Source organism: Planococcus ruber, from assembly GCF_022819085.1.
GTDB lineage: Bacteria > Bacillota > Bacilli > Bacillales_A > Planococcaceae > Planococcus > Planococcus ruber.
Genome location: NZ_JALHAG010000011.1, coordinates 55,301 through 112,971, shown reverse-complemented (window position 1 = coordinate 112,971; position 57,671 = coordinate 55,301). Strand labels below are relative to the sequence as shown.

At 46.9% G+C, this 57,671-nt stretch carries 56 protein-coding genes and 1 other annotated feature (2 of these 57 running past the window's edge); of the genes, 48 read left to right on the top strand and 8 right to left on the bottom strand.

Going from position 1 to position 57,671, the window contains the following annotated elements; all coding sequences use genetic code 11:
• The 6 genes from MTR82_RS13280 to cydC all read left to right on the top strand — a co-directional run.
• On the top strand, positions 1 to 755 hold the 3' portion of the coding sequence (locus MTR82_RS13280) for an AMP-binding protein (protein ID WP_246809443.1). Its footprint begins 889 nt before the window's first position; only the last 755 of its 1,644 coding nucleotides appear in the window; the start codon falls outside the window, past its left edge; the stop codon is at positions 753 to 755.
• 107 nt (positions 756 to 862) lie between these two features.
• Positions 863 to 1,609, top strand: a complete 747-nt coding sequence (locus MTR82_RS13275; protein WP_246809442.1) for a DUF2087 domain-containing protein — start codon at positions 863 to 865, stop codon at positions 1,607 to 1,609.
• 22 nt (positions 1,610 to 1,631) lie between these two features.
• Positions 1,632 to 1,982, top strand: a complete 351-nt coding sequence (locus MTR82_RS13270; protein ID WP_246809441.1) for a GIY-YIG nuclease family protein — start codon at positions 1,632 to 1,634, stop codon at positions 1,980 to 1,982.
• 181 nt (positions 1,983 to 2,163) lie between these two features.
• Entirely contained in the window at positions 2,164 to 2,778 is a 615-nt protein-coding gene (gene wrbA / locus MTR82_RS13265; protein WP_246809440.1) for an NAD(P)H:quinone oxidoreductase, read from the top strand.
• 600 nt (positions 2,779 to 3,378) lie between these two features.
• A complete protein-coding gene (gene cydD, locus MTR82_RS13260; RefSeq protein ID WP_246809439.1) occupies positions 3,379 to 5,103 on the top strand; it encodes a thiol reductant ABC exporter subunit CydD in 1,725 nt (574 codons plus the stop codon).
• A complete protein-coding gene (gene cydC, locus MTR82_RS13255) occupies positions 5,100 to 6,806 on the top strand; it encodes a thiol reductant ABC exporter subunit CydC (protein WP_246809438.1) in 1,707 nt (568 codons plus the stop codon). The genes cydD and cydC overlap by 4 nt, the downstream gene beginning before the upstream one ends.
• A gap of 113 nt (positions 6,807 to 6,919) precedes the next feature.
• Here cydC and MTR82_RS13250 read toward each other — a convergent pair whose 3' ends face one another.
• The gene (locus MTR82_RS13250; protein WP_052653306.1) at positions 6,920 to 7,168 is read right to left on the bottom strand and encodes a hypothetical protein; all 249 of its coding nucleotides are present in this window, start codon (positions 7,166 to 7,168) and stop codon (positions 6,920 to 6,922) included.
• 301 nt (positions 7,169 to 7,469) lie between these two features.
• Here MTR82_RS13250 and desA point away from each other — a divergent pair, with 301 nt between their 5' ends.
• From desA to MTR82_RS13235, 3 genes are all read left to right on the top strand, one after another.
• A complete protein-coding gene (gene desA, locus MTR82_RS13245) occupies positions 7,470 to 8,489 on the top strand; it encodes a Delta(5) desaturase DesA (protein ID WP_246809437.1) in 1,020 nt (339 codons plus the stop codon).
• A gap of 90 nt (positions 8,490 to 8,579) precedes the next feature.
• On the top strand, positions 8,580 to 9,713 hold the full coding sequence (locus MTR82_RS13240; protein ID WP_246809436.1) for a sensor histidine kinase: 1,134 nt from the start codon (positions 8,580 to 8,582) through the stop codon (positions 9,711 to 9,713).
• Positions 9,710 to 10,309, top strand: coding sequence for a response regulator transcription factor (locus MTR82_RS13235; RefSeq protein ID WP_052653300.1), 600 nt, complete (start codon positions 9,710 to 9,712; stop codon positions 10,307 to 10,309). The genes MTR82_RS13240 and MTR82_RS13235 overlap by 4 nt, the downstream gene beginning before the upstream one ends.
• Before the next feature lie 466 nt (positions 10,310 to 10,775).
• Here MTR82_RS13235 and MTR82_RS13230 read toward each other — a convergent pair whose 3' ends face one another.
• Positions 10,776 to 11,141: a DUF2188 domain-containing protein gene (locus MTR82_RS13230; RefSeq protein WP_052653298.1), complete on the bottom strand. Its 366-nt coding sequence runs from the start codon at positions 11,139 to 11,141 to the stop codon at positions 10,776 to 10,778.
• Between the two features lie 108 nt (positions 11,142 to 11,249).
• On the opposite strand from MTR82_RS13230, the gene putP reads away from it, so the two are divergent.
• The gene (gene putP / locus MTR82_RS13225) at positions 11,250 to 12,782 is read left to right on the top strand and encodes a sodium/proline symporter PutP (RefSeq protein ID WP_246809435.1); all 1,533 of its coding nucleotides are present in this window, start codon (positions 11,250 to 11,252) and stop codon (positions 12,780 to 12,782) included.
• A 60-nt stretch (positions 12,783 to 12,842) separates the two neighbouring features.
• Here putP and MTR82_RS13220 read toward each other — a convergent pair whose 3' ends face one another.
• Complete coding sequence (locus MTR82_RS13220) at positions 12,843 to 14,399, bottom strand: BCCT family transporter (protein WP_246809434.1); 1,557 nt, start codon at positions 14,397 to 14,399, stop codon at positions 12,843 to 12,845.
• Positions 14,400 to 14,584: 185 nt separating this feature from the next.
• On the opposite strand from MTR82_RS13220, the gene MTR82_RS13215 reads away from it, so the two are divergent.
• On the top strand, positions 14,585 to 15,313 hold the full coding sequence (locus MTR82_RS13215; RefSeq protein WP_246809433.1) for a VOC family protein: 729 nt from the start codon (positions 14,585 to 14,587) through the stop codon (positions 15,311 to 15,313).
• Between the two features lie 93 nt (positions 15,314 to 15,406).
• On the top strand, positions 15,407 to 16,678 hold the full coding sequence (gene hflX / locus MTR82_RS13210; protein ID WP_052653289.1) for a GTPase HflX: 1,272 nt from the start codon (positions 15,407 to 15,409) through the stop codon (positions 16,676 to 16,678).
• 104 nt (positions 16,679 to 16,782) lie between these two features.
• Here hflX and MTR82_RS13205 read toward each other — a convergent pair whose 3' ends face one another.
• Entirely contained in the window at positions 16,783 to 18,504 is a 1,722-nt protein-coding gene (locus MTR82_RS13205) for an ABC transporter ATP-binding protein (protein WP_052653287.1), read from the bottom strand.
• A 150-nt stretch (positions 18,505 to 18,654) separates the two neighbouring features.
• Here MTR82_RS13205 and MTR82_RS13200 point away from each other — a divergent pair, with 150 nt between their 5' ends.
• The 9 genes from MTR82_RS13200 (at position 18,655) to MTR82_RS13160 (ending at position 26,574) form a co-directional block, all read left to right on the top strand.
• The gene (locus MTR82_RS13200; RefSeq protein ID WP_246809432.1) at positions 18,655 to 19,521 is read left to right on the top strand and encodes a DUF6612 family protein; all 867 of its coding nucleotides are present in this window, start codon (positions 18,655 to 18,657) and stop codon (positions 19,519 to 19,521) included.
• Between the two features lie 250 nt (positions 19,522 to 19,771).
• On the top strand, positions 19,772 to 20,722 hold the full coding sequence (locus tag MTR82_RS13195) for an ABC transporter permease (protein WP_246809431.1): 951 nt from the start codon (positions 19,772 to 19,774) through the stop codon (positions 20,720 to 20,722).
• Entirely contained in the window at positions 20,715 to 21,665 is a 951-nt protein-coding gene (locus tag MTR82_RS13190) for an iron chelate uptake ABC transporter family permease subunit (RefSeq protein WP_052653283.1), read from the top strand. Before MTR82_RS13195 ends, MTR82_RS13190 begins: the two co-directional genes overlap by 8 nt.
• Positions 21,662 to 22,423 carry an iron ABC transporter ATP-binding protein gene (locus MTR82_RS13185; protein ID WP_052653281.1) on the top strand — a complete coding sequence of 254 codons (762 nt, stop codon included), beginning with the start codon at positions 21,662 to 21,664 and terminating at the stop codon, positions 22,421 to 22,423. Before MTR82_RS13190 ends, MTR82_RS13185 begins: the two co-directional genes overlap by 4 nt.
• Before the next feature lie 21 nt (positions 22,424 to 22,444).
• A complete protein-coding gene (locus tag MTR82_RS13180; RefSeq protein ID WP_246809430.1) occupies positions 22,445 to 23,404 on the top strand; it encodes a siderophore ABC transporter substrate-binding protein in 960 nt (319 codons plus the stop codon).
• Positions 23,405 to 23,647: 243 nt separating this feature from the next.
• Complete coding sequence (locus MTR82_RS13175) at positions 23,648 to 23,950, top strand: antibiotic biosynthesis monooxygenase family protein (protein ID WP_246809429.1); 303 nt, start codon at positions 23,648 to 23,650, stop codon at positions 23,948 to 23,950.
• Positions 23,951 to 24,108: 158 nt separating this feature from the next.
• Complete coding sequence (locus MTR82_RS13170) at positions 24,109 to 25,176, top strand: ABC transporter permease (protein WP_246809428.1); 1,068 nt, start codon at positions 24,109 to 24,111, stop codon at positions 25,174 to 25,176.
• Positions 25,177 to 25,180: 4 nt separating this feature from the next.
• On the top strand, positions 25,181 to 25,858 hold the full coding sequence (locus MTR82_RS13165) for an ABC transporter ATP-binding protein (protein ID WP_052653273.1): 678 nt from the start codon (positions 25,181 to 25,183) through the stop codon (positions 25,856 to 25,858).
• Positions 25,859 to 25,959: 101 nt separating this feature from the next.
• Positions 25,960 to 26,574, top strand: coding sequence for a phosphatase PAP2 family protein (locus MTR82_RS13160; RefSeq protein WP_246809427.1), 615 nt, complete (start codon positions 25,960 to 25,962; stop codon positions 26,572 to 26,574).
• A 45-nt stretch (positions 26,575 to 26,619) separates the two neighbouring features.
• Here MTR82_RS13160 and MTR82_RS13155 read toward each other — a convergent pair whose 3' ends face one another.
• Both MTR82_RS13155 and MTR82_RS13150 read right to left on the bottom strand, forming a co-directional pair.
• Positions 26,620 to 27,903 carry an ammonium transporter gene (locus MTR82_RS13155; protein ID WP_246809426.1) on the bottom strand — a complete coding sequence of 428 codons (1,284 nt, stop codon included), beginning with the start codon at positions 27,901 to 27,903 and terminating at the stop codon, positions 26,620 to 26,622.
• Positions 27,904 to 27,915: 12 nt separating this feature from the next.
• Positions 27,916 to 28,257, bottom strand: coding sequence for a P-II family nitrogen regulator (locus tag MTR82_RS13150; RefSeq protein ID WP_052653267.1), 342 nt, complete (start codon positions 28,255 to 28,257; stop codon positions 27,916 to 27,918).
• 148 nt (positions 28,258 to 28,405) lie between these two features.
• Here MTR82_RS13150 and MTR82_RS13145 point away from each other — a divergent pair, with 148 nt between their 5' ends.
• From MTR82_RS13145 to MTR82_RS13050, 20 genes are all read left to right on the top strand, one after another.
• Entirely contained in the window at positions 28,406 to 29,047 is a 642-nt protein-coding gene (locus MTR82_RS13145) for a uracil-DNA glycosylase (RefSeq protein ID WP_052653265.1), read from the top strand.
• Between the two features lie 161 nt (positions 29,048 to 29,208).
• Positions 29,209 to 30,018 (top strand): zinc transporter ZupT, encoded by an 810-nt coding sequence (zupT, locus tag MTR82_RS13140; RefSeq protein WP_052653263.1) that lies wholly within the window; start codon positions 29,209 to 29,211, stop codon positions 30,016 to 30,018.
• Between the two features lie 52 nt (positions 30,019 to 30,070).
• Positions 30,071 to 31,018, top strand: coding sequence for a DUF4003 family protein (locus MTR82_RS13135; RefSeq protein WP_246809425.1), 948 nt, complete (start codon positions 30,071 to 30,073; stop codon positions 31,016 to 31,018).
• 109 nt (positions 31,019 to 31,127) lie between these two features.
• Positions 31,128 to 32,345 (top strand): MFS transporter, encoded by a 1,218-nt coding sequence (locus MTR82_RS13130; RefSeq protein WP_246809424.1) that lies wholly within the window; start codon positions 31,128 to 31,130, stop codon positions 32,343 to 32,345.
• Positions 32,346 to 32,498: 153 nt separating this feature from the next.
• Positions 32,499 to 33,353, top strand: a complete 855-nt coding sequence (locus MTR82_RS13125; RefSeq protein ID WP_246809423.1) for a GNAT family N-acetyltransferase — start codon at positions 32,499 to 32,501, stop codon at positions 33,351 to 33,353.
• A gap of 221 nt (positions 33,354 to 33,574) precedes the next feature.
• The gene (locus MTR82_RS13120) at positions 33,575 to 34,543 is read left to right on the top strand and encodes an ABC transporter ATP-binding protein (RefSeq protein WP_246809422.1); all 969 of its coding nucleotides are present in this window, start codon (positions 33,575 to 33,577) and stop codon (positions 34,541 to 34,543) included.
• Positions 34,543 to 35,178, top strand: a complete 636-nt coding sequence (locus tag MTR82_RS13115; RefSeq protein WP_246809421.1) for an ABC transporter permease — start codon at positions 34,543 to 34,545, stop codon at positions 35,176 to 35,178. The genes MTR82_RS13120 and MTR82_RS13115 overlap by 1 nt, the downstream gene beginning before the upstream one ends.
• 12 nt (positions 35,179 to 35,190) lie before the next feature.
• Positions 35,191 to 36,093: a glycine betaine ABC transporter substrate-binding protein gene (locus tag MTR82_RS13110; protein ID WP_052653251.1), complete on the top strand. Its 903-nt coding sequence runs from the start codon at positions 35,191 to 35,193 to the stop codon at positions 36,091 to 36,093.
• Between the two features lie 156 nt (positions 36,094 to 36,249).
• Positions 36,250 to 37,398 carry a thiolase family protein gene (locus tag MTR82_RS13105; RefSeq protein WP_246809420.1) on the top strand — a complete coding sequence of 383 codons (1,149 nt, stop codon included), beginning with the start codon at positions 36,250 to 36,252 and terminating at the stop codon, positions 37,396 to 37,398.
• A gap of 18 nt (positions 37,399 to 37,416) precedes the next feature.
• Positions 37,417 to 38,187 (top strand): 3-hydroxyacyl-CoA dehydrogenase, encoded by a 771-nt coding sequence (locus tag MTR82_RS13100; protein WP_246809419.1) that lies wholly within the window; start codon positions 37,417 to 37,419, stop codon positions 38,185 to 38,187.
• 31 nt (positions 38,188 to 38,218) lie between these two features.
• Positions 38,219 to 39,367 carry an acyl-CoA dehydrogenase family protein gene (locus MTR82_RS13095; RefSeq protein WP_052653245.1) on the top strand — a complete coding sequence of 383 codons (1,149 nt, stop codon included), beginning with the start codon at positions 38,219 to 38,221 and terminating at the stop codon, positions 39,365 to 39,367.
• Position 39,368: 1 nt separating this feature from the next.
• On the top strand, positions 39,369 to 40,346 hold the full coding sequence (locus MTR82_RS13090; protein ID WP_246809418.1) for a CaiB/BaiF CoA transferase family protein: 978 nt from the start codon (positions 39,369 to 39,371) through the stop codon (positions 40,344 to 40,346).
• A 112-nt stretch (positions 40,347 to 40,458) separates the two neighbouring features.
• Positions 40,459 to 40,691: a binding site (T-box leader), on the top strand.
• Positions 40,692 to 40,753: 62 nt separating this feature from the next.
• Positions 40,754 to 41,746, top strand: coding sequence for an anthranilate phosphoribosyltransferase (gene trpD, locus MTR82_RS13085; protein WP_052653241.1), 993 nt, complete (start codon positions 40,754 to 40,756; stop codon positions 41,744 to 41,746).
• Positions 41,743 to 42,516 (top strand): indole-3-glycerol phosphate synthase TrpC, encoded by a 774-nt coding sequence (gene trpC, locus MTR82_RS13080; protein WP_052653239.1) that lies wholly within the window; start codon positions 41,743 to 41,745, stop codon positions 42,514 to 42,516. The genes trpD and trpC overlap by 4 nt, the downstream gene beginning before the upstream one ends.
• Positions 42,513 to 44,309 carry a tryptophan synthase subunit beta gene (trpB, locus tag MTR82_RS13075; protein WP_246809417.1) on the top strand — a complete coding sequence of 599 codons (1,797 nt, stop codon included), beginning with the start codon at positions 42,513 to 42,515 and terminating at the stop codon, positions 44,307 to 44,309. The genes trpC and trpB overlap by 4 nt, the downstream gene beginning before the upstream one ends.
• The gene (gene trpA, locus MTR82_RS13070) at positions 44,306 to 45,076 is read left to right on the top strand and encodes a tryptophan synthase subunit alpha (protein ID WP_246809416.1); all 771 of its coding nucleotides are present in this window, start codon (positions 44,306 to 44,308) and stop codon (positions 45,074 to 45,076) included. The genes trpB and trpA overlap by 4 nt, the downstream gene beginning before the upstream one ends.
• A gap of 23 nt (positions 45,077 to 45,099) precedes the next feature.
• Positions 45,100 to 45,690 carry a DNA-3-methyladenine glycosylase gene (locus MTR82_RS13065; protein ID WP_246809415.1) on the top strand — a complete coding sequence of 197 codons (591 nt, stop codon included), beginning with the start codon at positions 45,100 to 45,102 and terminating at the stop codon, positions 45,688 to 45,690.
• A gap of 68 nt (positions 45,691 to 45,758) precedes the next feature.
• Positions 45,759 to 46,283 (top strand): type 1 glutamine amidotransferase domain-containing protein, encoded by a 525-nt coding sequence (locus tag MTR82_RS13060; RefSeq protein WP_199876668.1) that lies wholly within the window; start codon positions 45,759 to 45,761, stop codon positions 46,281 to 46,283.
• A 151-nt stretch (positions 46,284 to 46,434) separates the two neighbouring features.
• The gene (locus MTR82_RS13055) at positions 46,435 to 46,764 is read left to right on the top strand and encodes an ArsR/SmtB family transcription factor (protein ID WP_246809414.1); all 330 of its coding nucleotides are present in this window, start codon (positions 46,435 to 46,437) and stop codon (positions 46,762 to 46,764) included.
• Positions 46,765 to 46,779: 15 nt separating this feature from the next.
• Positions 46,780 to 48,075: an arsenic transporter gene (locus MTR82_RS13050; protein ID WP_246809413.1), complete on the top strand. Its 1,296-nt coding sequence runs from the start codon at positions 46,780 to 46,782 to the stop codon at positions 48,073 to 48,075.
• Between the two features lie 31 nt (positions 48,076 to 48,106).
• Here MTR82_RS13050 and MTR82_RS13045 read toward each other — a convergent pair whose 3' ends face one another.
• Positions 48,107 to 48,910, bottom strand: coding sequence for a GNAT family N-acetyltransferase (locus MTR82_RS13045; RefSeq protein WP_246809412.1), 804 nt, complete (start codon positions 48,908 to 48,910; stop codon positions 48,107 to 48,109).
• A gap of 329 nt (positions 48,911 to 49,239) precedes the next feature.
• On the opposite strand from MTR82_RS13045, the gene MTR82_RS13040 reads away from it, so the two are divergent.
• From MTR82_RS13040 to MTR82_RS13030, 3 genes are all read left to right on the top strand, one after another.
• Positions 49,240 to 50,166 carry a manganese-dependent inorganic pyrophosphatase gene (locus MTR82_RS13040; protein WP_246809411.1) on the top strand — a complete coding sequence of 309 codons (927 nt, stop codon included), beginning with the start codon at positions 49,240 to 49,242 and terminating at the stop codon, positions 50,164 to 50,166.
• Between the two features lie 276 nt (positions 50,167 to 50,442).
• Positions 50,443 to 51,153, top strand: a complete 711-nt coding sequence (locus MTR82_RS13035; RefSeq protein WP_052653221.1) for a DsbA family oxidoreductase — start codon at positions 50,443 to 50,445, stop codon at positions 51,151 to 51,153.
• A 116-nt stretch (positions 51,154 to 51,269) separates the two neighbouring features.
• On the top strand, positions 51,270 to 52,817 hold the full coding sequence (locus MTR82_RS13030; protein ID WP_052653219.1) for an FAD-dependent oxidoreductase: 1,548 nt from the start codon (positions 51,270 to 51,272) through the stop codon (positions 52,815 to 52,817).
• A gap of 41 nt (positions 52,818 to 52,858) precedes the next feature.
• Here MTR82_RS13030 and MTR82_RS13025 read toward each other — a convergent pair whose 3' ends face one another.
• Entirely contained in the window at positions 52,859 to 53,380 is a 522-nt protein-coding gene (locus MTR82_RS13025; protein WP_052653217.1) for a YceI family protein, read from the bottom strand.
• A 251-nt stretch (positions 53,381 to 53,631) separates the two neighbouring features.
• Here MTR82_RS13025 and murB point away from each other — a divergent pair, with 251 nt between their 5' ends.
• The 4 genes from murB to MTR82_RS13005 form a co-directional block, all read left to right on the top strand.
• Entirely contained in the window at positions 53,632 to 54,549 is a 918-nt protein-coding gene (murB, locus tag MTR82_RS13020; RefSeq protein ID WP_052653215.1) for a UDP-N-acetylmuramate dehydrogenase, read from the top strand.
• A 163-nt stretch (positions 54,550 to 54,712) separates the two neighbouring features.
• Complete coding sequence (locus MTR82_RS13015) at positions 54,713 to 57,070, top strand: penicillin acylase family protein (protein WP_246809410.1); 2,358 nt, start codon at positions 54,713 to 54,715, stop codon at positions 57,068 to 57,070.
• 35 nt (positions 57,071 to 57,105) lie between these two features.
• On the top strand, positions 57,106 to 57,459 hold the full coding sequence (locus MTR82_RS13010) for a fluoride efflux transporter FluC (protein ID WP_246809409.1): 354 nt from the start codon (positions 57,106 to 57,108) through the stop codon (positions 57,457 to 57,459).
• Positions 57,456 to 57,671, top strand: the 5' portion of a protein-coding gene (locus MTR82_RS13005; protein ID WP_246809408.1) for a fluoride efflux transporter FluC. Its footprint extends 114 nt past the window's final position; the window shows 216 of its 330 coding nt (coding positions 1–216); it begins with the start codon at positions 57,456 to 57,458; its stop codon lies beyond the right edge, outside the window. Before MTR82_RS13010 ends, MTR82_RS13005 begins: the two co-directional genes overlap by 4 nt.

The following is a 57,671-nucleotide window of genomic DNA, read 5'->3' as shown; positions in this document are numbered from 1 at the left end:
ACTTTAAGAGCTTTGATACGTCGACTTTGCGGACAGGCATCATGGCAGGTTCGCCTTGCCCGATCGAAGTGATGAAAAAAGTGATCAGCGAAATGGGGGCTTCGGAAATCACCATCGCTTACGGCCAAACCGAATCTTCGCCGGTGATCACGCAGACACGGGCTGATGATGCGATTGAAAAACGAGTCGCTACGGTCGGCAAGCCGCACGCCGAAGTGGAAGTGAAGATTGTGGATCCCGTGACGAATAAAGAAGTCGCGATTGGAATGCCGGGCGAGCTCTGTACGAGAGGCTACCACATCATGAAAGGCTATTATCAAAACGAGGAAGCGACGAAGCAGGCCATTGACGAAGACGGCTGGCTGCATACGGGCGATATTGCCGTGGAAGATGAGGATGGCTATATCGCAGTTACAGGACGCATCAAGGACATGGTGATCCGGGGAGGCGAGAATATCTACCCTCGGGAAATTGAAGAATTCCTCTATCAGCACCCATCGGTCCAAGATGTACAAGTAGTCGGCGTACCGGATCCAAAGTACGGCGAAGAGCTGATGGCCTGGGTCATTTTGAAAGACGGCGAGAAACTGCAGCCGGAGGAGCTGCGGGATTACTGCAAAGGGAAAATTTCACATCATAAAATTCCGCGCTATATCGAATTTACAAAAGAATATCCGATGACTGCCTCCGGGAAAATCCAAAAATTTAGATTGCGGGAAATGGCAACGGAACGAAGCAAGCAGGCAAAAATATAAACTTTCAAGAAAACCTCTGTAATTTTTCGCAGAGGTTTTCTTGTTTTAATTCAAACAATAGTTTATTATGTTTATTATATTATAAACAAATGGAGTGAAAGTTTGATATGAATAAACCCGAAAGATTGTGGGAAGCCACAGTGGATGAAGTGAAAAACGGCTTCATCGAAGAAAAAGGGCACTACCAATGCTTATTGTGCAATGAACAGATTGAAAAAGGGATTATTTACCCTCATGAAGAGGTATTCTATGAAGCGGAACGTTATATGCGCCTGCATATTGAAGTGGCGCATGGCTCTGTTTTCCATTACTTGATGGGCATGGATAAAAAACTGACGGGTTTGACTGAGCACCAGAACCGTTTGCTCGGCTTTTTTTATGAAGGCAAAAAAGATGCTGAAATTCAGCAGGAAATGGAAATAGGCAGTGCCTCAACTATCCGCAACCACCGTTTCGTATTAAAGGAAAAAGAGCGGCAGGCGAAACTGTTTTTAGCGATGATGGAGCTGTTAAAGGAAAAAGATGAATATGCCCCGGCTTTTATTGAAATTCATCAGACTGCGACAATGGTTGATGACCGGTATAATGTTACAGCTGAAGAAGAACAGGCAATCTTAGCGAAATTTTTTGAAAAGGAAAAACTGAAAAGTTTTCCTCCGAAAGAAAAGCAGCGGCTCGTTGCCATAAAAGAAATCAGCAAACAGTTTACTGCGGGGGAACGCTACAGTGAACCTCAAGTCAATGGAATAATTGAGCCTATCTTTAGCGATTATGGATTGGTCAGAAGATATTTGGTCGAATACGGCTTCCTTGGACGGACAAGAGACGGCAGCGAATATTGGCTGGAAAAATAAAAAAGAGAAAGGCTTGAACATAATGGAACGAAAAAAAGAGTTGAAAATGCAGTATAAAGAAATGCCGATTAAAGCGGGGGTATACAAAATCCAAAACAAGCAAAACGGCAAATGCTTCGTCGGCAGCACCCCTAATTTAAAGACATTGAACGGCGTCAAATTTATGCTGCGAAACGCTAATCACACGAACAAGCAATTGCAAGAAGAGTGGTTGGCACAAGGCGAAGAGCAATTTGAAATAACGGTTCTCGAAGAGTTGAAAAAATCGGAAGATCCGTTGGCAAATCCGAAAAAGGAACTGGAATTGCTGGAAGAAAAGTGGCTGGAACAGCTTAAGCCTTATGGGGAAAACGGCTATAACATTCAAAAATAATGATGCAGAAGAGCGCCTCGCAAAAGCGTTCTTTTTTTATTTTATTGAAGGATATTGCGTATTTGATTGTTTAGTTTTTCTGGAGAACGGGGAAAGGGTAAACGTAAGAAAAATCTCAAATTCAGGATAATTTTGTCTTTACGTATCAGTCACGGACTTTATACAAAAAGGAGAGAAAATTATGGAGAACATCAAATTGGCAATCTTGTATTACAGTTCAACAGGAACAAATTATCAAATGGCGCAATGGGCGGAAGCTGCTGCAAAAGAAGCGGGCGCAGAAGTCAAATTAGCGAAAGTGAAAGAAACCGCTCCACAGGCAGCCATTGATTCAAATCCTTTATGGAAAGCCCATTCAGAAGCAACAGCAGATGTGCCCGAAGCAGATGTTGACATGCTGGAGTGGGCAGATGCCATCATTTTTAGCGTTCCTACACGGTTTGGACACGTTCCTTCGCAGTTCCAGCAATTTTTGGATACGACAGGAGGATTATGGGCACAAGGAAAACTGGCGAATAAAGTGGTAAGTGCTATGTCTTCAGCTCAAAATCCGCATGGTGGACAGGAAGCGACCGTACTGGCTGTCTATACGTCCATGTTCCATTGGGGAGCGATTGTTGCGGCACCTGGCTATAACGATCCGGCCTTGTTCAAGGCGGGAGGAAATCCATATGGCACGAGTGTTAGTGTGGATCAAAACGGAAATATGGTAGAAGACGTGAAAGATGCCGTGGTTTATCAGGCAAAGCATACAGTAGAAGTAGCACAATGGATCAAAAATGGCAGAAGCCAATAAAAGTCAAAGAAAGCAGGCAAGCTATAAATTAGCTTTTGCCTGCTTTAACTTTTTTATATAGGGTATAGATATAATAGGGATGAAAAGTTAACAAACGGTCAAATTATAAATAATTCCATTGCAAATATTATAATAAAAGACCTATATAATTTGACTTTTCTGAAAATAATTGGTACGATAACAAAAAAGTTTAGGTACATATGCTTGGGTCTTTGAAACTACCGTGAAGTGGGGTGAGGATCTTGATGACAAAAGAGGAACAAGCAATCTTTGAATACGAGCTATATAAACTGAGCATGGAATATCAGAAATGCATGGACGAGTATTTAAAATCGCAAATACAGCAAGATATTTCTTTTTTGTCATCAGTCCTTCAAGGATCGCAGAAAAGGAATTCGCAATCGCGTTCGACGCGTTATTAAAATCACAGCGAAAAGCCGCTGTGATTTTTTTGTGTGACCTTCTTTTTTCCTTCCAGTGTGTTTGTGAACAGATTTGTAACAAACGCCTCAGAAAATTGCTTGGCAGCGGGCGGCTGGAGCGGAATTTAGCCCTGCGTGCTTTATAATAGAGGCAACAGCAGCTAAAGGAGAGAATTGCATGCTTGATCTTAAACAGCTAGCGTATGAACGGAAAAATAGAATGGCTTGGTTGATTGTCGCTTCTTTGCTAAAAGGAGTTGCGATGATTGGGCAAGCATTGTTTTTTGTCTGGATTGCCGATGCGGTGTTTTTAAAAGATGCCTCATTCCGAGAAGTTCTGCCTTATTTTGGGGGGCTGCTTGCGGCTATATTAATTCGTGCAGCCAGCGGCTACGCGATCGGCAGAACGGGCGTAAATCTAGCGTCTGAAGCTAAAAGCACTTTGCGCACAAAGTTGACTGCCTCTTTTGCAGGAAATCCGCTTCAAGCATCTGTCCAAGGGCAATCTGGCGAAAAGGTCAGCCTGCTTTTGGATGCAGTCGATGAAGTAGACGCCTATTTCAGCAAATACATTCCTCAAATGGTTCAAAGTGCCATCATTCCCGTTCTTCTATTGATTGTGATTTTTTCACAGCATTGGGTGACGGGCCTGATCATCTTGATCACAGCTCCATTTATTCCAGTATTTATGGCGCTTGTCGGGATTAAGACCAAAGAAAAAGCGGATGCCCAAATGGAAAAGCTGGGCCGTTTTTCAGGAACTTTTTTGGATGTCCTTCAAGGGTTGACGACGTTAAAACTGTTTGGGCGTGCCGAGCAGCAAAAGCAAGTCATCAAAAAAAGCAGCCTCGATTTCCGGGATGCGACCATGGAAGTTTTGAAGTCGGCGTTTTTATCTTCGCTGATGCTGGAATACATTTCGATGCTCAGCATGGGGATCATCGCGCTGGAAATCGGTTTGCGTCTAGTTGTTTATGATAATTTAACTTTCTTCACGGCCTTTTTTGTGATGATCCTGGTGCCGGATTTCTTTAATTTATTAAAAGACTTCGGCAGCGCGTTCCATACAGGGCGCGGCAGTGCAGCGGCAGCAAAACGATTGGCTGCCGAACTTGAAAAAGAACGGCAACCCGTTGCTTTTGGCCAGGCTGAAATGCCCGAGCAGCCCTTTGCCATTAACGTAAATGCTTTGTCTTTCCAATATGAAGATGGATTTGGATTAGGCCCAATTGAGATTGCGGCATCTCCGGGAAGCCGGCTCGCGATTATCGGGAAAAGCGGTTCAGGAAAAACGACTTTGCTTCATGCCATTGCTGGCCTGTTGCCGCTACAGGATGGACAAATTTTAGTGAATGGCATCCCGAGAAGTGAAATTGCTGAGACATCCTGGTTTGACCACCTAAGCTATATCTCACAAAATCCGTACTTGTTTGCGGGGACGATCAAAGAAAATATTTTAATCGGCACCAGCCAGCAAACGTCAGAAGAAGAATTAACGGAGGCTGCCCGAAAAGCGGGAATTCTGGAAATGGTTTATTCATTGAAGCAAGGATTCGAAACGCCTGTCGGAGAAGCGGGGAGAGGATTGTCGGGAGGGGAAAAACAGCGCATTGCCTTGGCCCGTGCTTTTCTCAAGAAACCGTCTCTTATTCTTTTTGATGAACCTACCTCAGGATTGGATTTGTACACTGAAAAAGTTCTTCAAGAGGCTATTGAAGAACTTGGCCGTGATGCGACGATCGTTACCGTAGCGCACCGCTTGCATACAGTGCGGAATTCGGATGTGATTTTGGTGCTTGCTGACGGGAAAGCAGCGGCAAAAGGCAGCCACGAAGAGCTGTTGGAAACGTATAGCCCTTATCGGGAGATGCTGGCTATTCAGCAAGGAGGGGTTTTGCAATGAAGGAATTAAAGCAAGTGATGCTGCTGACAGTCCGTGAAAAAAGAGACGTCAGCATCGCCATCTTCTTTGGTTTTCTAGCGGGAATCGCAGGAGTCGCCCTTATGGCTTCAAGCGGTTACTTGATCTCGAAAGCAGCACTGACTTCACAGATGACCATCTTGATCGTGATGGGAGCCTGCCTGAAATTATTCGGCCTCGTATCAGCGTTAAGCCGTTATGCAGAGCGTTTATTTTCGCATCGGGCAACTTTTACGATGCTGAGCAATTTGCGCGTATCCTTTTTTGAACGGCTTGAACCGCATGCGCCGCAGCTCTTTCAGAAGTATCGAAGCGGAGATTTATTGGCACGTATTGTAGGAGACGTTGAAAGCTTGCAGAACTTTTTGCTGCGTGTGTTTTATCCGCCGGTCGTTCTTGGCATCGTCTTTTTAAGCACTATTTTCTTTGCCTCTTTCTTTTCATTCACCATTGCGCTCGTGATAGCAGCAGGCATGATGTTGACAATTGTTGCAGTGCCGGCCGTTTTTGCGTGGCGCCAAAGAAAAATCGATTCCGCCACTCGGGCAAGCCGGGCAGCTTTATCATCGGAAGCGGCTGAATTTCTTTTTGGTTTCCGTGATTTGAAAATCTACCAGCAATTGGACACGAAAGAGCAGCAGCTGGCTGCTTTTTCGAAGGACTACGCAGAACAGCAGCGAAAAGTGGGGCTTGAGGAGAATTTAAGCCAGTCTGTGAATGGTTTTGCAGCCCTCCTTGTTTCTTTTTTCGTATTAGGATTAGGAACTTATTTTGTAGCCACGGACCAGTTGGACGGCCTGTATTTGGCTATGCTTGTGATGATTTCATTGGCTGTATTTGAAAACGTTCCGCCAATGGCTGTATTTCCAGCGTATTTCGAAGACAACCGCAAAGCGGCTGTCCGTTTAGAAGAGATAGTAGCAGAAGAGCGAAACAAGGGGAAATCGCTTGAATTGTCTAACGGACCGCTGGATTTTAAACTGGAAGGAGTGTCTTTTGCCTATCCGGACGAGGAGCGTCCAGCGCTCCAGGATGTCTCGCTTACGTTTAAAGCGGGAACGAAAACAGCGATTGTCGGACCAAGCGGTTCAGGGAAGTCGACTTTGCTGCAGGTTCTGTTAAATATTGCAGACGTGGATTCCGGGGATGTGGCTGTCGGGGGCATCCCGCTTCAAAAGGTGCGCCAAGAAAGTTTATGGGCGGCCATGAATGTCGTGCTGCAGGAAAACCATTTCTTCTATGGGACCATCCGCAGCAATTTGATGATTGCCAATGAAGAGGCGACAGAGGAAGCGATGCGGAACGCATTAAACAACGTTCAGCTTGGCCACTTCGCGCTGGACATGAAGGTCAGTGAAAAAGGGGCGAACTTGTCCGGCGGCGAAAAGCAGCGGCTGGCGATTGCCAGAGCTTTATTGAGATCGAAGCCGATCTGGCTGCTTGATGAACCGGTCTCATCTGTCGACAGCAGCACGGCCCACGCCATCTATCAAGAACTTTTTGCCCAAGGCAAAGGGGATACTTTCGTCATCATCAGCCATGACTTATCCGGTCTGGAGCAGATGGATCAAATCGTCGTCATGGAACAAGGCCGCATCATTGAAACCGGCACTTACAAGGAAATCATGAAGCGGCAAGGGTATTTCTATGGGTTGAAGCAAATTGAAAAAAGTATATTTGCCTAAATCAAAACGGAAGGCATCGCGATCAAGCGATGGCCTTCCGTTTTTTATGCGGGCCCGTTTAGCAAATTTCAAAGAAAAAAGCCGATTGGCTGAACCGGCTCTTTTGAAAGAGGCTATAAAAGCGTTTTTTCCTTTTCGATAAAGAAATGCTGCTCTCTTTTTGCATCTTCAAGTTTCATCTGTTCTAATTCTAATCGCATCTTCTGCGTCTCAATCACAAAGTTTTCATGTTTCAGCCGTTCAAGCTCCAGTTGGCTTTCGATCATTTTGTTTTTAAGCTTCGTTTGGGTTTGGAAATGGGAGGTAATGATGCCAGCGAGTGGAATTGAAAAAATCATAATCACAGCTACGAGCCCAGTCACACTGTTCACCTCTCTTTGAATTTTCTGATTTATTCCAGTATACCTGATGGAGGGGAAATGAAAAAGAATATCGACGGTATTGAATGGAAGAATTCTTCGTTTCTTTACTGGTATTCCACAAACCGGCGCTGCTAAAACCAGCATGCCTCTTAAAACGGATTCTTTAGGGCGCCGTATTCGCTAATATATGACAAGTGTCATACAACATCCATGCGTTTGTGCCTTTTTTGCCATAGCTGGATTCTTTATGATTAGGATAATAAGTTATCCGGGCAGACAAACCCGTATAAGGAGGAAGAACATGAGCAAAGAAAAAACAGCGCAATTACGCAAATTTGTAAAGCCATTTGAAACGGCAGATGTAAAAGCAAGTGTACGGCAATTGGTGAATACGATTCCGCCATTCATCATCGCATGGACTTTGGCTTACCTCGCTCTTGACGTTTCCATCTGGTTAACGATCGCTTTATGTATCGTTGCTGCAGGTTTTGTCGTTCGTACGTTCATCATTTTCCACGATTGCACACATGGTTCGTTCTTTAAGAACAAAAAAGCCAATGCCGTTGTCGGGACCATTACAGGAATTATGACATTATTCGCTTATGAAAAATGGAAACGCGAGCACTCGATCCACCATGCTTCAAGCGGAAATTTAGATAAGCGCGGCGTCGGCGATATTTGGGTCATGACGATCGAAGAATATGTAGAAGCTTCTAAATGGGAACGCTTCAAATACCGTATGTACCGCAATCCGTTAGTGATGTTCGGTCTCGGGCCATTATTCTTAGTATTGATTTCAAGCCGCTTCAACCGCAAAGATGCACGTAAAAAAGAACGCAACAATACGTATTTGATCAATATTTCTCTTGTCGTGATCTATTCCCTTCTTATTTGGGCAATCGGCTGGCAGGCATTCCTGATTGTTCAAGGGACTACAATGTTTACAGCAGGCGCTTTAGGCATTTGGCTGTTCTACATCCAGCATACATTTGAAGATTCGTATTTCGAAGATGAAAGCGAATGGGATTATGTGAAAGCGGCTGTAGAAGGAAGTTCATACTACCAGCTTCCAAAAGTCTTGCAGTGGGTGACCGGAAACATCGGTTTCCACCACGTGCACCATTTGAGCCCGCGGGTGCCAAACTACAACTTGGAAAAAGCGCATGAATCGACTCCGCCGCTTCAACAAGCGACAACAATCAACCTTAAAACAAGCCTTAAATCATTGCGCTATAAAGTGTACGATGCGAAAAACAAAACGTTTGTCACTTTCGGCGAAATTAAGCATTTGCTGAATGAAAACAAAATTACAGCACAATAACGAAAGGAAAAAATCATTCGCTCTGAATGGTTTTTTCTTTTTTTAGTTGTTTGGTATGATGGATAGTACTAGAAGAGAAGGAGCCGTGTTATGCATAGCTGGTATCAAATATTTCCGAAAAACCCGTGGCTCAGCCTTTATGCATGGGTCATATTCTGCATCTTGCCGTTCTTTTTCATTTTCCGTTCTTCGTCTTTTATTGACGTCCTGCTCGGCGTCATGTCGCTGCTGATTTTCTTTATCGCCTACCGGCTGTCGTTTAACTCAAGAACAGGGTTTATTTACTTATGGATTGCTATTGAAATGATGGTCAATATTGCGATGACGTTTTTATTCGGATATGTCTATTTAGCTATTTTCCTCGCGTTTTTTATCGGCAATATCCGCAATAAAATCGGGTTTTTCATCATTTACGGATTCCTTATCGGTACGACAATCCTGGCTGTCGTGCTGGGGATGATTGAACACAGCACGCTTTATTTATCGCAATTGCCGTTTATCGTGCTCACGATCCTCGGTGTCATTCTGCTGCCGTTTAATACTTACAATCGCAATAAACGCGAGAAGCTGGAGGGGCAATTGGAAGATGCCAACAAACGGATTTCCCAGCTTGTGGTCATCGAAGAACGGGAGCGGATTGCCCGGGATCTCCATGACACTTTGGGCCAGAAACTTTCGCTAATCGGCTTAAAAAGTGACTTGGCCGGGAAATTGCTCTATAGAGATGCCGATGCGGCGCTGAATGAAATCAACGACATCCGGCAGACCGCGCGCACCGCGCTGAAAGAAGTGCGGGAATTGGTGTCCGATATGCGCGGCACCAAATTGGAAGATGAACTGCTGCGGATCCAGCAAATTTTAAAAGCAGCGGAAATCGATTTTGTTTTATATGGCAATGCAAAGTTGAACAATACGCCGCTTTTGGTAGAAAATGTGCTGAGCATGTGTTTGAAAGAAGCGGTAACGAATGTCGTCAAGCACAGCCAAGCGACGCGCTGCAGCGTGTTGATCAAGCAAAAACCGGAAGAAGTGCTCGTCCAGGTGCAAGATGACGGCATCGGCTTTGAAGGAAATAAAAAACAGCAAGGGAACGGACTGGCCGGAATGCGCGAGCGCTTAGAATTTGTAAATGGCAGCGTGGATATCCAGACGATGGATGGAACAACTTTGAACATCCGTGTGCCGAATGTGATTTTATATGAAACGAAAGGGGAAGTCAGATGATTCGAATCGTGTTGGCTGAAGATCAGCGGATGATGCTCGGGGCACTTGGTTCCTTATTGGACTTGGAAGAAGATATGGAAGTGATCGGAAAAGCGAGCAATGGCGAAGAAGCCATTGCGCTCGTAGAACAGCATCAGCCGGATATCGTCATTATGGATATCGAAATGCCTTTGAAGAGCGGCTTGGATGCAGCGGAAGCTTTAAAAGACCATCCGTGCAAAATCATTATTTTAACCACTTTTGCGCGTTCCGGTTATTTTGAACGTGCAAGAAAAGCGGGGGTGAGCGGCTATTTGCTGAAAGACAGCCCAAGCGAAGATTTGGCGACCTCGATCCGCACGATCATGGATGGACGCCGGATCTATGCACCGGAACTGGTGGACTTGGCATACTCGGATGAAAATCCGTTGACGGAACGCGAAAAACAAGTGATGGAATTGATTGCAGAAGGCAAAAGCACAAAAGACATCGCAAAAGAATTATTCATCACGAGCGGAACCGTGCGCAACTACATTTCCACCATCCTCGACAAACTAGAAGTCGGCAACCGAATCGAAGCCATTTCGCGTTTTAAAGAAAAGGGTTGGTTTAAGTAAGAAAAGCGGAAACGGCCGTTAAGCCCCGACCAGCTTAAGGCGCACAGCGCCGGAAATCCTGATTTCCAGAGCTGGGTGACTTAAGACCTCGAGGGGCTGGCCGTTGGAGTCTGGACAATAAAGAAAAGCGGAAACGCCTGTCCAGCTTCGAAAGGCATAAGACGGATTGCCGAAGCGGCGTTTTTGGCCGCACAGGCAAGACGGCTTATGACCCGAGAAGCTAGGCGTTGGAGTCTGGACAATGAAGAAAAGCGGAAACGGCCGTTAATCCCCGACCAGCTTAAGGCGCACAGCGCCGGAAATCCTGATTTCCAGAGCTGGGTGACTTAAGACCTCGAGGGGATGGCCATTGAAGCTAGACAAAAAGAAAAGCGGAAACGCCTGTTCAGCTTCGAAAACTTAACCAATAGAAAATGCCGCTGTCAATGAGACAGCGGCATTTTCTATTGGCCGAAAGAACTTCCATCTAATCTTCGTACAAAGTGTCTTCCAAGGAACCGTCTTCGGTGTAAATATGCAGCTCCCCGTGGTTTTTGTTCACGTAGCGCTTGGCTTCGCCCATCAACTCTTTTTTGGTTTCTTCGATGAGAATGGCTTTTTTGCTGTCTTTTTTCTTTAGCTGCCATCCGTCATCATGCGAACGGATTTCATAGATGATTTTTTCTTCATCGCCTTCGACCGTTTTCTGTGCTTGGCTCATCGCAATCGGAATCGCACGGCCTTCCTCATAGCCATCCCGCAGCAGGGCATTAGCGATTTCAATCGCCTTGTCACGGACATCGGCATTCAAGTTTTTAAAGGAATCGGGATAGTCTTTTTTGCTCCATGGCATAGTGATCGCCTCCTTGATTTTCTTTTCCCAAATCCCCTTAATAAAAAACAAAAATCTACTGGTATTAAAGACTTAGGGTGATACAATAATGGGAAAGGAGGGGATGAAATGTCGGATACAACGTATCAAATAATTGCATTGATCATTTATATGGCTGCCATGCTATTTATTGGCTGGTATGCCTATCGCAAAACAGTTAATCTCACCGACTATATGCTTGGGGGAAGAGGATTAGGAGCAGCAGTCGGGGCGTTAAGTGCTGGAGCGGCAGACATGTCCGGCTGGCTACTGATGGGTCTTCCAGGCGCCATCTACGTGAGTGGCCTTGTGGAAGTATGGATTGCCATCGGATTGACAATCGGTGCTTACTTAAACTGGTTCTTCGTAGCTCCGCGCCTTCGCATGTATTCATTTGTGACAAGCGATTCAATCACGATTCCGAGTTTCTTGGAAAATCGTCTGAAAGACAACTCGCGCTTATTGCGCATTGTTTCCGGAATTATTATCTTAATCTTTTTCACTTTTTACGTGTCATCAGGAATGGTGGCCGGCGGAGTATTCTTTGAGAGCTCTTTCGGCCTTGATTACCACCTTGGATTAGTCATCGTATCGACCGTGGTTGTGGCTTATACCTTGTTTGGCGGATTCCTGGCGGTAAGCTACACGGATTTCGTCCAAGGCTTGATGATGTTCTTGGCCTTGATTCTTGTTCCGCTTATTGGGGTATTTGTGACAGGTGGATTCAGCGAAACGGCTGACAGCATCCGTGCGGTCGACTCGACGCTCTTGAACTTCACAACCGGCGCTTCGTTTATCGGCATTCTTTCAGCTGTCGCTTGGGGCTTGGGTTACTTTGGCCAACCTCATATCATTGTCCGCTTTATGGCGATCAAGACATTGAAAGAAGTGCGCCAAGCCCGCCGCATCGGCATCAGCTGGATGATCTTGAGCTTGCTTGGAGCCACTGCCACTGCATTGGTGGGGATTGCTTACTTCCAGCAGAATCCGAATTTGAAATTGGGCGATCCGGAAGGCGTCTTTATTGTCCTCGGACAGATTTTCTTCCACCCGCTAATTGCCGGATTTATGTTAGCTGCGGTACTGGCTGCGATCATGAGCACGATTTCGTCTCAGCTCATCGTTACCTCTTCAGCCTTGATTGAAGATCTTTACAAAATCGCATTCAAGAAAGTTTCGACGGATAAGCAGTATGTAAGTTTGGGCCGATTAGCCGTGTTGGTGATTGCCCTAATCGCCGCTTTCCTAGCCTGGGAACAAAATGAAACCATTCTCGATCTGGTCGCCTACGCTTGGGCAGGTTTTGGTGCTGCCTTCGGTCCGCTGATTTTGCTTTCACTGTTCTGGCGCAAATTGACGACTTGGGGTGCCCTTGCCGGAATGGTGGTGGGTGCGGCTACTGTGATCATTTGGGATGCGATCGGCACGGCTTCCGACGAAAAAGGGGCAACGGCGCTTACGAATTTCATCGGCAGCGTTTATGAAATTATTCCAGGGTTTATCCTTTGTTTGCTTGCAGCAATCATTATCAGCTTGATCACTTATAGAAAGAATGCTGAAATTGAAAGAGAGTTCAGCGAAACTGAACGCTTGATCAAAGAAAAAGAAGTACCAGTCAAGTAATTTGAAAAAGGCTTCAGCGATCCTAAGGGATTGCTGAAGCCTTTTTATTTTGATAAACGGTTAACGTTTTTTCTCTTGCATTCTTCTTGCTTCTCTTTGTAATCTCTCGAAGCGGCGAAGGTCTGCCTGACGAATCGGAATGGTTTCGCCTTTAATGATTTTCAAGAAAGAGAAGACCATGAGCAGGAGCAGCAGCGTGAACGGCAATGCCGATATCAGCGATGCGGTCTGCAGCGCTTCCAGTCCGCCTGCATAAAGCAGGACGGCAGCGATTGCTGACATCAGAACGCCCCAAACAATTTTAAATGCCGTAGGGGGATTCAAACTTCCAAAACTGGTCATGCTCGCGAGAATATAGGTAGCGGAGTCGGCTGAAGTGACAAGGAAAGTAAAAATCAACAGAATTGCCAGCACAGACATAATACTGGTTAACGGCAGCTGGTCGAATGTTTGAAATAGCGCTGAAGTCAAATCAGCATCGACTGCTTCGGCAATGCTTGTGCCTTGCTTTAAATCATACCAAAGCGCTGTTCCGCCAAATACGGCGATCCAGACACAGGCAATTGCAGGAGGAATGACCATGACGCCGAGGATAAACTCGCGGATGGTCCGTCCTCTTGATACCCGGGCGACAAAAGCACCGACAAACGGCGACCAGGCGATCGCCCATGCCCAGTAGAAAATGGTCCACCCGAGGACCCAATCGCCGCCTTGGTAAGGCTGCAGGCGCAGGCTGTATTGCACGAAATTGGTGATGTAGTCGCCGATTGCCAAGGTGAATGTCTCTAAAATGAAGACAGTAGGTCCGGCGAAAAAGACGAAAATCATCAAGACAAGCGCAAGTCCGAGATTTAAATTGCTGAGGTAGGCAATGCCTTTATGTAATCCGGTGGATGAAGAAAGCGTATAGGCGGCAAACATCACGCCAATAATTGCTAATTGAATGCCGAAAGAATTTTCAATTCCCCAAACGGCATTTAATCCGCCGTTCATTTGAAGAACGCCAAGGCCAAGCGAAGTGGCAATTCCCATCACCGTCGCAATAACCGCTAAGGAGTCAACGGAATGCTTAATGAGCGGTTTGCTGCCGACAACCGGTTCAAGGGCTGCTGAAACCAAACCCGGCTTCTTTTTGCGGAATTGCAGAAAGCCGATGACGAGGCCGACAATCGCAAAAACGGACCACTGGCTAATGCCCCAATGGAAAAAAGAATAGCCCATGGCAATTCTTGCCGCTTCCTCTGTCTGCGCGGGATTATCGAATGGCGTCGTGAAAAAATGGCTCATGGGTTCAGCTACGCCCCAAAAGACAAGCCCAGCTCCGAACCCGGCTGAAAAGAGCATGCCGATCCAAGTGAAAAAAGGAAACTCGGGGCGATCGGAATCAGCTCCCAACCGAATGCTGCCGTATTTGCTGACAGCGATGAAGATTAAAAATAGAATGATGATAAATACAGCCAATAGATAAAACCAGCCGAAATTGATTGTCGTGAAGTTGAACAAGTTTCCAGCTACGTTGCCAAAGCCGATCGGATTAATGGCACCGATAAGGACCAGCAATAAAATAACTGCAGCGGAAACGATGAATACGGGATTTTTCAATAGTTTTTTATCCATAATTTCCTCCTTTTTTACTTTTGTCTGTTTCCTTATACCCTACCGTAACGAAAAATACTCGGCAAAACCACCCCTAATCGACAATTGCCCAAAGAGTTTGCCTTCATCTGCAAACAGCAGCATAATAAAAGGAACCGGTAAAAACCTTGGCATATTCGCAAAAATGCCAGTTATGGAGGTAAGTTATGCTATTAGATCATATCGTTCATTTTATTGAAGAAACGCCGGAACAGGCGGCTGCACATTGGAGAGGAAAAGGGTTTTACGCAGCGGTCGGCGGCCGGCATGAGCAATGGGGAACGCATAATGCGCTTCTCTATTTGAAAAACTGCTACATCGAATGGCTCGCCGTTGAGAAGATGGACGTCGCCCGGAGCGCCGATCACCCCTTAACGGCCTTGCTTCTCCATGACCGTAAAGGCTTTGGAACGGTTTGTTTCCGGACGGATCGCATCGAAGCATTGGATGAGCGGTTAACAAAAGAAGGGTTTAAAACTTCCGGCATCTTGAATGCCCAAAGAAAGACCGGAAGCGGTGAAGTCATCCGTTGGAGAATGCTCTTCCTGTCAGAAGAGATATCCGATCAATTGCCAGCCCCTTTTTTTATTGAATGGGAGGAGACGGATGAAATGCGGTATGAAAGTTTGCGGGAACGGGGAGCCATTCAGCCGGCCAATGAAGAACTGGAATTGGATTTGTTGGTTTTCGGCGTCCGTGACCCTGAGGAAAGCCGTGCCAAATGGAAGCGTATATTGGGCGGTTCATTAGCGTTGCCGAATGGCCAGATTGAGTTTGAAGAGCTTGCAGGGCAAAAGGAAAGGCTGCAGAAAGTGGTATTTAAGCAAAGCGGCAAAGAAGAAACCTATGAAGCTGGCGTTTACCGGTTGCCGGTGCAAGGGAATATAGAGAACTAAAGGATGAAGCTGGATAGAAGTTTACGGGAAATAACCCGATTTTCTTTTGCCTTTAGCAGCAAGTTTTCCGCTTAGCATGAAGGAGGAAAATAAATGGATGAATTACATGAAAAAGCCGTGTTAGTTGGCGTGCAATTGCAAAAAGACCTCCATTTTGAATACGAAATGGAGGAACTGAGGAATTTAGCAGAAGCCTGCAATGTGGAAGTGATGGGGGAAGTCCATCAGAATTTAGAACGGATCAATCCTTCTCATTATGTTGGAAAAGGAAAAGTGGATGAAATTAAAGTGTTTTATGAGGAAACGGATGCCAATTTGGTGATTTTCAATGATGAACTTTCGCCGTCGCAGATCCGCAATCTGGAAGAAGATCTGGAGTGCAAAGTCATCGACCGGACGATGCTGATCTTGGATATTTTCTCGCGCCGCGCCAAAACGCGTGAAGCGCAAGTACAAGTGGAGCTGGCGCAATTGCAATACATGCTGCCTCGCCTCGTCGGCTTGCGCGCCTCGCTCGGCCGCCAAGCAGGGAGCAGCGGCGGCGGATTAGCCAACCGGGGGGCCGGTGAAACGAAACTGGAGCTGGACCGCCGGAAAATTGAAGAGCAATTGTCGAAGCTTCATAAAGAGCTGGAACAAATTCGTGCGCAGCGGGAAACGCAGCGCAAACAACGCAAAAAGACAGGCTCGCCGGTCGTTTCGCTTGTCGGCTATACAAACGCCGGAAAATCCACCATCATGAATGAGCTTTTGACTAAATCTGGCCAGCAGGAAGAAAAACAGGTTTTTGAAAAAGACATGCTGTTTGCTACATTAGATACCTCCGTCCGCCAAATCAGGCTGGAGGACAATAAAAACTTTCTGCTGACTGATACGGTCGGGTTTGTCAGCAAATTGCCGCACCATTTGGTCAAAGCTTTCCGCTCCACATTGGAAGAAGCACGGAATGCGGACTTGCTGCTGCACGTCGTTGATGTGTCCAACGAAGAATATCGGCATATGATGAATGTGACCCACGCGACGCTTCATGAAGTGGGAGTCGAAGGCGTACCTACTGTTTACGTCTACAACAAAGCGGATTTAGCCGGTGTTCCTTATCCAAGAGTAAACGGCGACAGTTTGTGGATTTCTGCAAAAGAAGGGCGCGGCCTGGATGAATTGGTGGAGATGATCAAGCAGCACTTGTTCTCAGGCCATGTCACGTGCCGCATGGTCGTTCCTTTCGAACGGGGAGATGTGGTGGCTTACTTGAATGAGCATGCGACTATTCTAGATACCCAATACGAAGAAGAAGGAACGCTGCTGAAAGTGGAATTGGGCAAAGTCGACTACGACCGTTTCGAGGAATTTGTCATCGGCAAATAAAAACAGGCTTTTCGCTTCGCTGTCACAGGGACCGGAAAGCCTGTTTTATTTGATGGGCCACTGCAAAAAAAGCCGGCCCTCCAAAGAGAGCCGGCTTTTAGCCGTTAAGATTGCTGGAATTGGATGCGGTGAAGATTGGCGAAGATGCCGTTTCGTTCGATCAACTCGGCGTATCCGCCTTGTTCGGCAATGCCGTCTTCAGTCACTACAATGACCCGGTCTGCGTCGCGGATGGTTGCCAAGCGATGGGCAATGACCAAAGTCGTCCGGTTTTCAGCGAGCTCCGTAAGAGCTTCCTGGATGACGCGTTCTGTCTCCGTATCGAGAGCGGATGTCGCTTCGTCCAAAATCAGGATTGGCGGATTTTTCAAGAACATGCGGGCGATCGCAAGGCGCTGTTTTTGGCCGCCGGATAATTTCAATCCGCGCTCGCCGATCTGTGTTTCATAGCCTTGAGGAAGCTTGTTGACGAAGTCTTCCAAATGGGCTTTTTTCGCTGCGGCCAGAATTTCTTCATCAGTGGCGTCACGCCGGCCATAAGCGATATTTTCGCGGATCGTGCCCGTGAACAAGAACACATCCTGTTGGACGATGCCGATATGGGAACGGAGCGAGTGCTTCGTCATATCGCGGATATCGATGCCGTCAATCGAGATGCTGCCTTCTTGAATATCATAGAAGCGTGGAATCAACGAACAAATTGTTGTCTTCCCAGCACCTGAAGGTCCAACAAAAGCGATTGTTTCGCCAGCGCGCAGCTGCAAATTGATGCCGTTCAATACTTGTTTATGGTCATCATATCCGAAATGGACATCATCGAAGACGATATCGCCTTTCAATCCGCTGACATCCACAGCATCTTTGCGGTCGACAATATCGGGCGCTTGCTCAAGCAATTCCTGGAAGCGGCCAAATCCGGCCATTCCTTTCGGATAGAGCTCCAACAACGCGCTGATTTTATCAATCGGCTTAATCAGAACGTTCAAGAATAGGACGAAGCTGACCAATTCCCCGTAGGAAAGCTGGCCTTGGTAGTTCAGCCATGCGCCGTAGACAAGAACGATCAATGTCAACAGCCGGGTCATCATATAAATGCTCGAATGAGTCGCAGCCATGACTTTATAGGCGACAAGCTTCGCTAAGCGGAAGCGGCCATTGTCATTCTTGAATCGGCTGATTTCAAATTCTTCATTCGTGAACGATTGAACCACGCGGGCTCCGGAAACGCTGTCTTCCACACGTCCGTTAACGTCTGCGATTTTCCCGTACATATTGCTCCAAGCGGTGTTCATCTTAATATTGCAGTAAGTGATGAGCCAGATCAGGAACGGGATGACAATCAGCGTCACAAGCGCAAGCTGTGGGTTGATCCAGAACATAATGCCGAATGCGCCGAAGAACGTCATGATGGCAATAAAGAAATCTTCCGGGCCGTGGTGGGCGAGCTCTCCGATATCAAACAAATCGTTTGTGATGCGGCTCATGACATGACCGGTTTTCACATTGTCAAAAAAACGGAAAGACTGGCGCTGCACATGTGTGAATAATTCTTCCCGCATATCCGTTTCGATATTGATCCCGAGCTTATGCCCAAGGTAGCTGACGATGTATTGCAGGAAAGTGCTTAAAACGAATACCGCGAGCAACAGCACACTGACGGTGACGATGCTATTCCATTCGCCGCTTGGCAAAAGTTCATCGATAAACCACTGGACTGCTACAGGGAAAGCTAATTCCAAAATGGCGACAATTACAGCACTCGAAAAGTCGATGATGAATAATCGCTTATGCGGCTTGTAATATTTAAAAAAGTTTTTTAATCTCATTTCGACGTCTCCTCATGAAGTTTCTACTTGACCTAAACAAAAGTATAAGCGATAAATCAAAAATAAACGAATGCAATTTCAAAATTCGAAATAAATATTGAAACTTTTTCCAAAGATTTTCGTATTAGTAGACAAGACGAATTGGAAAGGATGATTCAATTGAAAAAATGGGCAATGGCAATGAGTGCGGGGATTTTAACGCTCGGCTTGGCTGCATGCGGAGAAACGGCAGAACCGGCACCGGGCAGCGAAGGCGAGAAAGGCGCAGACAGCGATTTAACTTTAGAAGAAGTTTTTGCAAAAACAAATGCTGCTTCTGAAGAAATCAACAGCTTGCATGCCGATATGACAACGAGCCAAATGATGACAGTAGAGTCAGCGGGAATGGAAATTGAAACGGTTTCCGATATTTCAATGGACATGACAATGGAGCCGATGGCGTTTTATCAAACAGGCGAAACAAAAATGAATTCTGAGGAAATGGGCGAGATGCCGCCGATGGCGATGGAGATGTATTACACAGAAGAAGGCATGTATATGTTCGAACAGACCATGCAGACATGGATGAAAATGCCGTCAACTGAAATGGAACAGCTGCAAACCATGATCGATCAGCAGACAGCAGATCCGTCTAAACAAATGGAGGAGCTGGAAGCTTTCAAAGATGATTTTACATTTGAACAAACGGCAGATGATTACGTGCTGAAATTAAATGCTTCCGGTGAAGAGTATCAAGAATTGATCGGTGAACAGATGGAGCAGATGCTTGGGCAAATGGATATGGAAGTGCAAACGGTTTTGGAAGGCATGACGATCAATGAAGTAGCTTATGAAATCTTCATTGATAAAGAAACGTTCTTGCCGAGTGTGATCAACATTGATATGGATCTGGATATGGAAATTGAAGGGGAATCCATGAACATCAAATCAGTAGTGGATTCTGAGTACAGCAAATACGGAGAAATCGATGCCATTACAGTACCTGCTGAAGTTGTAGAGCAGGCGCAAGAAATTTAATCAAACAGTCAAGAAGCTGCAAGCTTGCCGTATCCGGCAAACTTGTAGCTTTTTTTCTAACATTCGAATACAGATTTGAAATAAGGAAAGGAAAGGTTAAAACGGCCCTTTCTCATCTAAATGAAAATTATTCTCAATTATTCATTGACTCTTCTCATCAAACTGCTATACTAAAACTTGTGAGTAAGTGATAATGATTATCATTCTCTAATCAATCAATAGTTTTATTGAACACGGATGAGGGGCAGTTATGAAAAAACGTTATTTAATACCAGCACTGATCATACTGTCTGTTATTTCGCTGTTTGTCGGCGTCAGCAGTATCAGCATCATTGATCTGCTCGACTTCCAATCGGAGGAGACGCAGATTTTCCTGATCAGCCGTCTGCCAAGGCTGGTCGCCATATTGTTGGCGGGTGCAGGGATGAGTATGGCAGGACTCATCATGCAGCAACTGAGCCGCAATAAATTTGTGTCTCCGACGACGGCAGGTACACTCGATGCCACTCGACTGGGGATTCTCGTCTCGATGCTATTGTTCGCCAATGCTTCGATGCTTGAGAAAATGACAGTGGCATTCGCATTTGCACTTGCCGGAACGTTTCTGTTTATGCAAATTCTTGACCGCATCAAATTCAAAGATGCTATATTCATCCCGTTAGTCGGACTGATGTTCGGAAATATCCTTTCATCCATTACGACATTCTTCGCTTATAAAGCGGATGTCATCCAAAACATGTCGGCATGGCTGCAGGGTGATTTTTCGATGATCATGAAAGGGAGCTATGAGCTTCTCTACATCAGCATTCCGGTCTTTATCATCGCGTATATTTATGCGAACCGCTTTACCGTAGCCGGAATGGGAGAAGATTTCTCGAAGAACCTTGGATTGAAATACCGTAGTGTTGTCAATATCGGCCTGGTGCTTGTGGCATTGATTACCGCAACTGTCGTCTTGACGGTTGGTATGATTCCGTTTCTTGGGTTGATCATCCCGAATATCGTTTCGATTTTCAAAGGTGATCACCTTCAAAAAACATTGCCGCACACGGCGATGCTTGGGGCCATTTTCTTGCTGGCATGCGATATTTTAGGAAGAGTATTAATTTACCCGTATGAAATTTCCATCAGTTTAATGGTCGGTGTCATCGGCAGCTTTATTTTCCTCTTCCTTCTGTTTAGGAGGAAAGCCTATGCGTGATTTACATAAGATGCTCATATTGGTCGGTTTGGCATTAGCGGCTTGCGGCGTCTACCTGTTCCAAGACTTGAACGGAAGCTTCGATTATGCCTTGCCTAGGCGCGGCGTAAAAGTATTCGCCATGGTCCTTACCGGAGTGGCGATTGCGTATGCGACCGTGGTTTTCCAAACCATCACGCATAACCGGATCCTGACTCCGAGCATCATGGGCTTGGATTCGCTTTATATGATGCTTCAAACGCTGCTGATCTTCTTCTTGGGATCAGACCATATCACCATTATGAACAAACAAGTCAATTTTGTTTTATCGATTGCAGCAATGATTGTTTTTGCTTTGCTGTTCTATCATCTGCTTTTTAGAAAAAACAATCAGCCGATTTACTTCCTTCTATTAATAGGCATCATTTGCGGAACTTTTTTCGGAAGCATCTCGACGTTCCTGCAAGTGCTGATCGACCCGAATGAATTCCAGATTGTCCAAGATCAGATGTTTGCGAGTTTCAATAACGTCAATTCGGATCTGGTCTGGCTTTCGGTCATCGTAATCGCCTTATTGATCGTGTTTGCCTGGAGGTATAATTCATCTTTGGATGTATTGTCTCTCGGGCGCGATACGTCAATCAACCTCGGCGTCGACTACGATGCACTCGTAAAAAAAATGCTCGTATTGGCTGCAGTACTGATTGCCATTGCGACGGCTCTTGTTGGACCGATTACGTTCTTCGGTTTGATTGTGGCCAACTTATCGTATCAATTCTTTAAAAGCTATAAACATTCGGTTATCATTCTCGGTGCTGCTGTCATTAGTATTGTTGCGTTAGTGGGCGGCCAATGGATAGTGGAGCGTGTGTTCACGTTCAATACTACCTTGAGTGTCATCATTAACTTCATCGGTGGAGTTTACTTCATCTACTTACTATTAAAGGAGAGTCGATCTAATTGATTCAAGTTCGCGAACTGACAAAGTTATACGGCAAAAAGCAAGTGGTGGAAAATGTTTCGGTTGATATTCAACGCGGCCAGATCACGTCCTTCATCGGACCGAACGGCGCGGGGAAATCCACGCTGCTTTCAATGGTCAGCCGGCTGTTGGATGCCGATACAGGAGAAGTGCTCATCGATTCGACGAACACGAAAAAATTGAAATCCAATGAGTTCTCCAAGCGTGTCTCGATCCTGAAACAGTCCAACTTCATGAATGTCCGTTTAACGATCCGCGAACTGGTTTCTTTTGGCCGCTTTCCGTATTCAAAAGGCCGGTTGAACGAAGAAGACGAAAAAATGGTCGATCAAGCGATTGACTACATGGATTTGAAGGAACTGGAGAATTCCTACATGGATGAATTATCTGGCGGCCAGCGCCAACGCGCTTTTATAGCCATGGTGATTGCACAAGATACGGATTACGTTCTGCTTGATGAACCGTTGAATAACCTGGATATGAAGCATTCCGTTCAAATCATGAAAATCCTTCGCCGCCTGGTCGATGAACTGGGCAAGACCGTTATCATTGTCTTGCACGACATCAACTTTGCATCCGTCTACTCCGACCGCATTGTCGCCTTGAAAAATGGCCGTGTCGTCAAAGATGGTCCGACAGAAGAAATCATTCAAAGTGCAGCATTAAAAGAAATCTATGACATGGATATTCCGATTCAGCAAATGGACAATTGCCGCATCTGCGTCTACTTCAATTCTTAAAAAAGAGGAGCTCGAATAAAAATGAAAAAATGGTTATTGATCGCATTTACATTAATGATGGTCGCTTTCTTAGGAGCTTGCGGTTCAGATGATGCAACAGATGCCAACGCAGCTAAAGCAGATACAAAAGAAGAAGCTGAAACTGAAACAGTTACAGTGGCACATGAACTTGGCGAAACAACTTTTGACAAAAATCCTGAAAAAGTAGTGGTCTTTGACTTCGGAATTTTGGATTCAATGGACAAATTGGGAATCGAAGCAGTAGCGGGAGTTCCTCAGGCAAACATTCCAACGTATTTGGAAAAATACAGTGATGCAGAGAAATATGAAAATGTCGGCACATTGAAAGAAGCTGACTTTGAAGCTATCCACGCATTAGATCCGGACTTGATCATCATCTCAGGGCGCCAAGCGGCAATGTACGAAGAATTTGCGGATATCGCGCCAACCATCCACATGGGTGTGGACACAACAAAATACATGGATTCTTTCACACAAAACATGAACACGCTTGGAGAAATCTTCGGTAAAGAAGACCAGGTTAAAGAAGAATTAGCAGCAATCGATACGCAAATCGAAGACTTGAAAACAAGTGTAACTGACGAAAAAGCATTGATCGTTTTAGCGAATGAAGGCAAAGTAAGTGCATACGGTGCGGCATCACGCTTCGGGATCATCCATGACGTATTTGGTGTAAAACAGGCTGACGAAGGCATCGAAGCTTCAACTCACGGCCAAAGCATTTCGTTCGAATACATTTTGGAAACAAACCCGGACATGATGTTCGTGGTGGACCGCAACGCGGCAGTAGGAAATGATGCAAGCGCCAAGGACTCACTTGAAAACGAATTGGTGGAAAAAACAACAGCTTATCAAAATGATAAAATCATCTATTTGGATCCAGACTTCTGGTACCTATCAGGCGGCGGATTGCAATCTGTCAGCCAAATGGTAACAGACATCCAATCTGCATTTGAGTAAGAAAAGCGGAAGCGCCCGTGTAGCCCCAAAAGGCATAAGACGGACCGGCGAAGCGGCGCATTTTGCCACATAGCTGGGATGGCTTATGACCCGAGGGGCTGGGCGCTAGAGTCTGGACAATAAGAAAAGCAAAGGTCCTGCGGAACCAGGTGCTGGAGCTGGCTAGAAAAACAACACTTAGCGGGCTGCTTACCGCTGAGTGTTGTTTTATAAAATGCGAAAACCGGGAATGGAGAGTTGGATATGTTTGTACAAATGAAGCGTTTTATCGTGAAAGAAGGAACGTCCGATCTTGTAGTTAATCGTTTCGCAGGGCAAAATAAATTGGCGGAACAGCCAGGGTTTATCGACCGGACGATTCTAAAGAAAAACATTCGCCGCGGCGATGAAGAAGTCATTTTGTATGTGCGCTGGGAATCGCAGGCAGACTGGAAAAATTGGGAGAAGCACCCCGACCACATTGCCGGGCATAAAGCGAACATCGGCAAGCCGAAGCCGGAGCACATCCTTCAGGTAGAGCAAAAAACATACCATGTGATGGAATAGCGTACTCAAAGACAGACTGTCACAAGTTTGTCTTTTTTCATTTTCAAAAAGAGGGTTTAAATCGCGAAAATGGGTATATAATAAATGTATAGGTTTTGTATAACTTAATAGGCAGTTTGGAAAAGTGCCTAACATATCAAATAATAGGAAGTGGAAAGATGTTTTTAGCCTGGAACGAAATTCAAAAAAATAAGCTTAGATTCACTTTAATCATTGGCGTCTTAATGCTTGTCGCCTATCTCGTGTTCTTTTTATCGGGTCTCGCCAACGGTTTGGCCAGTTTAAACCGGGAAGCGGTGGACAAGTGGGATGCTTCTGCAATTGTCTTAACCGAAGAATCGGATAAAAGTTTAGTGGCTTCAACGATGACGATCGACGAAGCGGAGGCGATGGAGGCTGATAAAACAGCAGTTCTTGGACAGATCAACGCCATTGCCCGGACGGATGACCAAAAAGCGAACGTTTCTATTTTCGGTATTCGGGAAGATGAATTCATCATGCCGGAAGTATCGGAAGGTGAAGCTTTTTCAGCGGGCAATGAAGTGATTGCGAGTGACACCATCAAAGAAGATGGATTTGCTTTAGGCGATGAATTGGAGTTGTCCTCTACGGATGAAAAGCTGACGATTGTCGGTTTTACAGAAGATGCCCGCTTTAATGCAGCGCCGGTTCTCTACGGAGATTTAGGCACTTTCCAACGAGTGAAGTTTGGTGAAGCGGCTGAAGCGAATGAAGACCAAATCAATGGAGTGGTCGTGCGTACCGATGACATCTCGGCCGTTACAGATAATAGCGAACTGGAAGCGATCGAATCGGAAACGTTCATTGAAAACTTGCCGGGCTACACGGCGCAAAGTTTGACGCTGAACTTCATGATTTATTTCTTATTCGCCATTTCTTCCGTCATTGTTGCGATTTTCTTATATGTGCTGACGGTGCAGAAAATCAGCATGTTCGGGGTGATGAAAGCGCAAGGAATTCCAAGCGGCTACTTGGCGCGGTCAGTCGTCGCCCAGACATTCATCTTGGCAGCTATTGGGGTAGCCATCGGGCTCATCCTGACACTGGTGACAGGAGCATTCCTGCCGGCAGCTGTACCGGTTGCGTTTGCGATTCCGACCATGTTGATCTACGGCGTCATTTTAGTGGCGGTCGCAATTATCGGGGCTGTATTCTCTGTCTTAACCATCGTCAAAATCGATCCTTTGAAAGCAATTGGAGGCTAAACAAATGGCAGTATTGGAAATGAACCAAATCAATAAAACGTTCGGCAGCGGCCACAAAAAAGTGGACGCCCTTAAGAAAACCGATTTTCAAGCAGAAAGAGGCGAATTGATCGCCGTCATCGGGCCTTCGGGTTCCGGGAAAAGCACATTTTTAACGATTGCCGGCGGCTTGCTGTCGCCGACGAGCGGAGATATTTTCATCAACGAGAAAAATATTGCTTCGCTAAATGAAAAAGAGCTTTCCAAAGTGCGCCTGAAAGAAATCGGCTTTATTCTTCAAGCGTCGAACTTGATCCCTTTCTTAACAGTGGACAAACAGATGAAGCTGTTGGATAAAGTGAAAAAAGACAATATGAACAAACAGGAACTGGAACAGCTTTATGAAGACTTGGGCATTACAGATCTGCGCAACAAATACCCATCTGATTTATCCGGAGGGGAGCGCCAGCGCGTAGCGATTGCCAAAGCGCTCTACAGCAATCCGTCGATTATTTTAGCAGATGAACCAACGGCATCTTTGGATTCAGACCGCGCTTATGAAGTGATGCAGCTTTTAAGAAACGAAACGAAAAACAAAAAAACGACTACCATTGTTGTAACCCATGACATCCGGCTGATCGAGTATTGCGATAAAGTCTATAAAATGGTGGACGGCGTTTTGAAATTGCACGAACAAAGCTGATGTGAGAAGCCCTTGGCAGCAAAAACTGTCAGGGGCTTTAATTTTGCACCAGCGGCTAAAAAAGCTATCATTGATAGTAAGAAGAAAGGGAGGTAAGGACCATGAAGCGTTTGTTTTATCCGCTCGGAATGGCGACTTTACTCGGCTTTTTTGCAATCCTTTTCAGTTATTCCAGCGAGCCTTTTCGAGAAATTGACCGCGCGATGTCGCAAAGTTTGAAGAATATGCGAGCGTTGGACGGAATGTCGCTGCTTGGCGACCAATGGGTAATCTTTGCGGTCAGTGTAGCGCTCTTCTTATATCTTTGGTTGTCCCAGCGAAATTACAGGGCAATGCTCTTTGTCGTTTTATCCGTAGGGGCAGGGAATGCGCTGAACCAGTTGCTGAAGCATCTTTTTGAGCGGGAACGCCCGGATTTTCCGCACGGATTGGAAAGCTTCAGTTTTCCTTCAGGGCATGCGATGGTTGGCCTGCTTTATCTGTTCACTGCGGCTTATTTTATTTCTGAACAGAGCCTCTCCAAAACGGCGAAATGGATTGTCTGGCTTGTTGCAATTGGCCTTACCGTAAGCGTAGGCTTATCGCGGGTCGCTGGCAGTGAACATTATTTTTCGGATGTTTTGGCAGGCTGGTGTGCGGGCTACACTTGGTTTATCGCAGTAGCGATTTGGTATGAAGCAAGGTTCCGCGCATTGAAGAAAAAAAGAAGAACATAGAAAAGCTGGCTGCGAATTTTTCGCGCCAGCTTTTTGGTTAAAGTATTATGAATTTTTTGGTGCCACGGTGTGCTTTCCAAGCTGATTAAGCCGCTCTGCAAAACTTTCGTTTACTGGGGAAGTACCGCTTAAAACATCTTGCATGGCATAAGCTTGAGATCCGTGTTCTGAGAAATCGAGTCCGCTCTCTTCGTCTTCTGCTGTGACGCGAAGCGGGATGATGGCATTCACGGCAAATAGGACAATTCCAGCTGTGACGGAAGTCCAGGCGATGACCGCGAGGATACCGACTGTTTGAATCCCCAATATTTCTGCGCCGCCGCCGTATAATAAGCCGCCTGTTGTATCAAAGAAACCAAGAGCGAGGGTTCCCCAGATGCCTGCTACGCCGTGGACAGCGACAGCACCGACCGGATCGTCCACCCGTATTTTAGAATCGAGCAAGCGAACTGCTTCCGTCATGATGATGCCTGCTAAAAGGCCAATGGCGATTGCGCCGATAAACGAGACATTGGCAGCGCCGGCGGTAATGCCGACAAGGCCGGCGAGTGCTCCGTTCATCGTCAAGGAAGGATCGATTCGTCCGAAGCGGAAACGGGTATAGACAGCTGTAGATAGAACAGCGGCAGAAGCTGCGAGTAATGTATTCAAAATGACTGGCGGCACGAGTTCCGGATCCGCAGCGAGCGTGCTGCCGCCATTGAAGCCGAACCAGCCGAGCCAAAGGATGAATACGCCCAGTGCGCCAAGCGGCAAGTTATGGCCGGGAATTGAATTGACGATTTTCCCGCTGTATTTTCCGAGGCGGGGACCAAGTTTCCATGCGGTGATGAATGCAGCAGTTGCTCCTGTCAAATGCACAACTGTCGATCCGGCAAAGTCGATAAATCCGATTTGGGACAACCAGCCGCCGCCCCATACCCAATGTCCGACCACCGGATAGATAACGGCTGTCATTGCGATCGTGACCAGGATATAAGCGCCTAATCGCATACGTTCAGCAACTGCTCCTGAGATGATGGTTGCGCAAGTAGCGGCAAAAACAGCTTGGAAGACAAAGAATCCGATATCTTCACGCCCTGCGAGTAAAAATCCGTCTGTTCCAATGAGTCCGAAACCTGAAGTGCCAAACATAAGTGCAAATCCGACGAAAAAATAAAGGATGGAGCCGATGGCCACTGTAATCAAGTTTTTCATTAAAATATTCAAAGTGTTCTTAGAACGGGTAAAACCGGTTTCGAGCATCGCGAATCCTGCGTGCATAAAGAATACTAAGATGGTGCCGAGCATCACCCACATCATATCGACTGAACTTTGAACTGCTTCCATTTGAATTCCCCCTTATCCGACTGCGACTACGCCGCGTTCTTTTGTTCTGATTCGTATGGCTTCTTCAACAGGCAGAATGAAAATTTTTCCGTCTCCAACTTCGCCGGTTGAAGCATACTCAAGCAGCGCTTCCACAATGTCTTCGACTTTCGAATCGTCGACGACCATTTCCAGTTTGAGTTTCGGAGAAAATTCCATGGTATAAGCGTTTCCTCTGAAAAGCCCGACTCGGCCTTCCTGTTTGCCGATTCCGGCGATTTCCGTAACGCTTAATCCATCGATGCCTTCTAGAGCCAAGGCTTGGCGCACATTGGCGAAAACGGAAGGGCGGATAATCGTTTCGATCTTTTTCATAGTGTCTCCTCCTTGATACGAGTTTTCTAACATTTATAATGTTAGGTTTGTTAACATATTAAACAATATATTCTGACAACGCAAGCATTAATTTTAATTTATGTTAGAAAACCTAACATTAATTTTGATTAAAGAATGGAGTGGTGAAATGTATAAATTAGCAGATGAACTGGTCGAGCTTGGAATTGAAAGGATTAAAGGGTTTCCGGTGGAAGGATTTGTCCGGGGGAGAGGGCCGGAACATCCAGCGATTATGCTGGTCGGGGAAGCTCCTGGAGAAAATGAGCTGGAAACGGGCATCCCTTTTACCGGAAGAGCAGGAAAAGAGCTGATGGCTTCGTTAAAAAGTGTGGGATTGGAAAGAGAAGACGTCTACATAACGAGTGCGGTCCGGAGCCGCCCGTATAAATGGGGGAAGAAAAAGGAGCGGGATGGGCGGATTACGGAGAGAAAATACAACCGGGCGCCTAAAAAGCAAGAAATTATAGCGCATGCTCCGCTGCTTGATGCGGAAATAAAAGACGTAGCGCCGCCCATCATTGTGACTTTGGGGAATATCGGATTGCGGCGCTTGATCGGCCCGGAAGCTAAAGTAACTCAGCTTCACGGCGTATTAATGGAAACGCCGATTTTAAGATGGGATGAAGGCAGCAAGCAATTTGTGGAAACGGAAGAAATTTATCATGTTTTTCCGACTTTTCATCCGGCAAGTGTGTTCTATAACCCGCCGGTCCGCACATTAAAAGATGAAGATTGGCAGAAACTTGGAGAGTTGTTGCGCATGAAATAAATAGAGGGCCCTAACGGCCAATTAGCTGAAAAAGCAACTAACCGCTAAATGATCCATTAATACGAATACTTAAAAATCTTTCTTAGTTGAAAAATGTTGCATAAAGGAAACATTTATCGTACAATTACCCTATTCAATTTGAATGGAAGGAAGTCGGGATTATGGATAGTGCAGTCTTGTTTGCCCTCGGTTTGACCTTGCTTGCCGGCTTGGCAACGGGGATCGGGAGCTTAATTGCTTTTTTTGCATCTAGAACAAACACAAAATTCTTATCGGTCTCCCTTGGATTTTCTGCAGGGGTCATGATTTATGTTTCCTTAATTGAAATTTTTGTTAAAGCTAAAGATTCATTGACGAATGCCCACGGTGAAAGCACGGGCTATTGGTTAACTTTGGTCGGATTTTTTGGCGGGATGATTTTTATGGCAGTCTTGGATAGAATCTTGCCGCAGTTGGGAAATCCTCATGAAGTCAAAACGATTGAAGATATGGATGAGGGTCCGACAAATGATGAATACGCACGCTTGCGGAAAATGGGAATCTTTACAGCGTTGGCAATTGGAATCCATAACTTTCCGGAAGGGATTGCCACATTTATGTCGGCTATACAAGATCCCACTTTGGGTGTTGCGATTGCGATCGCAGTAGCTATCCACAATATTCCGGAAGGGATTGCGGTATCCGTGCCGATTTATTACGCAACCGGAAGCCGGAAAAAAGCATTTCAGTACAGCTTTCTTTCCGGAATCTCTGAGCCGGTCGGTGCCTTCGCAGCTTGGCTGATTTTAATGCCTTTCTTAAGCGATACGCTGTTCGGACTAGTTTTCTCGGGAGTAGCCGGCATTATGGTCTTCATTTCGCTGGATGAATTGCTTCCTGCCGCCAAACGCTATGATGAAGCGCATCTTTCCATCTACGGCTTAGTGGCGGGGATGGCGGTCATGGCGATCAGCCTGGTCTTAATCGTATAAAATGAAACTTTACGCCTCCTGATCTCGTATGTTGAGAAAAGGAGGCGTTTTTATGGACATCGGGAAAATTGAAAGAACAGTGGCTGAAGTTTCCAAAACGCTCGGCTGGTCTGTCGATAAACGGATGGCCGTTGCCGTTGCTAATTTTTATTTGATTCACGGAAAAGAGTTTGATAGTAAAGGGCATATGGAAAGTTCAAAGGCCATTAAGAAAACCGAAGGCTGGACATCGCCTTTGAAATCGTATATGCATCATATTGCCGCCGCTTTTCTCACGTTGCAGGAGGAAGCGCCGGAAGAAGGATTGAAAAAAATCAATGCGCGGCAAGATGAATTGAATGCGGCCGGTTTCCGGCGGTCCCCCTATACTTATATCGCGGCCATGATCGTTCAGCATCCTGGAGAAGCGGAAAAGGCGAAGCGGCTGCATGAAGAAATGAAGCAGCACCATAAATTCCTGACGTCGCAGGAAGATATTCCCTATGCAGTGCTGCTTGGGCGGTTAGAAGGCGATGTGAAAGAACGGGCGGCTACCATGAATGCTTATTACAAAGACTTGCGGGAGCATGGATTTTATATGGGCAATGACCTGCAATGGCTTTCGCAGATCATGACATTCAATTCTCCCATTTACCGTCCGGATGTTGTGGGGCGGGTCGTTGCCATCCGGGATTTTTTCCAGAACGAAAAGCTGAAAATCAGGGGTGCGCAATATCCGATTTTAGGGATTTTAGCCGTTGCCGAAGCAAATGGCCAAGCCTTAAAGGGAATTATTGAAAACACGCGCCAACTGGAAAAAACGAAATCATTCAAGTGGTACAAAGACCTGGCGTTTACAACGGCTGTCCAATTCGCCATGAAAGATATGGTGGAAACGCAGGAAATGTCAGCTGTTTCTGTTTCGACATCGCTCGAAATGCTTATGCAAGCTCAACAAGCCGCCATGTATTCCAGCATCAATGCCGCTATTATTGCGAGCAGCAGCAACAATGGAAGTTGAATAGATTGAAAAATTGAACTTTTTAAAGTTCCTTGTCACCATAAGGGATAAACGGTATAGTTACTGTGTAAAGACAGTAGTATACATGTGTAAAGACAGGGGAGTTCAAATGGCTACTATAAGTGAAAAAAATACGGCGCCCATCTCAAGAAATAAATTACTGGGCGTTGCAGGTCTCGGGTGGCTTTTCGATGCAATGGATGTCGGAATTCTATCGTTTGTCATTGCGGCGCTGCACGAAGATTGGAATCTGACTACCGCTCAAATGGGATGGATCGGCAGTGTCAATTCAATCGGAATGGCTGTCGGTGCTTTTGTATTTGGCATCTACGCTGACCGTGTCGGCCGAAAAAAGATCTTTATCATCACCTTGCTGCTCTTCTCGTTGGCGAGCGGAGTTTCCGCCCTTACGACGACACTTGCAGCCTTCATCATTTTGCGTTTCTTTGTAGGGATGGGATTAGGAGGCGAACTGCCGGTGGCTTCTACACTTGTGTCTGAAAGTGTGCCGGCGAAAGAACGGGGCAGAGTCGTGGTGCTGCTCGAAAGTTTTTGGGCAGCCGGCTGGCTGATCGCGGCATTGATTTCTTACTTTATCATTCCTTCGTACGGCTGGCGCATTGCCTTGCTGCTGACCGCATTGCCGGCATTGTATGCGCTTTACTTGCGCATCAACTTGCCGGATTCGCCGCAGTTTTCAGCGAAAAAAGACGTCCTGCGCTCGATTTCGACGAACATTAAAGATGTGTGGTCCAAGAAATACCGCAAGCCGACATTGATGCTTTGGATTGTCTGGTTTACTGTCGTCTTTTCTTATTACGGCATGTTCCTTTGGCTGCCGAGCGTCATGGTATTAAAAGGGTTCACATTAATCCAGAGTTTCGGCTACGTTTTAATCATGACGCTGGCACAGTTGCCCGGCTATTTCTCGGCTGCTTGGCTCATTGAAAAAATCGGCCGTAAATTTGTGCTGGTGACGTATTTAATCGGTACGGCTGCGAGTGCGCTCGTTTTCGGGAATGCGGAAACGGTCGGCATGCTTCTTGCTGCCGGTGCGTTCTTGTCTTTCTTCAACCTCGGAGCTTGGGGAGCCTTGTATGCTTACTCGCCGGAACAGTATCCAACGGTGATCCGGGGAACGGGAACAGGCATGGCGGCTTCCTTTGGACGCGTCGGCGGAATTTTGGGGCCGTTATTGGTGGGCTCGATGCTGACTGCGGGCTACGGCGTTGAATGGATTTTCGGCATTTTCTGCGTTTCGATTATCCTCGGTGCTTTGGCGGTTGCTTTCTTGGGAGTAGAGACGAAACAAATGGAATTGGAATAATTTTTGCGCAGCCTAAACCGCACATCCGGTTTAGGCTGTTTTTTATTGATTGCAAAAGCGGAAGATGAAAAAATCCTGCCGAAAAAAAGGGATTTTCATCCTTATGGCTAATACAGTATAGAACAGAGATATGAAAAGAAATGAGTGAGGGAAATGGAATGGATCGTTTGGACGGAGCCGCTTGCATTCGCAAATAAAGTCGAGGGCCCGCTTTATCAGCGTGAAGACGTGCATAGCTTATTTTTGGGGATTCTTAGCCAGATCAAAGAAGGAAAATATGAAGAATATTTCTTGGCCACTGCAGAAGAAAATGGAAAAGTCGCAGCAGTCTGTTTAATGACGCCGCCCCACCCGCTGCAGCTCATTGTATTAGACGAGGTGCCAGGCATCGAAAAGTGGATTGCCCGCCATCTGTTGAATCTTGAAGTTGAAGTGGGGGCAGTCATAGGAGATCAAGCGGTTGCCTGGAATTTTGCGGATGCATGGACGGAGAAAAAAGGAGGAGCGGCCCGGGTCTTCATGGACCAAGGACTATACCGCACTGATTCAGTCAACCCGGGGCTTTCTAGAAGTCCAGGCGCTTGGCGAGTGGCGAATAGGGAAGATGCACCACGCTTGGAACGATGGTATTTGCTGTTTGAAGAAGAAACGGGAATTGGCGTTTCTTCCGCAGTAGAGGCCGGCCGCAAAATTGCCTCCTTCATCGGAGGCAAAGAAATTTATGTGTGGGAAGTGGATGGAGAAATGGTTTCCTGCATGAAAAAGTCTCGCCCTTCCAAAAAAGGGATCACCGTTTCATTTGTATTCACACCAAAAGAGCATCGTCGCAAAGGCTATGCAAGAACACTTGTGGCAGAAGTGACGGAAGAGCTGCTGAACGAATATGATTTTGCCATGCTTTACACCGATTTGAAAAATCCGACCTCCAATAAAATCTATCAGGAAATCGGCTATGAACAAATTGCGAACCCGGTACATTTGGTAATAGAAGAATCTTTGGACAAATAAGGCTTTGGTTCTGCAGAAACCCAACAGACAGGCGGCGGTCAAATTGAAGGGGCTAGCTAATTTCAAGGATTCTGCATGGGCAATCTGACGGGTGCATCTACTGAATCCTCCATCATTAAAAGGAGGATTTTTTTATTTTTTGCAAAGTGGGAAGGCGAGAATAATTCGCCTGGCTTAAGGGTAAAGGATTAGGTGGTGTTTGAGAGAAAGGAGCGGATGCAATGATACGTTTTGAAGGAGTCACAAAACAGTTTCCGGATGGAACGGAAGCGTTGAAAAAAGTCAGTTTAACTTTTCCGTCCCATCAGTTGACCGCTATTATCGGACCGAGTGGATGCGGAAAGACGACGCTGATGAAGATGGTCAATAAACTTGAAAAGCCGACGCAGGGCGAAATATACATTGATGAAAAGCCGATAACCGATTTGGAAGAAGTTGAGCTTCGTCGGAAAATCGGCTATGTCATTCAGCGCATTGGCTTGTTTCCACACATGACCATTAAAGAAAATGCCTCGCTGGTCCCTAAGCTTTTAGGCTGGCCAAAAGAAAAAACCGCTTCTAGGATCCAAGAATTGATGGAATTGACGGGACTGGATCCCGACACGTATCTTGAGCGCTATCCGCTGGAATTGAGCGGTGGCCAGCAGCAGCGTGTCGGTGTGGTCCGGGCGCTTGCGGGAGATCCGAATATCATTTTAATGGATGAACCTTTTTCGGCACTTGATCCGATCAGCCGAGAGCAGCTGCAGGATGAACTCCGGAATCTGCAGCAGACCATCCAAAAAACCATTGTTTTTGTTACCCATGATATGGACGAAGCACTGAAAATAGCCGATACCATTGTGGTGATGCGTAAAGGGCAAGTGGAGCAAATCGGATCGCCTGCTGAAATATTGGGCAATCCTGCAAACGATTTTGTCCGCAGCTTTATCGGCGTCGAGCGAATCCAGCGGCAGCGGCCATTTGGAGATAAGAGTTTAAGTGAATTTATCGGTTTGTTTAAAACGGAAGGGACAGGCAGTGCCCATGAAGTATCCGGCTCGCTTACGGTAAAAGAAGCTTTCGAAGTGCTGGAACAGAGCGGCCAAACCCATTTGGCCATTCGTCTAGGGGAGAGCCGCCATGTATATGCCGGTGAACGGGAATTGCTGAAAGCTGCTTTGGCAAAAGAAGAAGGTGAATTGGTTTGATGAATTTCTTCGATACATTAGTCAGCCGGCAAGACATGATCCAAACGGCTTTTCTGGAACATATTTATCTGTCTTTTGTGGCCGTGGCCATCGGCATCGCCATTGCCTTGCCTACCGGAATCCTCATTGCGAGATATCGGCGTTTTGCCGAACCGATCATTGCGGTGACCGCTATTTTTCAAACCATTCCCAGTTTGGCGCTGTTTGGGTTTTTGGTGCCTTTGCTTGGCATCGGCTCGCCGACAGCTTTGATTGCACTCATTATCTATGCCTTGCTGCCGATTTTGCGGAATACCTATACGGGGATTACAGGAGTCGACGGTTCTGTCATTGAAGCAGGCCGCGGCATGGGAATGACGCGTACACAAATTCTTCGGCAAATCGAATTGCCGCTCGCGCTGCCTTTTATTATGGCGGGCATTCGGACTGCGACTGTATTGACGGTGGGAATTGCGACGCTGGCCACTTTTGTCGGAGCAGGCGGACTTGGGGATATTATTTATCGCGGGCTGCAATCCTACAATAATTCATTAGTTCTGGCTGGAGCTTTGCCGGTTGCGCTTTTGGCCATCGGCTTTGATTTGATATTGAAATGGATTGAAAAAAGAACTACGCCGAAAGGCCTTAAACTTTAGGGGGAATCATTGATGAAGAAATCTATATTAGGAATGGCCTTGCTCACTTCTGCTGTGCTGTCGGGCTGCGGTTCAGGATCATCTGAAAGCGAACCGATCGTTATTGGCGGGAAGCCTTGGACAGAGCAGTATATTCTTCCGCATATTCTCGGGCAGTATATTGAAGCGAATTCTGAATACAAGGTGGAGTATGAAGATGGACTTGGCGAAGTGTCGATTCTAACGCCGGCTCTTGAAAAAGGCGATATTGATTTGTATGTGGAATATACGGGCACGGGATTAAAGGATGTACTGAAAGAAGAAGCCGTTTCGGGCCAGTCTTCAGAAGAAGTGCTCGAGCGTGTGCGTGAGGGCTATGAAGAAACGTTGGATGCCACATGGCTTGAACCGCTGGGCTTTGAAAATGGCTATACGTTAGCTTTTTCAAAAGACAGCGGCTATGATGCAGCAACCTACTCGGACCTTGCTGAAATTTCGAAAACGGAAGACATGACTTTTGGCGCTCCGCATCCATTCTACGAACGCCAGGGCGATGGCTATGATGACATGATCGCCACCTATCCATTCGAATTTTCGGCTACTGAAAGTTTTGACCCGGCGATTATGTATGAGGCGGTGAAAAACGGGGATGTCGATGTCATTCCGGCCTTTACAACGGATAGCCGGATCGGATTGTTCGATTTAGAGACGACTGAAGACGATCTCTCCTTCTTTCCGAAATACGACGCGGCACCTGTTGTCCGCTTAGAGGCACTGGAAGAATATCCGGAGTTGGAAGAAGTGCTGAACGGGCTTGCCGGTCAGATTACGGAAGAGGAAATGCTGGCGATGAATGCGAAAGTGGACATTGACCAGGAAGTGGCAAGCGACGTTGCGCGCGAATTCTTAATTGAAAAAGGATTGATTGAAGAATAATAGGCTTGAACCGCAGGAGAATCCGCGGTTCTTTTTTTATGGTATTTCGTAAATCCTTCTTGTACAATGATTATAATGAGTGAATAGTCATTCAATTCAATCAAATGAAAACGATTTCATTTCAATAGAAGAAAATACTAGGACGAGGTGAAAACAGTGAGAGAAGTTGTGATTGTTGAAGGAGTCCGTTCGGCGGTAGGGCGAAGAAAAGGAATGTTTTCAGAAACGCGACCGGACGAACTGGCTGCTTTAGTGCTTGATGAACTGGTGGAGAGAGCCGGAATAAGTAAAGGGCAAGTGGAAGATATTATTTTAGGCTGTGTTTCGCAAGTGGCGGAACAAGGGGGAAATGTTGCCCGCACTGCTGCTTTGATTGCGGGATTTCCCGATTACGTGCCGGGGGTTACGATTGACCGCCAATGCGGGTCGAGCCAGCAAGCCGTGCATTTTGGGGCCCAAGCCATTTTAGCGGGAGATATGGATATTGTCATTGCCGGTGGTGTAGAAAGCATGACACGGGTGCCGATGTTCTCAAATATGCAAGGAGCCAAACCCAGCACAAAACTGACTGAACAGTACGAAATCATCAATCAAGGCTTATCGGCGGAGCGGATTGCTGCAAAATGGGGATTGAGCCGCGAGCAGCTGGATGCTTATTCTGTCCAGAGCCATCAACGGGCGAAAACCGCGATTGACAACGGCCATTTTGAAAAAGAAATCGTTCCAATCGAAATTGAAAGTGAAGGCGGCGTAAAGCAGTCGGTGGCTGTAGACGAAGGGCCGCGCCCTGGGACGACGATGGAAGTACTGGGTGGGTTAAAGACCGTTTTTGATGAAAATGGCGTGATTACGGCTGGCAATGCGAGCCAGATGAGCGACGGCGCTTCGGCGGTCCTTCTGATGTCGCGCGAAAAGGCGGATGAACTTGGGCTAAAACCGAAAGCGCGCATTATCGCGCGGGCAGTTGTCGGATCTGACCCGACGCTCATGTTGACCGGTCCGATTGTGGCGACGAAAAAAGTGCTGGAGAAAGCAGGGCTGAGCATTGATGATATGGATCGCTACGAAGTCAATGAAGCATTTGCGCCAGTGCCGCTTGCATGGCTGGCGGACACAGGTGCGGATCCGGAGAAGCTCAATGTCAATGGCGGTGCCATTGCGCTGGGGCATCCGCTTGGTGCGACCGGCACGAAACTGCTGGTTTCTTTGCTTCATGAGCTGGAGCGGACAGGCGGCAAGTATGGGCTGCTGGCTATTTGCGAAGGAATGGGAATGGCGAATGCGACGATTATTGAGCGTTTATAAAGGAATGGAGGGAAATGCATGAAGTTAGCGGAAATTAGAGCAGTCGTCACAGGCGGTGCTTCAGGGCTAGGCGAAGCGACGGTGCGCCGCATCGTGAAAGCGGGCGGACAAGCGGCCATCTTCGACCTCAATAGGCAGCGGGCGGAAGCATTGATCGAAGAACTTGGAGAAGAACGGGTCGTATATTTCGAAACAGATGTCACCAATGCAGGGCAAGTAGAAACGAATTTAGCTCGAGTGGTTGAGCGGTTCGGTTCAGTTACTGCTGTTGTCAATTGCGCAGGCATTGGGACGCCGGGCAAAGTCGTATCGAAAGGCGAACCGATGCCGCTCGAGCAATTTGAAAAGGTCATCAGCGTCAATTTAATTGGGTCTTTCAATGTGATCCGCGTGGCAGCAGCCGCAATGCAAAAAAATGAACCGAATGCAGAGGGGGAGCGCGGGCTGATCGTTTCCACAGCTTCAGTTGCGGCTTACGAAGGGCAAATCGGCCAGGCGGCTTATAGCGCTTCCAAAGGAGGCATTGTGTCCATGACTTTGCCGATTGCGAGAGAATTTGCGCGTGACGGAATCCGGGTCATGGCGATCGCGCCAGGTTTGATGCAGACGCCGATGTTCGATGGGCTGCCGGAAGCGGCTGTCCAGTCGCTATCCGCTTCCGTACCATTTCCGGCAAGGCTCGGGCGTCCGGATGAATTTGCTCAATTAGTGGAAAGCATTGCTGAGAATCCAATGCTGAATGGGGAAGTCATCCGCCTCGATGGTGCGATCCGCATGCAGCCGAAATAAATAAAAAGCAAGGGATAAGGGGGAAATTACTATGGCAAAATACCGGTTTGAAGAAGAAGAACACGAAATGTTCCGCAAGTCGCTGCGCAAGTTTCTTGAAAAAGAAGCGATTCCGCAATACGGTCAATGGGAGAAAGACCATATCATTCCGAAATCGTTTTGGAGCCGACTGGGCGAAATGGGCTTTTTATGTCCACAAGTCGAAGAGCAGTACGGAGGCTTAGGCCTCGATTTCCGCTATGCGGTCATTATTGGCGAAGAATTGGAGCGGGTAGGTACGAGTTTGACCGGTGTCGGTCTTCATAATGATATTACTGTGCCGTATATCGAAGCATATGGCACGGAAGAACAAAAGCAGCGCTGGCTGCCGGGCTGCGTGACAGGAGAATACATCACAGCCATCGCCATGACCGAACCCGGTGCGGGATCTGATTTGGCGAATATCTCAACGACTGCGGTGAAAGACGGCGACAATTACATCGTCAATGGCCAAAAAACTTTTATTACAAATGGCATCAATTCGACGCACGTTGTAGTGGTCGTAAGAACAGATCCGAAGGCGGAATCCAAGCACCGCGGCATTTCCTTGCTGATGGTGGAAGAAGGGATGCCTGGGTTTACGAAAGGGCGAAAACTTGAAAAAGTCGGATTGCACGCCCAAGATACGTCGGAGCTGTATTTTGAAGACTGCATCGTGCCTGCTGCGAACCTGATCGGCGAAGAAAACAAAGGCTTCACTTATTTGATGGAAAAATTGCAGCAAGAACGCCTTGTTGTGGCAATCGCTGCTCAAACGGCTTCTGAAGAAATGCTGAAGATGACGCTTGATTACGTAAAGTCCCGTAAAGCTTTCGGCAAAGCGGTCGGCTCTTTCCAGAATACCCAATTTAAATTGGTGGAAATTGCTACGGAAATTGAACTCGGCCATTCGTTCCTGGAATCGCTGATTGAAGATCATATGGCCGGCAAAGACATCGTTTCAAAAGTATCGATGGCAAAATACTGGCTGACGGACCGGGCAAAAAAAGTGGCGGCTGAATGCATGCAGTTGCACGGTGGATACGGCTATATGGAAGAATACGAAATTGCGAGGCGCTACCGTGATACGCCTGTAGCCGCTATTTACGCTGGATCCAATGAAATCATGAAAACCATTATTGCCAAACGAATGGGCCTTTAAAATGGATGGGGCATTGCAAGGAATCCGGGTTCTTGATGTCACTTATTATGTCCCTGGACCATATGCCGGTATGAGATTGGCGGAAATGGGAGCGGAAGTCATCAAAGTGGAGCCGCCTACAGGAGATCCGGCCCGCTATATGAGCGGAGGCCATGTCCATACGGCCAACAATAAAGGGAAAACCATTGTACATCTTGATTTGAAGTCGGCAGAAGGGCGGCGGCAAATGCTTGAGTTGGCCAAAGAGGCCGATGCGTTGATTGAAACTTTCCGTCCGGGCGTGATGCGGAAGCTTGGCCTGGATTATAAAACGCTGTGCCAAATCAATCCGGGCTTGGTTTATTGTTCGCTCTCCGGCTACGGGCAGGATGGACCGCTTGCACACCTTGGCAGCCATGATTTAAATTATTTGGCATTGTCCGGCTCGCTGGATCAAATGGCGGATGCTTCAGGAAAGCCGATCCACCCAACAAACACCTTTGCCGATTATACAGGCGGACTGCTTGCATCGGAGAAAATCATTGCTGCGCTATTTGGCAGGATTCGCACCGGCAAAGGGGTTCATTTGGATATTGCCCTTGCGGAAGCGATGGCGGAATTTCAAGGCAATCATGATATCTACTTTGAAAAAGGCGTTTCGGAAAATGGCATTCCTGAAATTTCAGGGGCGATTCTGAATTACGCCATTTATGAAACAAAAGATGGCCGCTACGTCACGTTGGGTGCGCTTGAAGAAAAGTTTTGGCATCATTTCTGTGATTTCGCGGGCAAGCCGGAGTGGAAATCTTGGAGCGGCAAAGCACAAGGAACTGCCGAGCATGCTGAAGTTGCTACCTATTTCAAAACAAAAAATTGGCAAGAATGGTACCGGCTATCGCTGGAAATTGATTGCTGCCTGGCGCCGGTATTGAAAGGTTTTGAACGGCATGGGCATCCTTTCTTCCGGCAGCGTTCTGCCTCCACAAATTCTGCCCTGTGAAATGAATGACTTGACAGAATAAACAAAAGAATTTAATATGAGGGACAACTTGTTGGACGAGCGGCAAGTCTATTTGAGAGAAGAGCTTAGAAGAGTTGAGAATAGAAGAGTGTTCAAATCGAGGATTGAGACGAGTAGGCAAGCACATCTATGTAGAGAGTCAGCGGCTGGTGGAAGCTGATTGGGTGACTTGCGCGAATGGACTTAGGAGAGCTGGCCTGAAAGCGGAAGCGAGTAAGGGAGACGTAGGCCCTGCGTTAAAGGGAAAGGCGTAAGAGCCTGTTTTAAGTGAGTGCAAAATTGCATTAATGCGTGGTGGTACCGCGGTTAACCCCCGTCCCCGCAACCGGATTTTCTTCCGGTTGCGGGGATTTTTGCATTTAAAATACGAGCTGAGGAGAGAGAGTATGAGAAGAGCAGAGAATTTATCAGAGCAGAGCATGTATGAAAAATCATTGGATTTATTGGACGGAGCAATTCCGGAACCTGAAGTGAAACAGTTTTTGGTCGGCCTTCATGAAAAAGGCGAAACGGCAGATGAGTTGGTCGGAATGGTGAAGGCTATGCGTGAAAAAGCGGTGGCGTTGCCAGACATCCAAGGTGAACTGGTAGACGTGTGCGGCACGGGCGGCGACCGCTCCTATAGTTTTAATATCAGCACGTTGACCGCATTTGTCTTGGCAAGCTGCGGCATGGCGGTTGCGAAGCACGGCAACCGGAGCGTATCGAGCAAAACCGGAAGTTCCGATGTGTTGGAAGAACTCGGCATCTCCACTAGAGTGGATGTGAATTCAATTCCAGAAATGCTGGATCAAACAGGGATTGTGTTTTTATTCGCGCCGGCTATCCACCCGGCACTCGGCAATTTGCGGGCTGTCAGAAAATCGATTGCGACTCCGACGATTTTCAACCTGGTCGGCCCGCTGGCGAATCCGTTGCCGATCACGGTGCAAATGACGGGTGTTTACCGCCGGGACATGATGGAGCCGATGGCGGAAGCTTTAATGCGGCTTGGCAGAAAGCGCGGAGCGGTCGTTCACGGAGCAGGCGGGCTGGACGAATTGTCGTTAGCGGGCATTAACGAAATGATGATATTTGATGAAGAAGGGCTACGGAAAATGTCAGTCCATCCAAATGATGTCGGGCTGGAGCCAGCGCCGATCAGTGCCATACGCGGAGGCGACCCAAAACGCAATGCCGAAATCTTTTTAGAAGTTTTAGGTGGCAAAGAAAGCCCTTATTTAGATACGGTGGCATTAAACGCAGGAGCGGTACTCTATATTAGCGGACGTGCACAAACCTTGTCTGAAGGCGTACATCAAGCACGAAAATCCCTTATTGACGGGGAAACGGCACGAGTATTTGAACTTCACCGTCTGGCTGCGGGGGTGTTGGTGTGAACATTCTCGATAAAATCATCGCAACGAAACGGCAGGAAATACAGGCTTACAAGAAAGAAGAGCAAATGTCCCATGTATTTCCCGGGAAATCAAAGCTGCTAGACCATCTTAAGAAAAAGAATGGGGTCATTGCGGAAATCAAACGGGCATCTCCGTCCAAAGGGGCCATTCAAATGGAAGTGGACATTGTGGCTCAGGCACAGAAATACGAGCATGCCGGTGCAGCGGCCATTTCAGTTTTGACGGATGAAACATATTTTAAAGGGTCGATCAAGGACTTGCAAAAAGTGGCGCAAGCCGTATCAATTCCGGTTCTCTGCAAAGATTTCATGATCAGTGAAATTCAGATTGACCGGGCAAAAGGAGCCGGAGCGACGATTGTTTTGTTGATCGCGGCAGCTTTGGAAGATCAGGAGCTGCAGCGATTATACCGCCATGCTACGGCAATTGGGCTGGAAGTTTTAGTGGAAGTCCATGACGAAGAAGAATTAACGAGCGCTTTGGCAGTGGACGCCCGATTAATCGGCATCAATAACCGGGACTTGAAAACATTTGACGTATCGCTTGAACGCACGGCTGAATTGGCAGCGAGATTTCCTTTCGACGGCGAGCGTGTATTAATCAGCGAAAGCGGGCTTCGGACAAAAGAAGACGCCGCGTTTGTTTACGGCTGCGGCGCTTCTGGGATTTTGGTCGGCGAGACGCTGATGAGAGCAGAGGATCCAGGGCAATGGATCGAAGAAGCCACGGCAGTGGAGGCGATCAAATGACGAAAGTGAAAATTTGCGGACTGATGGAAGAGCGGCATGTGGAAGCGGCGAAAGAGGCCGATGCGATTGGGTTTGTTTTTGCGCCGAGCAAAAGGCGCGTATCGATCGAACGGGCAGCGGAACTGGCGAAGCATGCGCCGGTCAGTGCAGAAAAAATCGGCGTCTTTGTCAATGCTTCTATAGAAGAAATTGAAGAAACGGTTGAAAAGGTGCCGCTGACAATGGTGCAGCTTCATGGTGATGAACCGGATGAACTAGTGCAGGAGATTAAAGTTCCTGTCATTCAGGCATTCTCCATTCGCGGGAAAGAAGATGTGGCGCGGCTTGAGAATTCTGTTGCGGATTTTGTATTGGTTGATGCGCCCGGAACGGATTACCGGGGAGGGAGCGGACACGTTTTTGATTGGACGCTGCTCGAAGAGGCAGAAATTGAAGCGTCCCGCCTAATTTTGGCTGGCGGCTTGAATGCGGAAAACGTAAAAGCGGCTGTCCATCAAACCGGGCCTTATATGGTCGATGTATCAAGCGGCGTCGAAACGGACGGACGAAAAGATGAAGTGAAAATCCAGCAATTCATTCAACAGGCAAAGGGTGATTCGATGCAGCAGACAGCAGACAAAACAGGATTTTTCGGAAAATACGGCGGGCAATTCGTGCCCGAGACCTTGATGAAAGCAGTAAAAGAATTAGAGGATGCTTATATGGAAGCGAAAGGCGATCCTGCCTTTAAAGAAGAATATCACCATTATTTAAGCGAATATGTCGGCCGTGAACAGCCTTTGACGTTTGCGAAGCGGTTAACAGAAGCGTGGGGCGGACCGAAAGTTTATTTGAAACGGGAAGATTTAAATCATACAGGCGCCCATAAAATCAATAATGCGATTGGGCAGGCATTGCTTGCGATGCGGATGGGGAAACGGAAAATCGTAGCGGAAACGGGAGCCGGCCAGCACGGTGTGGCGACTGCCACCATTTGTGCGCTATTTGATTTGGAATGCGTCATTTTCATGGGAGAGGAAGACATTAAACGCCAGCAGCTGAATGTATTCCGCATGAAACTATTGGGAGCGAAAGTGGAAAGTGTGACAAAAGGCAGCTCGACATTAAAAGATGCCGTCAATGAAGCGCTGCGCTACTGGGTCACAAATGTAGAGGATACACATTATTTAATCGGCTCAGCATTAGGGCCGCATCCGTTCCCGACGATGGTGCGGGATTTCCAGAGCGTAATCGGTGAAGAAACGAAGCGCCAAATCGTTCAGCATGAAGGCCGGTTGCCGGATACGGTTCTCGCTTGTGTCGGAGGAGGGAGCAATGCGATTGGCATGTTCTATCCGTTCTTGAAAGACGAATCCGTCCGTTTGATCGGCGTAGAAGCATCCGGTGAAGGGCTCGATACGGAAAAGCACGCGGCAACAATGACGAAAGGTACGGAAGGTGTCCTGCACGGCGCCTTTATGAAATTGCTGCAGACCGATGCCGGCCAAGTGTTGGAAGCCCATTCCATTTCAGCGGGGTTGGATTACCCGGGAATCGGTCCGGAACATGCGTATTTAGCGGATATCGGACGAGTGAAGTACGAATCCATTACCGATCAGGAAGCGCTTGAAGCTGTCGTTTCTTTCTCGCGCCTCGAAGGGATTATTCCGGCGCTCGAATCTGCACATGCTATTGCACAGGCAGAAAAAACAGCCAAAACGATGGGCAAGGATGAAATTTTGGTGATCTGTGTATCAGGCCGCGGCGATAAAGATATGGCCACCTATGCAGAGCGATTGGAGGGCTTGTCATGAACCGGTTGAAATTGCTGAAGGAACAAGATGCAAAAGCGTTTGTAGCATATATTATGGCGGGAGACGGCGGTCTTGAAAAATTAAGCGAACAAGTTCTTTATCTGCAGAAGGCGGGCGTGACTGCCATCGAAATCGGGATTCCATTTTCAGATCCAGTGGCAGACGGGCCGACGATTGAAGCAGCTGGCAACCGCGCGCTAAAAGCCGGGGTCACTTTGGAAAAAGTGCTGAAAGAAATGGCGAGTTGGACGTTTGAGGTGGAAGTGCCATTGCTGATCATGACTTATTTAAATCCCGTCATTAGTTATGGGGTAGAGCGTTTTGCGAAAGAATGCAAGAAAGCGCGGGTCTCCGGTGTCATTATTCCGGATTTGCCTTATGAGCACCGCCAATTGGCTCAAGCGTTTTTAAAGAAAGAAGATGTGGCGTTGATCCAGTTGGTGACCTTGACTACTACAGAAAAGCGTTTGGAAGCCATTCTTCAGGAAGCGGAAGGATTTGTCTATGCGGTTACGGTAACGGGGATTACCGGAGCGCGCGACCAGATTTCGGAGGACGTCCGGACATTTACAAGAAAAGTGCGGGAAAAGAGTCCGGTGCCGGTTTATGCCGGTTTCGGAATCTCCAAAGTCCAGCACGTCGATATGCTGCGGGAAGATGTGGATGGATTTATTGTAGGAAGTGCCATTGTAGAGGCTTTCCGAAATCAAACAATCGAAGAAATTGAACCCCTTATTCAAGCGGTAACCGCCCCTCATTCGGTATAATTGCGGATAGGAGGGATGCACGAATGTTTACACCTTTAACAGCGGACTTCTATGAAGCGCCGACTCTTGAATTATCGCGCAGTTTGCTCGGGCAGATTCTTGTCCATGAACTGCCAGAAGGCATTGTAGCCGGGAGGATTGTTGAAACGGAAGCTTATATGGGAGCAGAAGACCGGGCCGCCCATAGTTTCGGCAACCGCCGGACGAAACGGACCGAGGTGATGTTCGGTCGAGCCGGCCTCGTTTATACGTACCAGATGCACACCCATACGCTCATTAATGTAGTCAGCGGACCCGTGGATACACCGCGTGCGATTTTAATACGCGCGGTCGAGCCGGTTGAAGGCATCGATTTGATGGCAGAGCTTAGAGGGCGCCATCTGCCGATCAAACAATGGACAAGCGGTCCAGGGAAATTGACAAAAGCGATGGGCATTACGATGGATTATTATGGCCATCATTTTACAGAGCGCCCTTTGTATATTGCGGAAGGCGAACCGGTCCATGCGATTGCAGCAGGGCCGCGCGTCGGCATCGGGAATTCACTCGAAGCGGTCAGTTATCCGTACCGGTTCTTTGAACAGGACAATCCATTTGTTTCAAAATTTCGTTGAACTTCATGTTTAAAGTGGCACTCACGTGGAATAATAAGGGAGAACACTTAAAACAGAAGGAGTGGAAGATGGTGGCTAAAATTGCAACTTTAATTACCGATATGTTCGAAGATGTGGAATATACAGATCCGCAAAAAGCATTCAATGATGCAGGTCATGAGGTCTTTACGATCGAAGAGGAAGCAGGCAAAGAAGTGACAGGCAAACAAGGCGAGGCTGTCGTTACAATCGACAAAGGGATTGATGATGTAAATCCCGAAGACTACGATGCGCTATTCTTGCCAGGCGGATTCTCTCCGGACCAATTGCGTGCGGACGACCGTTTTGTTGCGTTTACGAAAGCATTCATGGATGCGAAAAAACCGGTTTTCGCCATTTGCCATGGCCCTCAGTTATTGATTACGGCTAAAGCGCTTGAAGGGCGTAAAGCAACTGGCTATAAATCCATCCAAGTGGACATGGAATATGCAGGTGCGAAATTAGTAGACGAAGAAGTGGCTGTCTGCCAAGATCAATTGGTGACAAGCCGCCAGCCGGACGATATTCCGGCATTCAACCGGGAATCGCTTCGTTTGCTTGAACAATTAGCGTAAAATGTATAAAAGGCCCTGTCAGCATTTGCTGACGGGGCTTTTCTATGTAAAAAATGCGTTGTTTTCTAGTTTAGGTTTTCTCAATTACCTATTGTATTAATAAGCAAACACTTATATAATAAATGAATTATAGCAAAGAAGGTGAAGGGAATTGGATTATTTTCAAATGGAATCTTATTTGAAAGCAATCGGAGACAGCAACCGGATGCGGATCTTAAAGTATTTGATGAAGGATTCATTATGCATTTGTGAATTTACAGAACTGATGAATATGACGCAGCCTGCAATCAGCCAACACATGAAAAAGTTAAAGCAAGCAGAGTTGGTGCTGGAAGAAAAGCGAGGGCGTTGGACAATTTGGTCGTTGAATATCCGGCATGCACAGTATCCGATCTTGATTCATCTATTAAGTTTGCTTCCTGAACCGGAGCGGACGATTGAAACGTTAAAAGCTGGAGGAAAAAAAGTTGTTTGTGAGTAGGGAGTTGTAAAGAACGTGGATGTTTGGTTAGCCGTATTTATTTTTATAGTCACCTTATTTTTTGTTATTGCCCAGCCGCGGAATTTATCAATCGGCTGGTCTGCGATGGCCGGTGCTGCAGTAGCTTTGCTTGTGGGAGTGGTTGACCTAGGCGATGTCTGGGATGTAACCGGCATCGTCTGGAATGCCACTTTGACATTCGTTGCGCTTATTATCATTTCCTTGATTTTGGACGAGGTTGGCTTCTTTGAATGGGCAGCATTGCATACAGCCAGATTCGCAAAAGGAAGCGGATTGCGCATGTTTTTCCTCGTCATTATTCTTGGAGCTGTGGTTTCGGCGTTATTTGCGAATGACGGGGCTGCGCTGATCATCACGCCGATTGTCCTTGCGATGGTCCGGGCATTGAAATTCAAAGACGCAATGATCCTGCCGTTCATCATGGCTTCAGGCTTCATTGCCGATACGGCATCGCTGCCGTTTGTCGTCAGCAACTTGGTCAATATCGTCTCTGCCGACTTTTTCGGCATCAGTTTTACGGAATACGCCATTCGAATGGTCGTCCCGAACTTCTTTAGCATTGGTGCGAGTATGCTTGTGCTATATCTTTACTTCCGGAAATCCATTCCGAAGCAATTCGATGCCAGCGCATTGAAAACACCCGCTTCGGCAATAAAAGATTTGAAAATGTTCCGTCTCGCTTGGGTGGTTTTGGCTATCTTGCTTGTCGGCTATTTCATCAGCGGGCCGCTTGAAATTCCCGTATCGCTTATAGCTGGCGCCGTCGCTGTCCTGTTCTTGGCTATTGCACGAAGAAGTGAAGCCGTACATACAAAAGCGGTATTAAAAGGTGCACCATGGGCGATTGTCTTTTTCTCTGTAGGAATGTATGTAGTGGTCTACGGTTTGCGGAATGCGGGACTTACGTCGGTACTGGCGACAGTGATTGAATGGACAGCGGGGCACGGTCTGTATGCAGCGACGATTGGCATGGGCTTTATCGCAGCACTTCTTTCATCTGTCATGAACAATATGCCAACCGTCATGATCGATGCATTGGCGATTTCTGAAACGAACACGACGGGGGCAGTAAGGGAAGCGTTAATTTACGCGAACGTCATCGGTTCGGATCTTGGGCCTAAAATCACGCCGATCGGCTCTCTCGCAACGCTTTTATGGCTTCATGTCCTTAAAGTGAAAGGCGTGGAAATCAGTTGGGGCTATTATTTCAAAATTGGAATCATCTTGACGCTCCCGACTTTACTCATCACCTTGACCGGCCTGTATCTCTGGCTGACAATATTGCATTAAATAGAAAGAGGCTCGCGGATGCGAGCCTCTTTTAATCTAGGAATTTAGCTAAATACACTTCGTTCAAAGCTTGATCGTTAATGATCAAGGAATTTTTGCGCGTGCCTTCTTTTACATAGCCGGCTTTATCGTAAAGTTTGCGGCCAGGAGTATTTCGTTCGACGACAGTGGTCTCGAGGCGCGTCACCCCTTTGGTTGCTGCCCATTCTTCGGCTTTCTTGAGCAGGGAAGTGGCAATTCCTTTTTTATGTGCGTGTTTTTGAATGCCTAATTCAAGAGATGCACGGTGGGCTGCGCGTTTTGCTTCATTGCCCATAATCATCAAATAGCCGACAGGTTCACCGTTTAAGATGGCAATCAGGATGGTCGAATGGCCCTGCTGCTTCCAGTCGATGATTTGTTTGCGGACACTTTGGGTAGACTGGTGGCGCTCATCTTTTCCGTACAGCATATATTCGGATTCTGCTTCTACGATTTTCTGTAAGGTGATCAGCGAACGGGCGTCCCCATGTCCGGCAGAACGAATCAATAGAATGTCTTCATTTCGGTTATGGTGTTTTGAATGGCGATCGCCTGAAGCATCGATTTTTTCAAATCGGACAAAGCGGTTGGTTTCCACTTGGCTGACATAGTAGCCCGCATCCATCCAGGCATGGAAATGTTTGGCCGGCGGTTTTGTCTTTTTCCACCAGCTTCTATTCAAATAGGCTGCATTGGGCAATTGCTGCCCCATAATTTGTTCGATTTCTGTAAATGTCAACGTGATCACGGGATTGGAAGCAGATGAAAAATAGTCGGACAAAGGAATGTATTTTTTTTCCAGTAATATAGTCACAAAAAATTTCCCCTTTCTATTTTTATTGCTATAAGTTATGAGAATTATATCATTTGTCCTATTGGAATGTATATAATTTTTTAAATTTTATGAAATGAATTTTAAAATACCTATAAAAAGGTAAGAAAATGTATAATAGTAGTAATAAATTAGCCTAATTGTATTAATAAATTTGATAATTTAGAAATTTTTATTTCTTTTTAAAAAAATCCGTTGAAATTTCCAATGGAAAATATACAATAAATTATCAAAGGCCAAATGTATTTTGGCTCCACTTCTACTTGTGGTAAAATAAGCACGGAAACTAACATTAATCAGGGGGCAAAATCATGTCAAACGTTTTTGTATTAGGCCATCAAAATCCAGATACGGATTCCATTTGTTCGGCTATTTCATATGCATACTTAAAAAACCAACTCGGAATGGACGCTGAGCCGATTCGGTTGGGTGATCTGAATAACGAAACTTTATTTGCATTGGAGAAATTCTCAGCAGCTGAACCGCGTCTTGTCAAACGTGTTTCAGAAGAAGTATCGCAAGTTATTCTTGTCGACCACAACGAGCGCCAACAGAGCGCTGAAGATATTAGCGATGTTCAAGTGATCGAAGTGATCGACCACCACCGGATTGCCAATTTCGAAACAACGGATCCGCTTTATTTCCGTGCGGAACCTGTCGGCTGTACAGCAACCATTCTGCTGAAATTGTTCAAGGAAAACGAAGTGGAGGTCCCGGCGGATATGGCAGGCCTTATGTTGTCAGCCATCCTTTCGGATTCTCTTTTGTTCAAATCGCCGACGTGCACGCCTCAAGATGTGGCAGCTGCAAAAGAGCTGGCTGAAATTGCCGGAGTCGATGCGGCTGAATATGGTCTAGCGATGTTAAAAGCAGGGGCGGATTTGAGCAATAAAACATTGGAAGACTTGATGTCTTTGGACTCAAAGGAATTTGAAGCCGGCGACCACCGTTTTGAAGTGGCTCAAGTCAATGCGATTGATGTCAATGAAGTCATTGGCCGCCAAGCTGAATTGGAAGTATTGATGGAACAAGTCATTGCGAAAAAAGAATTGGACCTGTTTACTTTTGTGGTAACCGATATTTTAAACAACGATTCAGTAGCCATCGTTCTTGGCAAAAAAGCAGGAATCATTGAAGGTGCATTTAAAGCAAGTGTGGTCGATAACCGAGTGCTGTTGCCAGGTGTCGTTTCCCGCAAAAAACAAATTGTTCCAGTCATCACTGAAGCATTAAGCTGATCCCTTTATGGGGTCAGTTTTTTTATTGCGGTTTTCTGGCAGGTGTAGTCGCCTTTCGGAGCTAAGCGGGTGCCGTCGCTTTTCGGTTGTCCAGACTCCGGCGACCCAGCTCCTCGGGTCATAAGCCAGCTCAGCTATGCGGCAAAGAGCGCCGCTCCGCTGAACCGTCTTATGCCTTTCGGAGCTAAGCGGGTGCCGTCGCTTTTCGGTTGTCCTAAGCAAAAAAATTGAGGGTCTTGTTTTTCGTTGTTATAGTTATTTAAAGAGGTGGATATAATGAAAATCGAAATTTGGTCAGATTACGTATGCCCGTTTTGCTACATAGGCAAACGAACACTTGAACAAGCATTGAAACGAACTGGGTTTGAGCCGCAGGCTGAAATTTCATTTAAAGCATATCAGTTAAACCCCGATACACCCGTCGATTCCACGATTTCAACTTACGAATCGTTAGCGAAGAAAATGGGGCAGACAGTAGAGCAAGCGAAGGAAATGACGAAAGGCGTAGCGCAGCACGCGCGTACTGTGGGCCTTGAATATAATTTTGACGGCATGGTCGAAGCCAATACCATGGCCGCCCACCGTCTAGTGAAATGGGCGGAAGAGAAAGGCAAAGCTCCTGAGCTTACGGAAAGTTTGCTGCACCATTACTTTATCGAAGCCAAAAATATTGGCGATGCAGAAGTTTTATTGGCTATTATTGAAGAGGTCGGCTTGGACCGGATAGAAGCGAAAGAAGTTCTTGCCTCTGACCGTTTTCTTGCAGAAGTAGAGGCGGACATTATGGAAGCCCGCCAAATCGGTATTCAAGGTGTGCCATTCTTTGTGGTTAACCGCAAATATGCCATTTCAGGCGCTCAGCCGCTGGAAGCATTTGTGGATTCGATCCGTCAAATCGCGGACGAAGAAGGCATACGCCCGGCTTTAAAACCGATGGGCAAAAGCAAAACCAGCTATTGCACTGGCGATTCTTGTGAAAACGAATAATGGAGCGGCAGAGAACCCGGAAGCGAATATCGCTTCCGGTTTTTTTGTACGGATTAAGATAGCGGGGGAGGGGGTAGACAACTAATAAGCAAAATTACGGTTATAGGAGGATGGGCATGACACAAGAAGAAAAGCAAAGCCGCGTTCCGGAAATGCCAAAATCATATTGGAGACAATACAAAGAGGTTCCGAGTTTTCCTGCGCTTCAAGCAAATGAATCCACAGATATCGGCATCGTTGGCGGAGGAATTGTAGGAATCATCAGCGCTTATCTATTAGCGAAAGCTGGAAAAAAAGTGACGTTGATTGATGCCGGGAAATTAATCGACGGAGTCACAGGCTACACGACTGCCAAAATCACGGCCCAGCATGGATTGTTTTATTTCCCGTTAATCAAGCTGATTGGAGAAGAACAAGCGAAATTGTATTACCAAGCGAATATGGACGGCCTGGACTTTATCGAAAAAACGGCCGCTGATTTGGATATCGACTGCGACTTTTCTCATCAAAATGCTTTTGTCTATGCCAATACCGCAATTGGCGCCAAATTGGTTGAAAAAGAGGCGGAAGCCTACCTGCAGCTTGGAATTGACGGCGGTTTAGCGAAAGACGAAGTAGAGCTTCCTTTCGATGTGAAAGAAGCGATCGTCATGCGCAACCAAGCGCAATTCCACCCGGTAAAATTCTTGGCGAAGCTTGTCGAAGAAATCGAACGCCTCGGCGGCAAGATTTACGAACAGACCCGGGCAGTAAAAATATTGAGCAAAAACGATCCCGTGATCCAAACAGAAAACATGTCGCACTTGTCCTGCAACAAAGTCATTGTGGCTACGCATTATCCGTTTAATGATTTTGACGGCATGTATTTTTCGCGCCTTTCCGTTACCCGTTCTTATGTGGTCGCGGCCAAAGTCAAAGGAGAAGTTCCAAATGATATGTATGTAAGCTGTGATATGCCTTCCCGTTCGCTGCGGTACGCAACAGATGAAAACGGCGAAAAATTATTATTGATCGGCGGAGACGGCCATGGCAGCGGCAAAAGCAAACCGCCGACCATGAAGCATTACGAAAACTTGGAGAAATTCGGCGAAGAGCATTTCGGCATCGAGGAAATTCCGTACCGCTGGTCTGCCCAAGACATCACAACGCTGGATCAAGTGCCGTATATCGGGACGATTACTGCCGGGTATGACAATATTCTGGTGGCGACCGGTTTCCATAAATGGGGCATGTCGAACGGAGCGCTTGCAGGGCTTATGCTGACGGACCAAGTTCTAGGGAAATCCAATCCATATGCCGCGCTTTTCAATCCGACGCGCACGAAAATGAAAGCGGTGGATGCGGCAAGCTTCATCAAAGACAACGCATCTGTTGCTAAAGAATTGGTGAAAGGCAAATTGAAGATGCCGTCTAAAACGGTGGAAAACTTGCAGAACGATGAAGGCGGCTTGGTGAAAGTCGGCAACAAAAAAGCAGGCGGCTACCGCGATCAATACGGCCAAGTGCATCTGGTCAATACGACGTGTACGCATATGGGCTGTGAAGTCGGCTGGAATGACGCCGAACGTTCGTGGGATTGCCCATGCCACGGTTCGCGATTCTCGTACACCGGGGAAGTGCTGGAAGGGCCGGCAGTAAAGCCGCTGAAAAAACTTGGAGATTAAAAAAAGCAGTGCGGTGGGTTCCGCACTGCTTTTTTCTATCTTTATGCCGGGTTCGCTTCAAGTTCCAATGAAATCTTGATATCTTCACCGACTAATACGCCGCCTGTTTCAAGTGCTTGGTTCCAAGTAAGGCCGAAATCTCTGCGGTTTACTTTGCCTTCAGCGCTGAAAGCGACAACTTCTTGGCCCCAAGGGTTTGTGCCTTTTCCGCCGTACTCAACTTCGAAAGTTACAGGGCGCGTTACGCCTTTGATTGTCAGATCGCCTGTCAATTCGTATTCGCTGCCTTTTTTGGTGATATCGTTTGCACTGAATTTGATTTCCGGGTAGTTTTCTACGTCGAAGAAATCAGCAGAACGCAAGTGGTTGTCGCGGTCTTCGTTGTTTGTGTTGATGCTTGCAACATCGATTTTGAAATCGATCAATGCGCCGCTCAAGTCTTCTTCGTTCGCTTCTACGACAGCGTCGAAAGATTCGAATGAACCTTTCACTTTAGAGATCATCATGTGTTTGACTGAAAAGCCGATTTCTGAGTGTGCTGGGTCGATTGTCCATTTTTTCATTGTATAATTCCTCCTAGAATGTACTAACTAAATGTAACTATATCCGACTGGTATCTTGATGTCAATTGTTTTTAAATAAAAATTCTCGAATTCGAGATATTTTTTATAGCAAGAATGACTTTTTCTTTAGAATTATCTGTAATTTTTTTTATTTATCGTACTTTAGACCTTATCATCGGGGTTTCACTTGTCAAATTCCCAATAAAATCGGATACTTATAGAAGTTAAAGTTTAGAAGGGATTTGCGTGGAATGACGAAAGAAACATGGCTTCACGATCTTCGCCGTTTTTTGGCGGATGATCACGTAAAAATGGACGAACCGCTACACCTGCATACCTTAACAAGAATGGGTGGGCCAGCTGATATTTTTGTTGCACCAACGACTGAAGATGAAACGGCTTATACCGTGAAATATGCATATGAAAACAATATTCCGTTATTGCTTCTCGGCAACGGGTCGAATATGGTCGTCCGTGACGGCGGCGTACGGGGCATTGTCTTGAACTTGAAGAGTTTGCACACGATCCGCATCGAAGGGACAACGGTTTACGCACAAGGCGGCGCTAATATTAAGGAAGTCTCGAAAGCGGCAGCTTCTAACCGGTTGACGGGCTTGGAATTTGCTTGCGGCATTCCAGGATCAATCGGCGGTGCGATGGCGATGAATGCCGGAGCTTACGGCGGAGAAATCAAAGATGTGATCCGCAAAGCTACGGTACTGACGAAAGAAGGCAACAAGCTTGAGCTTTCAAAGGAAGATTTGGAACTGGGTTACCGCAAGAGCATCATTACGAAAAAAGGCTATTATGTCTTATCGGCAGAGTTCGAATTGGAATTCGGCAATCAGCTCGTCATTGATGCGAAAATGAGCGATTTGACGATGCAGCGCGAAACAAAGCAGCCGCTGGAATTTCCATCAGCAGGAAGTGTTTTCAAGCGGCCGCCTGGAAACTTTGCCGGTAAGCTGATCCAGGAAAGCGGGTTGCAGGGCAAAGGATTTGGCGGCGCGGAAGTTTCGACGAAGCATGCCGGATTTATTGTCAATAAAAACAATGCTACAGCGAACGATTACATCAAGACGATTGAAATGGTCAAGTCAGCGGTCCGTGAAAAATTCGGAATTGACTTGGAGCTGGAAGTGAAAATTGTCGGCGAAGATATGGCCTAACGACGAAAAGGCGCTAGATGCCTTTTGTTTTGCAAAGGAGTTGTCCCGAGTGATTTTGGGGCAGCTCCTTTTTTGTTTGGAAATTTTTCACTGGCGCCATTTCATTGGAGGATTTTCATTTCGGCTGTCGAATAGACAAAGGTACAGAAAAGGGGGAAGTCAGATGGGGAAAAAGAGAAGATGGCTGAAGTGGGTCTTGGGAACAGTCGGGGTGCTTGCTTTAATCATCGTTGCAGCATTGATTTTTGTAAACGTTTACATAGGGAAGTCGGAAGCGGTGATTGAAGGGAAGATGGCCGTAAAAATATTGGATGAAGATGTGACGGTCATCCGCGACGAGATTGGCGTACCGCATATTGAAGCGGAAACGGACGCGGATTTATACCGGGCGCAAGGGTATGTCCAAGCGCAGGACCGCATGTTCCAAATGGATTTGTCGCGGCGGCAGGCAAGCGGACGCCTGGCAGAAGTGGTAGGCGCCGCTGCGGTGGATACGGATAAACGTTTCCGGACGTTCAGTTTGAGGGATGCCGCTGAAAAATCCTGGGAGGGCTACGGCGACGAAGCGAAGCAAGTATTGGAATGGTTCGCAGAAGGCGTCAATGCATACATGGAAGAAGCGAAAGCGGAAGGCACATTAAGCTATGAGTTCGCTCTGCTCGGCTATGAACCGGAAGAATGGACGCCGCTCGATTCGCTGACAATCGGAAAGTACATGGCCTATGATTTAGGGGGGAATTGGAATACGCTGGCAGTCCGCCACTGGGCGCTAAATGCATTCCCGGAAGATAAAGCAAAAGAATTGTTTATTGCTTATCCGGATAATGCGCCTTCCATTCTTGCTGCAAATAAAAAGCAGCCGGTGAAAGTGGCCGGAGAATTCGATGCCTCGGTCATTCCGCCTGAATTCAATGGCAGCAATAACTGGGTCGTCTCGGGAGACAAAACGGAAAGTGGGCTGCCGCTGCTTGCGGATGATCCGCATTTAGGTCTGAGTACGCCGTCCATCTGGTATCAGATGCATCTTCAGTCGCCGGAGCAGAACGTCAGCGGCGTGATCTTTGCCGGCATTCCGGGAATTATTCTCGGCCATAATGAAGAAATCGCCTGGGGTGTAACAAATGTTGGGCCGGATGTTCAAGACCTTTATATTGAAACTCCGAATCCGGAAGATTCGACGCAATTTCTGTATGAAGGGAAATGGGAGCAAGCGGAAGTGCGGGATGAAACCATCAGTGTAAAAGGCGAGGAAGATGAAGCGTTTGAAGTAACCGTAACGCGCCATGGACCTATTATTTCGCCTATTCTTTATAAAGAAGAAGATCCGGGGGCTGTATTTTCGATGCAATGGACCGCTCTTGAGCCGACTTTAGAGCTTCAGGCAGTACTCGGCTTTAATAAAGCTTCCAATTGGGAGGAGTTTGAAACCGCATTGGAAGATTTCCAGGCGCCGGCCCAAAACTTTGTCTTTGCTTCTACGGACGGGACCATCGCTTATAAGGCTAACGGACGCATTCCGCTTCGGAAAACGGGAGATGGGCAATTGCCGGTTCCGGGAGACTCTGCCGACTATGGCTGGGAAGGCTATGTGCCTTTTGATGAATTGCCGAGATCTGTCAATCCGGAGAGCGGGTTTATTGCAACGGCAAATAATGAAGTTATAGACGATTCCTACCCTTATCACATCACGGATTTTTGGGCGCAGCCGTATCGCTATGAGCGGATCGCTGAAGTGTTGGAAGCATCGGACGATTTGACGCCGGAAGATATGATGGAACTGCAGATGGACCAAAAGAATTTATATGCAGCTGAATTTTTAGACGGCATGATTGCAGCAGTCCGGAAAGAAACGAAGGAATACGATCCGCTACTTGAAATGCTGGAAGAATGGGATCAAGTGGATGGCGCAGATCAAGCGGCACCCCTCGTTTTCCATAAATGGATGAAGCAATTGCCGGACACCATCTTAAAAGGGGAATTCCCGGAAGACGTTTATGAAATGTTCGCAGGGAAAAACCACATCACCGATGAAATGATGAGACAAGCATTCGCTGGCAATGAAGGCGCATGGGTGTCCGAATATGGCGGCGTGGAAAAATGGCTGACGGATGCTTTAGCGGAAAGTGTGGATGAAATCGAAGAACAATTTGGAGATAAGTTTGAAGACTGGGAGTGGGGCGAGTACCATCAATTGACTTTCCCGCATCCGCTTGCCAGTGCTTCTCCGATTTTTGCCCAGTTATTAAATCCAGCTCCTGTGGCCATTGGCGGATCTAATATTACGGTTCAGGCAGCTGCCTTTAAAGAAGACGGCAAAGTGAACCACGGAGCTTCTTGGCGATTTGTGGCCGATTTGAGCGATTTGACGGGGGCTTATCATATTGTTGGACCAGGGCTCAGCGGGCATATGAAATCCGACTTCTACCACAATCAAGTGGACGATTGGGCAGAAGGAGACTACCATAGAACGGAAATTGAAAAGAAAGCAGCAGGGACAGAGTTAATTTTAACCGCCGATTAAGCTATACTGGAGAAAAATGATGCGAGGCGGTTCAAGTGAAAAGATTTTTAGCAGTAGGCGTTGGCGGGATGCTTGGGGCACTGGCACGAGCCGGGATTTTCGAAGCCATCTCATCAACGGCGGGACTCTGGGCAGTCAACTTATTCGGAAGTTTCGTCATTGGCTATGCAGCTGCCCGCTTCCATAAAAAATCTGCCGAATTTCGGCTGTTCATTTCAACCGGATTCGTTGGCTCTTTTACCACATTTTCGGCTTTTTCAGCCCAGTGGTTTAGCTTGTTGGAAGCGCAGTATATGGCTGCAATAGGTTTTGCTCTTGCGATGACAGCAGCTTCGGTCTTGATGGCAGCTGGCGGACTGGCAATCGGAAGGCAGGCGATGGCAAAATGATTTCCATTGCAGCGGGCGGTTTCTTCGGAGCGGTTGCCCGGTACGTTTTTTACCTTATTGCAGAAAGCCGATCCAAACATCCGAAATGGGCGACATGGGCAGTCAACAGCCTCGGATCTTTTTCGATGGGCTGGCTGCTTGGAAACAGCAGCCCATCCGCTTTTTGGCTTACGGGTTTTCTGGGCGCTTTTACTACGTTTTCAACGATGGCG

Excerpts from the sequence above, each read along its gene's own strand:
- MTR82_RS13275 (WP_246809442.1), top strand. The coding sequence starts at position 863 with ATGAATAAACCCGAAAGATTGTGGGAAGCCACAGTGGATGAAGTGAAA.
- MTR82_RS13270 (WP_246809441.1), top strand. The coding sequence starts at position 1,632 with ATGGAACGAAAAAAAGAGTTGAAAATGCAGTATAAAGAAATGCCGATT.
- wrbA (WP_246809440.1), top strand. The coding sequence starts at position 2,164 with ATGGAGAACATCAAATTGGCAATCTTGTATTACAGTTCAACAGGAACA.
- cydD (WP_246809439.1), top strand. The coding sequence starts at position 3,379 with ATGCTTGATCTTAAACAGCTAGCGTATGAACGGAAAAATAGAATGGCT.
- cydC (WP_246809438.1), top strand. The coding sequence starts at position 5,100 with ATGAAGGAATTAAAGCAAGTGATGCTGCTGACAGTCCGTGAAAAAAGA.
- desA (WP_246809437.1), top strand. The coding sequence starts at position 7,470 with ATGAGCAAAGAAAAAACAGCGCAATTACGCAAATTTGTAAAGCCATTT.
- MTR82_RS13240 (WP_246809436.1), top strand. The coding sequence starts at position 8,580 with ATGCATAGCTGGTATCAAATATTTCCGAAAAACCCGTGGCTCAGCCTT.
- MTR82_RS13235 (WP_052653300.1), top strand. The coding sequence starts at position 9,710 with ATGATTCGAATCGTGTTGGCTGAAGATCAGCGGATGATGCTCGGGGCA.
- MTR82_RS13230 (WP_052653298.1), bottom strand. The coding sequence starts at position 11,141 with ATGCCATGGAGCAAAAAAGACTATCCCGATTCCTTTAAAAACTTGAAT.
- putP (WP_246809435.1), top strand. The coding sequence starts at position 11,250 with ATGTCGGATACAACGTATCAAATAATTGCATTGATCATTTATATGGCT.
- MTR82_RS13220 (WP_246809434.1), bottom strand. The coding sequence starts at position 14,399 with ATGGATAAAAAACTATTGAAAAATCCCGTATTCATCGTTTCCGCTGCA.
- MTR82_RS13215 (WP_246809433.1), top strand. The coding sequence starts at position 14,585 with ATGCTATTAGATCATATCGTTCATTTTATTGAAGAAACGCCGGAACAG.
- hflX (WP_052653289.1), top strand. The coding sequence starts at position 15,407 with ATGGATGAATTACATGAAAAAGCCGTGTTAGTTGGCGTGCAATTGCAA.
- MTR82_RS13205 (WP_052653287.1), bottom strand. The coding sequence starts at position 18,504 with ATGAGATTAAAAAACTTTTTTAAATATTACAAGCCGCATAAGCGATTA.
- MTR82_RS13200 (WP_246809432.1), top strand. The coding sequence starts at position 18,655 with ATGATTCAATTGAAAAAATGGGCAATGGCAATGAGTGCGGGGATTTTA.
- MTR82_RS13195 (WP_246809431.1), top strand. The coding sequence starts at position 19,772 with ATGAAAAAACGTTATTTAATACCAGCACTGATCATACTGTCTGTTATT.
- MTR82_RS13190 (WP_052653283.1), top strand. The coding sequence starts at position 20,715 with ATGCGTGATTTACATAAGATGCTCATATTGGTCGGTTTGGCATTAGCG.
- MTR82_RS13180 (WP_246809430.1), top strand. The coding sequence starts at position 22,445 with ATGAAAAAATGGTTATTGATCGCATTTACATTAATGATGGTCGCTTTC.
- MTR82_RS13175 (WP_246809429.1), top strand. The coding sequence starts at position 23,648 with ATGTTTGTACAAATGAAGCGTTTTATCGTGAAAGAAGGAACGTCCGAT.
- MTR82_RS13170 (WP_246809428.1), top strand. The coding sequence starts at position 24,109 with ATGTTTTTAGCCTGGAACGAAATTCAAAAAAATAAGCTTAGATTCACT.
- MTR82_RS13165 (WP_052653273.1), top strand. The coding sequence starts at position 25,181 with ATGGCAGTATTGGAAATGAACCAAATCAATAAAACGTTCGGCAGCGGC.
- MTR82_RS13160 (WP_246809427.1), top strand. The coding sequence starts at position 25,960 with ATGAAGCGTTTGTTTTATCCGCTCGGAATGGCGACTTTACTCGGCTTT.
- MTR82_RS13155 (WP_246809426.1), bottom strand. The coding sequence starts at position 27,903 with ATGGAAGCAGTTCAAAGTTCAGTCGATATGATGTGGGTGATGCTCGGC.
- MTR82_RS13150 (WP_052653267.1), bottom strand. The coding sequence starts at position 28,257 with ATGAAAAAGATCGAAACGATTATCCGCCCTTCCGTTTTCGCCAATGTG.
- MTR82_RS13145 (WP_052653265.1), top strand. The coding sequence starts at position 28,406 with ATGTATAAATTAGCAGATGAACTGGTCGAGCTTGGAATTGAAAGGATT.
- zupT (WP_052653263.1), top strand. The coding sequence starts at position 29,209 with ATGGATAGTGCAGTCTTGTTTGCCCTCGGTTTGACCTTGCTTGCCGGC.
- MTR82_RS13135 (WP_246809425.1), top strand. The coding sequence starts at position 30,071 with ATGGACATCGGGAAAATTGAAAGAACAGTGGCTGAAGTTTCCAAAACG.
- MTR82_RS13130 (WP_246809424.1), top strand. The coding sequence starts at position 31,128 with ATGGCTACTATAAGTGAAAAAAATACGGCGCCCATCTCAAGAAATAAA.
- MTR82_RS13125 (WP_246809423.1), top strand. The coding sequence starts at position 32,499 with ATGGAATGGATCGTTTGGACGGAGCCGCTTGCATTCGCAAATAAAGTC.
- MTR82_RS13120 (WP_246809422.1), top strand. The coding sequence starts at position 33,575 with ATGATACGTTTTGAAGGAGTCACAAAACAGTTTCCGGATGGAACGGAA.
- MTR82_RS13115 (WP_246809421.1), top strand. The coding sequence starts at position 34,543 with ATGAATTTCTTCGATACATTAGTCAGCCGGCAAGACATGATCCAAACG.
- MTR82_RS13110 (WP_052653251.1), top strand. The coding sequence starts at position 35,191 with ATGAAGAAATCTATATTAGGAATGGCCTTGCTCACTTCTGCTGTGCTG.
- MTR82_RS13100 (WP_246809419.1), top strand. The coding sequence starts at position 37,417 with ATGAAGTTAGCGGAAATTAGAGCAGTCGTCACAGGCGGTGCTTCAGGG.
- MTR82_RS13095 (WP_052653245.1), top strand. The coding sequence starts at position 38,219 with ATGGCAAAATACCGGTTTGAAGAAGAAGAACACGAAATGTTCCGCAAG.
- MTR82_RS13090 (WP_246809418.1), top strand. The coding sequence starts at position 39,369 with ATGGATGGGGCATTGCAAGGAATCCGGGTTCTTGATGTCACTTATTAT.
- trpD (WP_052653241.1), top strand. The coding sequence starts at position 40,754 with ATGAGAAGAGCAGAGAATTTATCAGAGCAGAGCATGTATGAAAAATCA.
- trpB (WP_246809417.1), top strand. The coding sequence starts at position 42,513 with ATGACGAAAGTGAAAATTTGCGGACTGATGGAAGAGCGGCATGTGGAA.
- trpA (WP_246809416.1), top strand. The coding sequence starts at position 44,306 with ATGAACCGGTTGAAATTGCTGAAGGAACAAGATGCAAAAGCGTTTGTA.
- MTR82_RS13065 (WP_246809415.1), top strand. The coding sequence starts at position 45,100 with ATGTTTACACCTTTAACAGCGGACTTCTATGAAGCGCCGACTCTTGAA.
- MTR82_RS13060 (WP_199876668.1), top strand. The coding sequence starts at position 45,759 with ATGGTGGCTAAAATTGCAACTTTAATTACCGATATGTTCGAAGATGTG.
- MTR82_RS13040 (WP_246809411.1), top strand. The coding sequence starts at position 49,240 with ATGTCAAACGTTTTTGTATTAGGCCATCAAAATCCAGATACGGATTCC.
- MTR82_RS13035 (WP_052653221.1), top strand. The coding sequence starts at position 50,443 with ATGAAAATCGAAATTTGGTCAGATTACGTATGCCCGTTTTGCTACATA.
- MTR82_RS13030 (WP_052653219.1), top strand. The coding sequence starts at position 51,270 with ATGACACAAGAAGAAAAGCAAAGCCGCGTTCCGGAAATGCCAAAATCA.
- MTR82_RS13025 (WP_052653217.1), bottom strand. The coding sequence starts at position 53,380 with ATGAAAAAATGGACAATCGACCCAGCACACTCAGAAATCGGCTTTTCA.
- murB (WP_052653215.1), top strand. The coding sequence starts at position 53,632 with ATGACGAAAGAAACATGGCTTCACGATCTTCGCCGTTTTTTGGCGGAT.
- MTR82_RS13015 (WP_246809410.1), top strand. The coding sequence starts at position 54,713 with ATGGGGAAAAAGAGAAGATGGCTGAAGTGGGTCTTGGGAACAGTCGGG.